This is a genomic window from Marinovum algicola, assembly GCF_900109145.1.
Taxonomy (GTDB): Bacteria; Pseudomonadota; Alphaproteobacteria; order Rhodobacterales; family Rhodobacteraceae; genus Marinovum; species Marinovum algicola.
Genome location: NZ_FNYY01000005.1, coordinates 1 through 52117 on the forward strand (window position 1 = coordinate 1; position 52117 = coordinate 52117).

The window sequence follows — 52117 nt, forward strand, 5'->3', positions numbered from 1 at the left end:
GGCACCGTGGAGCTGCCCTCGGGCACCGAGATGGTGATGCCGGGCGACAACCTGAAGTTCACCGTGGAGCTGATCGCCCCGATCGCGATGGAAGAAGGCCTGCGCTTCGCCATCCGTGAAGGCGGCCGCACCGTGGGCTCGGGCGTCGTCTCCAAGATCATCGAGTGATCGCGATCCCGTCCCGGGCCTGACCCGGGACAGCACTTCCAGCCTGGCGGCCCCTGCGGGTCGCCGGGCTTTTTTGTGCCCGATGCCAGGTGCGGCATCCCCACCACGAGGCCCCGGCGCGGGGCCGGGACGCGAGGCCACCCGCAGCCCCGTCCCGGACCTGATCCGGGACCTCTCGCCCGATCGCGCCAGACAGGCTCCAGGGCTCGCCCCGGAGTTTCGCGGCAAACGACAAGGCCGCGCGGCATCACCCGCGGGCGGCCGGGGCAGGGGACAAAACCGCCGCTTGCCCCCTTGCCACACTGCCGCGCCCCCTGTATAGCGCGCGGGTTCCCGATGGGAATGTGAGGGCGGGGTGATTCCCCGCCCTCAAGGTTCGACGAGGGTCGGCGGTGGTCGTCCATCCTCCTCTCAACCTCAACGCCAATGAAGGCTAAGACCAATGCAAAGCCAAAACATTCGCATTCGGCTCAAGGCGTTTGACTATCGTGTGCTCGATGCCAGCACGCAGGAGATCGTCAACACCGCCAAGCGGACCGGCGCCAATGTGCGCGGCCCGATCCCGCTGCCGAACAAGATCGAGAAATTCACCGTTCTGCGTGGCCCCCACGTGAACAAGAAATCGCGCGACCAGTTCGAGATCCGGACCCACAAGCGCCTGCTCGACATCGTCGATCCGACCCCCCAGACCGTGGACGCGCTGATGAAGCTCGACCTGGCCGCTGGTGTGGACGTCGAGATCAAGCTGCAAGCGTAAGGAGGGCACGACCATGATGCGCTCTGGTATCATTGCAAAGAAAGTCGGGATGACCCGCCTCTTCCAGGAAGACGGCAAGCAGATTCCCGTGACCGTGCTGCAACTCGATGGCCTTCAGGTTGTCGCGCAGCGCACCGCGGACGAGCACGGCTATTCCGCCGTTCAACTCGGCGCCGGTTCCGCCAAGACCAACCGGGTCTCCAAGGCGATGCGCGGCCACTTCTCGAAAGCCAACGTTGCGCCCAAGCGCAAGGTGGCGGAGTTCCGCGTGGCCCCCGAAGCCATGATCAACGTCGGTGAGGAAATCACCGCCGATCATTACTTCGAAGGCCAGTTCGTCGACGTCTCCGGCACCTCGATCGGTAAGGGTTTCGCCGGTTCGATGAAGCGCCACAACTTCGGCGGCCTCCGCGCCACGCACGGTGTCTCGATCTCGCACCGGTCGCATGGTTCGACCGGTCAGTGTCAGGACCCGGGCAAGGTGTTCAAGGGCAAGAAGATGGCCGGCCACATGGGTGCAGTGCGTGTGACCACGCAGAACCTGCAAGTGGTGAAAACCGATGCCGACCGTGGCCTGATCATGGTCAAGGGCGCGGTTCCGGGCTCCAAGGGTGGCTGGGTCACCGTGCGCGATGCCGTCAAGAAACCGTTCCCCGAGAACGCGATCCTGCCTGCCGCGTTGAAGTCTGCTGCCGACGAAGCCGCGAAAGCCGCTGAAGAAGCCGCTGCCGCAGCCGCCGCAGAAGCCGAAGCCGAGGCAGCCCGCCTGGCCGAGGAACAGGCCGCAGCCGAAGCCGAGGCTCTGAAATCCGCCGAAGCGGAAATCGAAGCCGAGAAGAAGGAAGGCGAGGAATGAAACTCGACGTGATCAAACTCGACGGCGGTTCCGCCGGTTCGGTCGAGCTGGACGACGCGCTCTTCGGCCTCGAGCCCCGCGCCGACATCCTGCACCGGGTGGTCCGCTGGCAGCGTAACAACGCACAGGCCGGCACTCACAAGGTCAAGACCCGCTCGGAAACCAGCTATTCGACCAAGAAGATCTATCGCCAGAAGGGCACCGGCGGCGCGCGCCACGGTGACCGCAATGCGCCGATCTTCCGCAAGGGTGGTATCTACAAGGGCCCGACCCCGCGGTCGCATGGCCACGATCTGCCCAAGAAGGTCCGCAAGCTGGGCCTGATGCACGCCCTGTCGGCCAAGGCGAAAGCCGGTCAGCTGGTCGTGATCGAAAACGCCGCGTCCGAAGGCAAGACCAGCGCGCTGGCCAAACAGGTCAAGGATCTGGGCTGGAAGCGGGCGCTGGTGATCGACGGTGCTGAGATCAACGAAGGTTTCGCGCAGGCCGCGCGCAACATCGACGGTCTCGACGTTCTGCCGTCGGTGGGCGCAAACGTTTATGACATCCTCAAGCGTGACACCCTGGTGCTCACCAAGGCGGCTGTCGAAGCACTGGAGGCTCGTCTGAAATGAGCGCGAAGGCAGAACATTACGATGTGATCCGCAAGCCGGTCATCACCGAGAAATCCACCATGGCGTCCGAACATGGCGCGGTGGTTTTCGAAGTGGCGATTGACGCCGCCAAGCCGCAAATCAAGGAGGCCGTCGAGGCGCTCTTTGGTGTGAAGGTCAAGGCGGTCAACACCACGATCACCAAAGGCAAGGTAAAGCGCTTCCGCGGCCAGATGGGCAAGCGGAAAGACGTCAAGAAGGCCTATGTGATGCTCGAAGAGGGCAACACCATCGACGTGACCACCGGTCTGTAAAGACAGGATCGAAGGTCAGGATCATGACCCCCGGCTGCGCGAGCGGCCGGGGGGTTTCTTTTGCAAGGCTCGGGGGCCGGGGGCGCCGCTGGATATGACCGAGGCTGCTGGGGCGGTGACGGGCTTGAGGGAAGCGAGGGGGCGCCATGGCGGGTTGTCACCCGTCCTGCGTCGTGTGCTTGGAACCCGTTGCGGCACGGCTCCGGGGCGCCCAGAGATGCCGCGTGCCGTCGCAAGGGTCCGGCGCCCCTGATGTGCCGCATGCGCTGGCGGGGCGGGCGCGGACGAAAAAAAGGGGCCCGAACCGGACCCCTTCACTGATTAACCTACCGAGAAAAACTCAGTCCCACCAGCCTTCGTCGACCGCTTCCATCTGCTCCAGCTCTTCCTCGGTCTTCCGGGTCACGAGCACATAGGTTTCGTCGTCGACGGCCGAGAGGCGCACGTCGTCCATGCGGATCAGCACGTGTTTGTCGCCGATGTCGAGAAAGCCGCCGACCTCGGCCACCACGCCGACCATCTGGCCGCTGCGGTCGAGCACGATGTCCTCAATCTCGCCGATGTCGTTCCAGTCAGGACCGACGCCCTCGTAATCCCAGTTGCCCCACGTGTCGTCGTCCATCGGGCCGTTGATGGTGTAGATCTCGCCGCCGGTAATGTCGCGCGAGCGGATCAGTTGGGCATAGTCCAGCGGTGCGTCGGCATCCATGGCAGGCTCGGCGTCACCCATGGTCGTCGCGCTCGATTCCATCGTGCTTGCGCTATCATCCATGGCGGCGTCATTGGCATCCACGTGGGACGCGGCAAACGCCGGTCCGGCAACCAGAGCGGTAGTGAGGGCGAGTGTGGTCAGACGTGTCATGTGATAGTCTCCTTCGTGTCTGTCTTCATCGACACTACGAATTCGGCGGCGGTTTGGTTCCGAGGCGATTTGGAAAAATTCCCAAAAACCGGTGCCGGAGCGGATGGAATGACGGAGCGTTCGGCATGTCGAAGGCCGCTTGTGTCGCGATGATGTGCCTGGCACCCCATGGCGCTTGACCCCAACGCCGCCTTCCCCTATCAGACCCCATCCGCACCGCCCCAGATTCGTCTGGGGCTGTGTGTTTTGTCGTCTTGGTGCATCGCGCGGGCCGGCAAAGCCAGATACCCCGTCCCGGGCTTGCCCCGGGACCTCATGGGCCAGGGGGCCCCGGGGCAAGCCTGGGGCGCGATGGGCGGGGCAGGTGGCGCACGAACCGGGGACCTTCGGGGCCCTATACTCTGGCTCGCAAGAGCCCAAACATAGCGGGGCGGAAAGCCTCGCATTGCTAAACGGAAGACAGAAAGCATGGCACTCAAGTCGTATAAGCCGACGACGCCGGGCCAGCGCGGGCTGGTGCTGATCGACCGTTCGGAGCTGTGGAAAGGACGCCCCGTCAAAGCCCTCACCGAGGGTCTGACGAAATCGGGCGGCCGGAACAACACCGGACGTATTACCTCGCGCCGCCGGGGTGGCGGGGCGAAACGCCTCTACCGGATCGTTGACTTCAAGCGCAGCAAACATGACGTCGAAGCCGTCGTGATGCGCATCGAATATGACCCCAACCGCACCGCCTTCATTGCCCTCGTGCAATATGTCGACGGCGACCAGGCCTATATCCTGGCTCCGCAGCGGATCGCGATCGGCGACAAGGTCGTCGCCGCGCAGAAAGCCGACATCAAGCCGGGCAACGCAATGCCGTTCTCGGGCATGCCGATCGGTACCATCGTGCACAACATTGAGCTGAAGCCCGGCAAGGGCGGCCAGATCGCGCGCGCCGCGGGCACCTATGCCCAGTTCGTCGGCCGTGACGGTGGCTACGCCCAGATCCGCCTGTCCTCGGGCGAGCTGCGCCTGGTGCGTCAGGAGTGCATGGCCACCGTTGGCGCCGTGTCGAACCCCGACAACTCGAACCAGAACTACGGTAAAGCCGGCCGCATGCGCCACAAGGGCATCCGCCCGTCGGTCCGTGGTGTCGTGATGAACCCGATCGACCACCCGCACGGCGGTGGTGAAGGTCGGACCTCGGGTGGCCGTCACCCGGTCACGCCCTGGGGCAAGCCGACCAAGGGTGCGCGCACCCGCAACAAGAACAAGGCGTCGCAGAAGCTCATCCTGCGCTCGCGTCACGCCAAGAAGAAGGGTCGCTAATTCATGTCGCGCTCTGTATGGAAAGGGCCTTTCGTCGATGCCTACGTGCTGAAAAAAGCCGAAGCGTCGCGCGAATCCGGTCGCAACGAAGTCATCAAGATCTGGTCGCGCCGCTCGACGATCCTGCCCCAGTTCGTGGGCCTGACGTTTGGCGTCTACAACGGTCAGAAACATATCCCTGTCAACGTCAGCGAAGACATGATCGGTCAGAAGTTCGGTGAATATTCGCCGACCCGGACCTATTACGGTCATGCCGCCGACAAAAAAGCGAAGCGGAAGTAAGTCATGGGCAAGGAAAAGAACCCCCGCCGCGTGGCCGACAACGAAGCAATGGCAAAACTGCGCATGCTTCGCACGTCCCCGCAAAAGCTCAACCTCGTCGCCGGTCTGATCCGCGGCAAGAAGGTGGAAAAGGCGCTGACCGATCTGGCCTTCTCGAAGAAGCGGATTGCCGTGGAGGTGCGCAAGTGCCTCCAGTCGGCCATCGCCAACGCCGAGAACAACCACGGTCTTGACGTCGACGAGCTGATCGTCGCCGAAGCCTATGTCGGCAAGAACCTGATCATGAAGCGCGGTCGCCCGCGGGCCCGTGGCCGGTTCGGCAAGATTCACAAGCCGTTCTCGGAAATCACCATCAAGGTGCGTCAGATCGAGGAGCAAGCCTAATGGGTAACAAGACCAATCCGATCGGCATGCGCCTCCAGGTCAACCGCACCTGGGACAGCCGCTGGTACGCCGATACCAAGGATTACGGGGATCTTCTGCTGGAAGACCTGAAAATCCGCGACTTCATTCACGAAGAATGCAAGCAGGCCGGTGTCGCCCGTGTGATCATCGAACGTCCGCACAAGAAGTGCCGCGTCACGATCCACACCGCGCGCCCCGGTGTCATCATCGGCAAGAAAGGCGCGGACATCGAGACGCTGCGCAAGAAGATTGCCGCGATGACCGACAGCGAGCTGCACCTCAACATCGTGGAAGTGCGCAAGCCCGAGCTGGATGCCCGCCTGGTCGGCGAAAGCATCGCTCAGCAGCTCGAGCGCCGGGTGTCCTTCCGTCGCGCCATGAAGCGCGCGGTGCAGAACGCCATGCGCATGGGTGCCCTGGGCATTCGGGTCAACGTCGCGGGCCGTCTTGGCGGCGCCGAGATCGCCCGGACCGAATGGTACCGCGAAGGCCGCGTGCCGCTTCACACCCTGCGGGCCGATATCGACCACGCACATGTCGAGGCGACCACGCCTTACGGCATCATCGGGATCAAGGTCTGGATCTTCAAAGGCGAGATCATGGAGCACGACCCGCAAGCGCGTGACCGCAAGGCCCAGGAAATCCAGGATGGCCCCGCCCCCCGCGGCGCCGGTGGCCGGAGGAACTAAGCCATGTTGCAACCCAAACGCACAAAATTCCGCAAGATGTTCAAGGGCCGCATTGCCGGTGAGGCAAAAGGCGGCAGCGATGTGAACTTCGGGACCTATGGCCTCAAGGCGCTTCAGCCCGAGCGTGTGACTGCGCGCCAGATCGAAGCGGCGCGTCGTGCCATGACCCGTCACATGAAACGTCAGGGCCACGTCTGGATCCGGATCTTCCCGGATACCCCCGTGACCTCCAAACCCACCGAAGTCCGGATGGGTAAGGGTAAAGGTTCGGTGGATTTCTGGGCCGCCAAGGTCAAGCCGGGCCGCGTGATGTTCGAGATCGACGGCGTGTCGGAAGATGTGGCGCGCGAAGCGCTGCGTCTGGCGGCGATGAAGCTGCCGATCAAGACCCGGGTCGTGGTTCGCGAGGACTGGTAAGTTCGGTGGGTTGAGAAACCCACCCTACGCAAAAAGACCCCCGCCGAGAGATCGGCGGGGGTCTTTCTTTTGCGGGAGGCTGGCTGGGTGCAGGGCCACAGGGCCGCGTCCGGGAACGGTGGTAAGGGGGGAGGTCCCGGATCAAGTCCAGGACGGCGGCAGGGTCAGCCGAGCCTGGGCGACACGGCCCCGCGGACGCCGGTCTGACCAAGGCCGTCCGCCGTAGGGTGGGGTTTTACCCCACCGCCCGGTCAGTCGAACTTGCGCGACGGCGCCAGAACCTTGGCTTCGCCGATCAGCACCTTCTTGCCATCGACCGCGCAATGGCACTCCAAGGTCACCCGGCGTTTGGCGTGATCGATGTCGACCACCTTGACTTCGGCATAGACCATGTCACCCGGCCGCACCGGGGCGAGAAACTTGAGCGTCTGGCCCATGTAGACGGTGCCATGGCCCGGAAGCTGCTCGCCGATCACCGCCGAGATCAGCCCCGCGGTCAGCATGCCATGGGCGATCCGGCCTTCAAAGATCGTGTCCTGGGCATAATCGTCATCGAGATGCACCGGATTGCGGTCGGTGGAGACCTGGGCAAAGAGCTCGATATCCAGATCCGTCACCTGTTTGCGCAGGTGACGGGTCATGCCCATTTCGATGTCTTCGATGCAGATCGTGCCGCGGGGCATATTGTCCAACATGAGGCTCCCTTTCGTGACCGTGAGCGTAATTATAGGGCGTCACCGGGGCGACATTCGCAATATAATTACTTCGCACGCGCAGAAAATCAAGCCTTATTAGGTCAGCGAAGGCGACCTATCGTATAAGTCGGGTTGATATTTTCCTTGGTGAGATAAGCATTTAGAGCGGATTCTTCGGGATCCTGCGACGTTTTGGTTTCCTGCGCGGCCAGGCCGCCAGAGATGAAGAGAGAATCGATATCCTCGCCCATCGCGCCGTCGATGTCGGTATGCGGGCCGTCACCGATGCAGAGGATCGCGGTATTGGCGACGCCGGGGCGCACCTCGGCCAGGCGGCGGCGGGCGAGGTCATAGACCGGCGGATGCGGCTTTCCGAAGTAGAGGCTGGTGCCGCCCATCTCGGTATATAGCGCGGCAATGGCCCCGGCGCAGTACTCCCGGGTCTCGCCGCGGTCGACCACGATGTCGGGATTGGCGCAGAGCAGCGGCAGGTCTTTCTGCTTGGCCCAGAGCAGATCGGGGCGCAGATCGGCCGGGTCGGCATGGGCGTCGAACGGACCGGTGCAGACGATGCCTTCTGCCTCTTTCAGCGGCACGCGGGTGATCTCGACCGGATCGTCGATCAAGTGCAACGGTCCGAAGAACCGTTCATCGCCGGGCGTGCCGATATGATAGACCTTGCTGCCCACCGCGCCGGTGAACATGGCGGCGCGGGCGCTGTCGCCGGACGTGGCTATGGTGTCCCAGGCGTCGTCGGGCACCTGCAACCTGCGCAGCTGGTCGGCAACCTCGTCGCGCGGCCGGGGGGCGTTGGTCAGCAGCACCACGGTGCCGCCGCCGGCGCGAAACGCCTGAAGCGCCGCGACGGCCTCGGGGAAGGCCGCGACGCCATTGTGCACGCAGCCCCAGAGATCGACAAAGGCGGCGTCGTAGCGGTCGGAAATGTCGGAGAGCGAATGGATGATCCGGGTCATGGGGGCCTCGTTTGCAAAGATGGCCAAGACTTAGGCCAGATCGCGGGGCCGGGCCAGCCCGGAGGCGCGCGCCCCGGCCCTGTGCCGGGCCGGGGCGCGCAATTGGTTGCTGGGGGTTCCGGCGCGGGGCTGCGCGCCGGGTGAGCGGGCGGCTCAGCGCGCGTAGGGGTCTTTCAAAGCCGGCAGAAGGCGGCCGGTGCATTCGCCGAAGCCCAGGGTGAAGCCGTCGCCCCTGGCGGTGCCGGTCAGGGTGAGCCGATCGCCGTCTTCGAGAAAGGTGCGGCTCTCGCCGGTGTCGAGCGTCACCGGCTCCTTGCCGCCCCAGCTCAGTTCGAGCAGTGAGCCGCGCTGGTGTTTTTCCGGCCCGGAGATGGTGCCCGAGCCGAGCAGGTCGCCGGGGTTCATCGGGCAGCCCGAGGTGGTGTGATGGGCCAGCTGCTGCGCCGCCGAATAATACATCACGTTGTAATTGGTCTCGGCAACGGTGCTCGCCGCCTTGCCTTCGGGCGCAAGGGTGACCGCCAGGTCGATGTCATAAAGCATCGGCCCGTTGTCGCGCAGATGCGGCAGCAGCTCCTTTTCGCGCGCCGGCGTGTTGCAGCGGAACGGCTCGAGCGCGGCGCGGGTGACGATCCAGGGGCTGACGGTGGTGGCGGTGGCCTTGGCCTGGAACGGCCCCAGCGGCTGATATTCCCAGGCCTGGATGTCGCGCGCCGACCAGTCGTTGAGCAGCACGTAGCCAAAGATCATGTCATCGGCTTCGTTGACCGTGACCGGCCCGTCGGATTCCTTGCCGACGATGGCGCCCATCTCCAGCTCGAGATCGAAGCGGGCGCAGGGGGCAAAGCGCGGGGCGTCGTCGTTCGGCCCCTTGAGCTGGCCCCAGGGGCGGCGCACATCGGTGCCCGAGACCACGACCGAGGAGGCCCGGCCGTTATAGCCGATCGGAATGTGCAGCCAGTTCGGTGGCAGGGCGTTCTCGGCGCCGCGGAACATGGTGCCGACATTGGTGGCGTGATGCTTGCCGGCATAGAAATCGGTGTATTCCGAGACCAGAAACGGCATGTGCATCGTGGCGGCCGCCTGCTCGACGAGGAAGGGCTCGACCGAGGGGCGCGATGAACTGCCTTCGGCCAGCAGGCCGGTGAGCCTGTTGCGCAGCCGCTCCCAGAGCTCCGGGCCCTGTTCCATCACCTCATTCCAGAACGGCACGTCAAACAGCGGCTCGTCGCCGAAATTCAGCAGGCCGACGGATTCGGCGGCGCCGCAATCGAGAATCTTGTCGCCGATGGCCACGCCGCAGCGCGGCTCTTCCTCGCCGGTGGAAAAGACGCCGTAGGGCAGGTTGTTGAGCGGAAAGGGGCAGTCGGGCGCATTGGCGCTGTCGACCCAGCTTCTCATCAGGGGCATATGTCTTCCTTTGTCAGTCTTGCTGCGCCATGCAGGCACAGCCTAGGGGGCGTCGGGTTGGGTGTCTGGCATGGCGCGGGCGATGGCCTCGATTTCCTGGCAGCGGGCGTCTATCTCCACCAGCCGCGCAAAGGGTGTGAGGTCGGTGTGCCAGCGACGGGCGTTGTAGATCTGCGCCACGAGGCAGAGATCGGCAAGCCCGGGGGCCTCGCCGAAGCAGAAGGGCGTGTCGGGGCGGATCAGGCCCTGGAAGGCGGTGAACCCTTCTCGCATCCAGTGCAGCATCCAGGCCACGGTGTCCGCCTGGCTGTGACCCAGCGCCTTGAGCTGGCCGATCACCTTGAGGTTGTTGACCGGATGGATGTCGAGCGCTATCTGATGTGCCGCGGCGCGGGCCTGCGCCCGGGCCACCGCGCCTTGGGGCAGCAGCGGCGGTTCGGGGTGCGCCTCGTCGAGATAGTCGAGAATGGCGAGGCTTTGGGTCAGGACCGTGCCGTCATCCAGCACCAGCGCCGGCACGCCGCGACCGGGGTTTACCGCAGTATAGTCGGCGCCGCGCTGGACGCCGGCGACAAGATCGACCGGCTGGATATCATAGTCCAGCCCCTTGAGGTTGAGCGCGGCGCGGACCCGGATCGAGGTGGTCGAGCGCCAGTAGGAATAAAGCTTCATGTGGTGTCGTCATCCTTGTCTTGCCTGCGCTCGGCGCGGTTGCGCCGGTGCAGGGCATAAAAGAACAGGCCGCCCCCCAGAAGGACCGGCAGGATCACCAGCAGTTTCAGGCCGACGCCGCTCATGCCGCGCGGCCTGTCCTGCCGGGGGCGGTCATTTGCGCCCCGGGGTGCCGTCGAACTTCTTCTCGAGCGAGGTCCAGCAATCGATGTAATCGTCCTGAAGCGGCGCCTCCTTGGCGGCGAATTCGGTCAGCTGCTGCGGAAACCGCGTCTCGAACATGAAGGACATGGTGTTTTCCAGCTTCTCGGCCTTGAGATCGGCATTCGAGGCGCCTTCAAAGGCGTTTCTGTCCGGCCCGTGCGGCAACATCATGTTGTGGAGGCTCATACCACCCGGCACGAACCCCTGTGGTTTGGCGTCATATTGGCCATAGATATTGCCCATCAGCTCAGACATGATGTTCTTGTGATACCACGGTGGGCGGAAGGTGTCTTCCGCCACCATCCAGCGTTCGCGGAACAGCACGAAATCGATATTGGCGGTGCCGGGTACGCCCGAGGGGGCGGTGAGCACGGTAAAGATCGAGGGGTCGGGGTGGTCAAAGAGGATCGCGCCGACCGGGCAATAGGTCCGCAGATCGTATTTGTAGGGCGCGTAGTTGCCGTGCCAGGCAACGACGTCGAGCGGGCTTTGCCCGATCTCGGTCCGGTGGAACTGGCCGCACCACTTGACGGTCACGCTCGAGGGCACTTCGCGGTCTTCGAAGGCCGCCACAGGGGCCTTGAAATCGCGCGGATTGGCGAGGCAGTTGGCGCCGATCGGGCCGCGGCCGGGAAGCTCGAACTTCTGGCCGTAGTTCTCGCAGACGAACCCGCGGCACGGGCCTTCCAGCACTTCGACGCGATAGACCAGGCCGCGCGGGAGGATGGCGATTTCCTTGGGTTCAAGGTCGATGATGCCAAGCTCGGTGGCAAAGCGCAGCTTGCCCTCCTGCGGCACCACCAGAAGCTCGCTGTCGGCGGAGTAGAAATATTCGTCGACCATCGACTCGGTGACAAGGTAGACATGGCTCGCCATGCCAAGCTGGCTGTTGACGTCGCCTGCCGTGGTCATCGTGTGCATGCCGGTCAACCAGGTGTGATCCTCGGTATGCGGCACCGGATCCCAGCGGTACTGGCCAAGCGAGACGACATCGGGGTTGACGTTGGGGGCGCTCTTCCACTGCGGCAGATCGATCTTGGTGTAACGGTGCGAATGTTTGACCGAGGGGCGGATCCGGTAGGTCCAGGTCCGCTCGGGCGGATCGGCGGTAAAGGCGGTGCCGGATAGCTGTTCGCCGTACAGCCCATAGTCGCATTTCTGCGGGCTGTTCATGCCTTGCGGCAGGGCTCCGGGCAGGGCCTCTGTTTCGAAATCATTGCCGAACCCGGGCATATAGCCCGGCGTAGTGCCGACCGGGGTCTTGGCCTGGGTCAGCGGGGCGGATTGCGGGGTGTCTTTCATGGCGCGTCCTCCTGTTGCGCTCTGAGGTAATAGTTGATTTTGTAACTAACAACGGGTAATCGCGGAAACATGGACGAAAAAGACGATTTCGATGTGCAGTTCTTCCTGCCTTATCTGCTCAATCAGGCCTCCGAGGTGGCGTCTGACGGGTTTCAGAAGATCTACAAGGACCGCTACGGCATGCTGCGCACCGATTGGCGGGTGCTGTTTCACCTCGGCATCTACGGGCGGATGACGGCGCGCGACATCGGCCGCATGGCGCAGGTGCACAAGACCAAGATCAGCCGGGCGGTGGCGCGGCTCGAGACGCGGCGGTTCCTGCTGCGCGAGGAGGATGCGGCCGACCGGCGGGTCGAGCATCTGACGCTGACCTCGGCGGGGCAGGCTGCCTATCGCGATCTGCGCGGGGTGGCCAGAAACTACGAGGCGCGGCTTGTCGCCGGTCTCGATCCGCAGGATGTCGTCGCGCTGCGCCGCGCCTTGCTGCATCTGTCGGGGCGCTGATCACGCCTTGGCCGTGAACCGCAACACGCCGGCCAGCCGTTCCACGCCGCCCCGATCCGAGGGATGCTCCTGCCCGTCGAACACCGGCACCTCGGCAAGGTCGAAGGGGCTGACGCCAGCGAGGCAAGCGGCGTTCACCGCCACCTGGCCTTGCGGAAAGCGGCGTTCGTGGTGGGTGTAGATGCCGCATTTGGCGCAGAAGAAGTGCCGGGCGGTGAAGCTGCCGAATTGATAGAGCGTCAGCGCTTCGCGGCCCCGATGGATGTCGATCGCCTCGGCCGTCACCGCCACCGCGCCACGCATCCGGCAAAAGCTGCAATCGCAGCGGCTGGCGGTGGCAAGGCCGCGCGCGAGGCGGGCGGTGAATTGCACCGTGCCGCAATGGCAGGCGCCGCTTTGGCTGGTCTCTGACATGGGCAGAGGCTAGCCTCGCGCCACCTGTCCCGGCAATCGGAAAAACGAGATGTTGCAAACCCCCGGATTCCTGCGCGCGATGAAACCCGGCGAAGAGCCTGCCGTCGACGGCCTGCTGCGCGCGGCCTTTGGCGGTGACGCGGAGGTGCGGCTGGTGGCCAGGTTGCGCAAGGCGGGCGCGATGGCCGGCGAAAGCGTGCTGCCGGGGCCAGAGGGGCAGGCGGAAGTGGTGGGATACTTCGCCCTGTCGCAGATGCGCCAGCCCCGGGGCTGGCTTTGTCTGGCGCCGGTGGCGATCCACCCGGAATGGCAGGGCAGGGGCCATGGCCGGCGCATGATCAAGATGCTGGCGGGCTGGGCCGGGGCCGCCGGGCAGACCGTGGTGGTGCTGGGCGAGCCGGGCTTTTACACGGGCCGTGGCTTTTCGCGCGACCGGGCGGCCGGGCTCGCCTCGCCGTATCCGGTCGACCACACGCTGATTCTCGCCCCGGGTGAGAATATCCCGGCCAAGACGCTGGTCTATCCCGCCGCCTTTGGCTGAACGGCACGTCGGGGCTTGCCAAATCAGGCGCGGCAAGCGCAACTGCGCAGCATGTTCAAAGCCAAGGCCGAAAATCCCCCCCTTGCCATCGCGCTGATGCTGCTGGCGACCGTTTTCATTGCCAGCTCGACAGCCTTTGCCAAGGCGCTGGGCTCCGGCACGCTGGGCGGCATTCTGCATCCGCTTCAGGTCACTTTCGGCCGGTTCCTCTTTGCCGGGCTGTTCTTTTCCGGCGTGGTTGCGGTGCTGCGGCCACGCTTTACCCGCGTGCATTGGGTGCTGCATGTGCAGCGGACCTCCTGCGGCTGGGCCGGGGTGACGTTGATGTTTGCCGCGGTGGCGGCGATCCCGCTGGCCGATGCCACGGCGATTTCCTTTCTCAACCCGGTCTTCGCGATGATCTTTGCCATCCCGCTTTTGGGCGAACGGGTGGGGCCGGTGCGTTGGGCCGCCGCCGGGCTGGCCTTTTGTGGCGCGATGATCCTGCTGCGGCCGGGCACCGGGGCGTTTCAGTCCGGCGCCCTGCTGGCACTGGGCGCGGCGCTGGCGCTGGGGCTCGAGGTGATCTTTATCAAGCGGCTGGCCGGGCGCGAGGCACCGGTGCAGGTGCTCCTGGTCAACAACCTGATCGGGCTCAGCATCGCCACCGCGGTGATGCTGCCGTTCTGGGTCTGGCCCTCGCCGGCGCAATGGGCCGGGATGGCGGGCGTCGGCCTGTCGATGGCGCTGGCGCAAAGCTGCTTTTTCAACGCCGTGGCCCGCGCCGAGGCAAGCCTCGTGGTGCCCTTCAGCTATGCCACGCTGCTCTCGGCGGCGGTGATCGATTTCACGGTCTTCGGCACGATGCCGGTGCCGGTTTCGATGCTGGGCGCGGCGGTGATCATTGCGGGCGGGGTGCTTCTGGCCTGGCGCGAGGGATTGGCAAAGAAACGCCCGACCGCGCCGCAGCCCAATGTGCAATAGCCCGGCCCGGGGCCGGTCAGTCCGGCACGTTGTCGATGCCGCCACGGCCCCAGGGATGGCAGCGCAACAGGCGGCGCAGGGTGAGCCAGCCGCCGCGCAGCGCGCCGTGTTTCTCCAGCGCTTCCATCGCATAGGCCGAGCAGGTCGGGTGATAGCGGCAATTGTGCCCGACCCAGGGCGAGAAGATCAGCCGATAGACGCGCACCGGCAGCGACACGACAAAGGCCAGCGGGCTCACCTGCCGCCCCCGTGCACCTTGCGCAGCGCATAGCGCAGGTCATTCTGTAGATCGGTGAAATCGCGGGCGGCGGTGGCCTCGGCCTTGCCGATCAGCACGTAATCCCAGCCGGGCTGGCCGAGCTCCGGCAGGATCAGCCGGGCAATCTCGCGCAGGCGGCGCTTGGCGCGGTTTCGGGCGACGGCATTGCCCACCTTCTTGGAGCAGGTAAAGCCCACCCCGATCGCCGCATCGTCATCGCCGCGCCGGCGGGCCTGCAACAGAAAGCCGCCGGTGCCCTGACGCCGCGCGCGGGCGGCGGCGAGAAAGGCGGCACGCTTTTTCAGAACCCGGATTTCCGGGCATGACAAAACCGCCGGGGCATGGGTTCCCCGGCTGGCATCGCTGCCAAGTTCGGGGGCCTCCGGCGGTGTCATCTGTCAGAACGCGACGAGCGCTTATGCGCTCAGCGACTTCCGGCCACGGGCGCGGCGGGCGTTCAGGATCTTGCGGCCGGCCTTGGTGGCCATGCGCGCGCGGAAGCCATGGCGCCGTTTGCGCACGAGGTTCGAGGGTTGATAGGTGCGTTTCATCGCTCCGTCTCCAATTACTGGGCCATCCCTGGCCATTCCGGGCCGCACACCATCACGGGCCACGCGGATTCGCGTGCGGCGGCAATCTGAAGCCCGTGCTATAGGGGCCATGCGCCGCCAAGTCAAACCCCGCATGAGCCCATTCGCCCGGCACTGCAACATTTTTTGTCGCAGGGGTCGTCAAATGTTTCAAAACCCGCTTTCGGCCTTTCAAAGGCCCTCGATCCCGTCACCTTGCATCAAGCGGGCGTGATTGTGCTATGCCCGCTCTGGCCGCGGCCTCATGTTTCAGGAGAGAAAAGACAGGCCAGACCTGAGAAAGTCGATAGAATGACCGATATGACATCCCCACAGCCGCCGACCAAGGTCCGCCCGGCGTTCGTGCGCAATCTGCCGCTGATCGCCATCCTGACGGTCGCAATCGTGGGGTTCTTTACCCTGCGCGATTATCTCACCTTCGAGACTCTGCGCGAGAATCGCGAGCTTCTGCTGGGTTGGCGCGACAGCAACTACCTGCTCGTGGCGCTGGGCTTTGTCGCGGTCTATGTCACCATCGTCGCCTTTTCGTTGCCCGGCGCGGCCGTGGCCTCGGTCACCGGCGGCTTTCTGTTCGGCCTTGCGGCCGGCACCGTGTTCAACGTCACCGCCGCCACCATCGGCGCCACGGCGATCTTTCTCGCCGCGCGCTGGGGCCTGGGCAAGACACTGACCGCCAAGCTCGAGGCCTCGGAGGGCACGCTGCGCCGGCTCAAGGAGGGGCTGCGGGAAAACGAGATCAGCGTGCTTCTGCTGCTGCGCCTGGTGCCGGCGGTGCCGTTCTTTGTGGCCAATCTGCTGCCGGCGCTGGTCGGCGTGAAATTCCGCAATTTCCTCTGGACCACCGCCCTGGGCATCGTGCCGGGCGCCATCGTCTTTACCTGGATCGGCGTCGGTCTCGGCGCGGTATTCGACCGTGGCGAAAGCCCCGATCTGAGTCTGCTCTGGGAGCCTCATATCCTCGGCCCGCTGCTCGGTCTTTCGGCGCTGGCAGCGCTGCCCATCGTGATCAAATCCGTTCGCGGCAAAAAAGAGATCTGAGCCATGAAGAAGATCAAGACCGATATCCTGGTGATCGGGGCGGGCTCTGGCGGGCTGTCGGTCGCTGCCGGCGCGGTACAGATGGGCGCCGATGTGGTGCTGCTCGAAGGTCACAAGATGGGCGGCGACTGCCTGAACTATGGCTGCGTGCCCTCCAAGGCGCTGATCGCCAGCAGCAAGGCGGCCTATGGTCAGGCGCATGCCCGCCGCTACGGCGTCGCCGATGTGACGCCGCAGGTGGATTACGCTGCCGCCAAGGATCACGTGAAAGGCGTGATCGCACAGATCGCCCCGGTCGATTCAGTGGAGCGGTTCGAAGGCCTGGGCGTGCGGGTGATCCGGGAATTCGGGCGGTTTGTCTCGGAGAGCGAGGTGCAGGCCGGCGAACATCTGATTTCGGCCCGGCGCATTGTCATCGCCACCGGGTCGTCGCCACTGGTGCCGCCGATCCCCGGGCTCGACGAGGTGCCGCATGAAACCAACGAGACGCTGTTTGACCTGCGCGAGCGGCCCGAGCACCTGCTGATCATCGGTGGCGGCCCGATCGGCATGGAAATGGCGCAGGCCCATCGGCGGCTTGGCTCGGCCGTGACGGTGATTGAAGGCGCCAAGGCGCTGGGCAAGGACGATCCCGAAACCGCGGCCATCGTGCTCGACCAGCTCCGCGCCGAAGGCATCGAGATCGTCGAAGAGGCCGCCGCGGCCGAGGTGCGCGGGCAGGCGGGTGCCATCGAGGTCGAGGTCGAGGACGGCCGCGTTTTCAAGGGGTCTCACCTGCTGATGGCGGTGGGGCGCAATCCGAACCTGGACAGCCTCGATCTGGACAAGGCCGGGGTGGAAACGACCAAGGCCGGCGTCAAGGTCGATGACAGCCTCAAATCGACCAACCGCCGGGTCTATGCCATCGGCGATGTGGCGGGCGGTCTGCAATTCACCCATGTGGCGGGCTATCACGCCGGCATCGTCATCCGCTCGGCGCTCTTCGGCCTGCCGGCCAAGACCTCGACGGCGCATATCCCCTGGGCCACCTATACCGCGCCCGAACTGGCGCAGGTCGGGCTGACCGAGGCGCAGGCGCGCGCGGCGCATGGCGACCGGCTGGAAGTCACCCGGTTCGAATTCGCGCACAGCGACCGTTTGATCACCGAGCGCGAGACTGCGGGGCTGATCAAGGTCATGGTGGTGAAAGGCCGCCCCGTGGGCGTCTCCATCGCCGGACACCAGGCCGGGGAACTGGCCAATCTCTGGTCGCTGGTGATCGCCAACAAGCTCAAGATGAAGCATGTGGCGGCCATGGTTTCGCCTTATCCGACGGTCGGAGAGATCAACAAACGCGCAGCGGGGGCCTATTTCTCGCCCCGATTGTTTGATAATCCAACGGTCAAACGCATCGTTGGGCTGATCCAGCGCTGGGTGCCGTAAGGGGTTGGCCGCAAATGCTCAATTCGCTGTCCGGGCGATTTCTGATCCTGACAACCGTCTTCGTGATGCTGGCGGAGGTCATGGTCTTTGTTCCCTCGGTGGCGCGCTTTCGGCAGGATTACCTGTTGGGCCATCTGGAGCGGGCGCAGATCGCCTCGCTCTCGCTGCTGGCCAACGACATGATCGACGCCGATCTCGAGGATGAGCTGCTGCGCAACGCCGGCGTCTACAACGTCGTGCTCCGGCGCGACGAGGCGCGGCAGTTGATTCTTTCGTCGCCGATGCCGCAGCCGGTCGACGTGACCTATGACCTGCGCGACGCCTCGCCGCTGACGCTGATCCTCGATGGGCTGCGCCGGCTGGTCGATCCCGAGCCGCGGATCATCCGGGTGATCGGCAATCCGCTGCGCGACGCCGGCCTGCTGATCGAGGTGTCGATGGACACCGCGCCGCTGCGCATGGCGATGATCGACTACGGGCTGCGCATCCTGTTCCTTTCGGCGGTGATCTCGATCGCCACCGCCTTTCTGCTGTTCCTCGCCGTGCGGGTGTTCCTCGTCAAACCGATCAAGCGCGTCGTCGGCCAGATGCAGGCCTATGCCGCCGCGCCCGAGGACGGCCGGCGCATCATAAAGCCCTCCGCCGGCGTGCGCGAGCTGCGCGAGGCCGAGGAGGCGCTCAAGATGCTCGAAACCGAGCTGACCCATGCGCTCAAGCAGAAGGAGCGACTGGCGCAGCTGGGCGGCGCGGTGGCGCGGGTCAGCCACGACCTGCGCAATATCCTGACCTCGGCCCAGCTCTTCACCGACCGGATCGAGATGTCCGAGGATCCCGGCGTCAAGCGGCTGGCGCCGAAGCTGGTGAATTCGATCACCCGTGCGGTCAATCTCTGCGAGGCCACCTTGGCCTTTGGTCGCGCCGAAGAGCCGACGCCGGTGCTGACCCGGGTGCCGCTGGCGGAACTGGTTTCCGACGTGATGGAGAGCGAGCGGCTGGCGACCGGCGAATACGACCTCAGCTATTCCGAAGATGTGCCCGCCACCCTGCACATCCGCGCCGACAGCGAACAGCTTTATCGCGTGCTGTCGAATCTGGTGCGCAACGCGCGGCAGGCGATCATGGCCACCGGCAAGCCCGGCGAAATCAACATCTGCGCCGAAGAGGCGGAGGAGCATTGGCTGATCCGGGTGACCGACACCGGGCCGGGCCTGCCGGCCAAGGCGCAGGAGCATCTGTTCAAGGCGTTTCAGGGCGGCGCGCGCAAGGGCGGCAGCGGTCTGGGGCTGGCAATTGCCGCCGAGTTGATCCGTGGGCACGGCGGCGCGTTGACGCTGGAACGTACCGGACCGGAGGGCTCGGTCTTTGAAATTCGCCTGCCGAGCGGAACTTTGTGAATTTCTTCGAATTCGCTCTTGCAGACCCTTTGGCCCTGACTTATACCCCGCCTCCACGGACCGATAGCTCAGCTGGATAGAGTACCTGACTACGAATCAGGGGGTCGGGGGTTCGAATCCTCCTCGGTCCGCCACTTCCCCCCGAAATGGGGTGACAGGCGGAAATTTCCCGGACAATTCGGAACTCATTCAAACGCTGGCGCGGCATTCAATTGCGCTTTGCCTGCTTTGCCACATTCTCGGCAATCAACGCCTTGTAGAGCGCCCGGATATGCTCCGTTACCGGGCCGGCGCCGGACCGTGTGCCGATTTTCTTGCCGTCCACCTCGGCCACGGGTGTCTGCGCGCCGAAAGTGCCGGTCAGAAAGGCCTCGTCGGCACCATAGACCTCGTATAGCGAAAAGTTCTTTTCGAACACGGGAATGCCATTGTCGCGGCAGAGGTCGATCACCTTTTACCGGGTCACCCCGTTCATGCAGTAATCGCCGGTCGAGGTCCAAACCTCGCCGCGCCGGACGATGAAGACGTTGGTGGTGTTCACGAAGCCATGCGGATCGAGCATCAGCCCCTCGTCGGCGCCGGCCTGTTCGGGGGCGCGGGGGGGGCGGTCTTGCTGGGTCATTCCGGGGCCTCTTGGGGGCAGGGGAGGGCGTGGGAGCGCAGGGCGCGGTAATGCGGCAGAGCGGCCTCCGAGACCGTCTGCAACTGGTCGGAGAGCGCCGGCAGGGGGCCCTCGGGGCCAGCAAAGCCGGTCGAGCGGTGCACCGCATCGTACCAATGGGGCGCCCAGACGCCATCGCGGGCATGGCCACCGGCGGGCCAGTGCAACATGGCCGGATCGTAGGCAATGCCCAGGGCGGCGCAAAGCCGGGTCAGCATCGTCCCGGGCGCACGGCGGATATCGGCGCTGTCGATCACGATGGCGGGGGCGCCCTCGGCGCAGACTTGGTCGAAGATCTCTTCCTGCTGCCGAAATCCGATGTCCTCGAGTCCGGGACGCTCCAGCTTGCGATCAAAGCTGGCGAGCACGCGGGCGGGGTGCCGGATCAGGAAGACATGCGCGACAGCGGCAAACCAGTCTCGGTCGATTCCCGGCAGCATGTGCTGGCTCATGTGTTTCTGGTAAAAATTTTTCTGACCGCCCTGAGCTGGCGCCATACAGCGTCGTGCAACCAATGCGGGATCGGCCTCGCCGGCGGCAAGGATTGCATCGCGCATTGGGTGGGCCCGTCCGCTCTGCGCGAGATAGGCCGCGTAAAACGGCTCGTCCCAGACGTCGAAGTCGTGGCGGGCGCCAAAGGAATACATCAGCGCAGTCGAGAGATTGCGCGGCCCCGACCACATCGCGATATTCATTCCCTCACCTCCCGTTCTGCCTTGTTTCTAAGGGCCTAGGCCTTGCATTGAGTGAGGGTGCGCCACAATCGTCCGATCTGCAATCGGTGATTTCAGCGGCTTTGCAAGCCACGCCAGAAATGGCAATTCCAGCCGATGCGCATCAGCGTCAATTGCGGAAATTGGCTGAATTTTGCCAACTGAAAATCCAAGGCTGACTTTCTGTCGAGTAGTCGCCTATATGTTGCATCAGAATGAGACCAACCGGATTGTTCCGATGGTCTTGGTGGTGGAATTGCCACTCTGGAGAGGCCGTTAACAATTTATTTGTTGACCTGATGTCACAAATATTGGAATTGACTGCCTAATCACGATGAATTAACGATCTAAATTGTCAAAACGACAGCTATCGGAGAGAACATGCCGGAAATCGATCTGGACGGATTGTCTCTGAAAGAACTGAAGCAGCTGCAAAAACAGGTGGCCAAGGCGATCAGTACTTTCGAGGACAGAAAGAAAAAAGAAGCACTGGCAGCCCTCGAGGCCAAGGCGGCGGAGATGGGGTTCTCCCTTTCCGACCTGACCACCGGCAAAGGCGGCAAGATTTCGGCGCCGAAGTATCAGAACCCCGATGATCCGACACAAACCTGGACAGGCCGTGGCCGCAAGCCCGGCTGGTTCGCCCAGGCATTGGAGCGCGGGACCTCGCCGGAAGAGATGCTTATTTCCTGAGACCTTCCGTCGAAAGACGAGGCCCGGGAGTGAGACACGGGCATTTAACAAAGCAAAAAAACCCCCGATGCCAGGCATCGGGGGTTTTATTGATAGGGCGTCAATAAAAGATCAGCCGATGGCGGCCGCCTTTACATCGTCATCGATGAAAGGCGTGTATTGCGCAAAGTTGTCGGCAAACATCTGCACCAGTTTCTCGGCCTGAGCGTCATAAGCCGTCGGATTGTCCCAGGTGCGTCGCGGATCCAGCAGCACCTCGGGCACGCCGGGCACGCCGGTGGGCACGTCAAAGCCGAAGTTCGGATCCTTGCGGAACTGTGCATCGGCCAACGATCCGTCCAGCGCGGCGGTCAGCAGCGCGCGGGTCGCCTTGATCGGCATGCGGCTTCCGGTGCCATAGGCGCCGCCGGTCCAGCCGGTGTTGACGAGCCAGCAGGTGGCACCGTGCTTGGCGATCTTTTCGCGCAGCAGGTTGCCATAGGCCTCGGGGCGGCGCGGCATGAAGGGCGCGCCGAAGCAGGTCGAGAAAGTGGGCTCGGGCTCGGTCACGCCGCGTTCGGTTCCGGCCACCTTGGAGGTGAAGCCCGACAGGAAGTGATACATCGCCTGCGCCGGGGTCAGCCGCGCGATCGGCGGCAGCACGCCAAAGGCGTCACAGGTCAGCATGATGATGTTCTTGGGGTGGCCCCCCAGCGCGCTGTGCGAGGCGTTGGAGATGTACTCCAGCGGGTAGGCGCAGCGCATGTTGGCGGTGAGGGAATCGTCCTCGAAGTCGAGCTCCTTGGTCTCTTCGTCATAGACCATGTTCTCGATCACGGTGCCGAATTTCGTCGTGGTGGCGAAAATCTCGGGCTCGGCCTCGGCGCTGAGGTTGATGGTCTTGGCATAGCAGCCGCCTTCGAAGTTGAAGGTGCCGCGATCCGACCAGCCATGTTCGTCATCGCCGATCAGCACCCGCGCCGGATCGGCCGAGAGGGTGGTCTTGCCGGTGCCCGACAGGCCAAAGAAGATCGCGGTATCGACAGGGTTGCCCACCGCATGGTTGGCCGAGCAGTGCATCGGCATGATGCCTTTTTCCGGCAGCAGGTAGTTCAGCAGCGTGAAGACAGATTTCTTGTTCTCGCCGGCGTATTCGGTGCCGCCGATCAGGATCAGCTTGCGGTCAAAGTTCATCGCGATCACCGTGCCCGACCGGCAGTCGTGGCGCGCCGGGTCGGCGGTGAAACTGGGGCAGTTGATGACGGTGAAATCGGCGGCGAATTCGTCCAGGTCCTCACGGTCGGGGCGGCGCAGCATGTGACGGATGAAAAGCCCGTGCCAGGCCAGCTCGGTCACCATGCGCACATCGATGCAATGTGCCGGGTCGGCGCCACCGACGAGATCCTGCACAAAGAAATCGCGGCCTTTCATATGGGCCAGCATGTCCTGGTAGAGCGCGTCAAAGCCTTCCGGCGACATCGCGGCATTGTTGTCCCACCAGATGCTGTCGGCGACGCTCTCGGTCTTGACGACATGTTTGTCCTTGGGCGAACGGCCGGTGAATTTGCCGGTGGAGACCAGAAACGCGCCACCCTGGCCCAATGTGCCTTCCTCGCGCCGCAGAGCCTCTTCGATCAGCGCCGGTTCCATGAGGTTGTAATAGACATTGCCCAGACCCTCGATCCCTTGATCTTCAAGCCGGAACTGCGGGTTCACCCGTCCAAATGCCATTTTCTTTCTCCATGTATCCGTGCGTCTCGCGCCGGAAAGTCTTGTTGCTGACGGCAGAACGCGCCGCCCCCGCGGCCCTGTCCCGGGCCTCGGTCCAACTGGTGTAACATGGGGTTTCTTAGGGTGAACAGGACGCAGGGACGCAGTTAGCGCCACCAAATCACGGTTTAGCGCAATCATATTTCGCGTCGGTGACGCGGGGTCCGAAAGGTGAGGCAATTTAGCCATTCCTTCGTACTTTTCGGGTCTGCTTCCGGGGGGCTGGCGACGTGATTCGCAGTTAACGATTGATTGCCCGCCGCATATCAAGGCATAATGGCGCAAAAAAATATGACAGTTGAGCAGCATAAGGACACACCCAATGTCTAAAATCGCCTTGGTGGACGATGACAGGAACATCCTGACGTCGGTCGCAATGACGCTTGAGGCCGAGGGCTTCGAAGTCGAAACCTACAACGACGGCCAGACGGCGCTTGAAGCCTTCAACAAGAAGATGCCCGACATGGCGGTGCTGGACATCAAGATGCCGCGGATGGACGGCATGGACCTGCTCCAGCGCCTGCGCCAGAAATCGACCATGCCGGTGATCTTCCTGACCTCCAAGGACGACGAGATCGATGAGGTTCTGGGCCTGCGCATGGGCGCCGACGACTACGTCAAGAAACCGTTTTCGCAGCGGCTTCTGGTCGAACGCATCCGCGCGCTGCTGCGCCGCCAGGACGCGGTCGAGACCGGCGCCGTCGGCGACACCGAGGAAACCAAGGTGATCGAACGCGGCGAACTGCGGATGGATCCGCTGCGCCATGCGGTGGCCTGGAAGGGCAAGGACGTGTCGCTCACCGTGACCGAATTCCTGCTGTTGCAGGCGCTGGCCCAGCGCCCCGGTTTCGTCAAGTCGCGCGATCAGCTGATGGACGTCGCCTATGACGATCAGGTCTATGTCGACGACCGCACCATCGACAGCCACATCAAGCGCCTGCGCAAGAAGATGCGCAGCGTCGACGATGATTTCTCTGCCATCGAGACGCTTTATGGTATCGGTTACCGGTACAACGAAGAATAATGGCTCTGGTCGAGGAAATGGGCGTGCCCGAGACAGGCTCCAAACGGCGGGGTGACGTTGTTCTGGGCGACGATTGGGTCGCGCCCGACGGCACCGTCGAGCAGGAGCTTCAGGACAGCCGCGCCCGACGCGGGCTGTTCTCGCTGCGCACGTCGCCGCTCACCCGCAAGATCATCATGTTCAATCTGATCGCGCTGAACGTGCTGGTCGGTGGCATTCTCTATCTCAACTCCTCGCGCGACGGTCTGGCGGCACAGCGCGCCTCGGGCCTCGTCAGCGAGGCCGAACTGATCGCCGATGTCTTCGAGGCGCAGCTGCCGGGCAGCGCGCCGGTCAGCCTCGTCACCGGCGATGGCGTCGATGTCGCCGCAACGCTCGAGGGGATCGAGCTGCGCCGCGGCGCCGAGGTCTTTGTCTTCGACCCGGCGCAGGCCATCGTCGGCCGTTCCGCCTCAGACAGCATCGATGCGCCCGAGGATGAGGGCAATACCGTCATCACCGATCTGCTCGGCTCGATCTGGGACGCGGTGGCGCGGCTGGTCACCGATTCCGAAGAAGAGCGCCTTGCCGCCTTCGAAGAACACCTGATCGATCTGGCTGGCCCGGCGCTGGCCGGCAACACCACCGTACGCACCACCGAATCCGCCGATGGCGGCACGGTCTTTACCGTCGGCACGCCGATCGAACAGGGCGGCGCGCCGATCGGCGCCATCGTCCTGGTCTCGGCCTCGGGCGAGATCGACAAGCTGGTGCGCACCGAGCGCGAGCGGGTCTTGCAGATGTTCCTCGTGGCGACGCTGGTCTCGATCGGCTTGTCGCTGGTACTGGCTTCGACCATTTCCAACCCGATTTCCGATCTCGCCGAAGCCGCCGAGCTGGGCCGCGACCGCGACCGCCGCAAGGACGCCAAAGGCCGCATCCGCATCCCCGACCTGACCGCACGCCCCGATGAAATCGGCCGGCTGTCGGGCGCGTTGCGCGGCATGGTCACGGCGCTTTATGACCGCATCGACGCCAACGAACAATTCGCCGCCGACGTCAGCCACGAGATCAAGAATCCGCTGGCCTCGCTGCGTTCCGCGGTGGGTTCGCTGCGCATGGTCAAGCGCGAGGATCACCGCGACAAGCTGCTCGACGTGATCGATCACGACGTGCGTCGGCTCGACCGGCTGGTCAGCGACATCTCCGATGCCTCGCGGCTCGACAGCGAATTGGTCAAGGAAGAACAGGCGCAGTTCAACCTGCTCGACCTCCTGGGCAACCTCGGCGACTTCCTCGGCAAGGAAGCGCAGACCAAGGAGATCGAATTCATCACCGATCTGCCCGAGGCGCCGATCATGGTGCATGGTCTCGAGGCGCGTCTGGCGCAGGTCTTCGTCAATCTGATCACCAATGCGATCAGCTTCTGCGAGGCCGGCGATGCGATCCGCGTCTGGGCCCGTCAGCGCGAGAACCGCGTGCTCATCGTGGTCGAAGACACCGGCCCCGGCATCCCGGAAGAAGCGCTGACCAAAATTTTTAAGCGCTTCTACTCGCACCGGCCCGAGCATGACTTCGGCAACAATTCCGGCCTTGGCCTAGCGATCTCGAAACAGATCGTCGAGGCGCATGACGGGGTGATCTGGGCCGAGAACATTCGCCCCACCGAGGCCGACATCACCTCCGAGCCGCTGGGCGCGCGTTTCGTCGTGGGGCTTCCGGTCTAGAAAATGGCGCAGCTTCTGCACGCAAGCACCGTAGCCTTCCGGGGCCGCGGTGTTGTCATTCTGGGCGCGTCCGGCAGCGGCAAATCGGCGCTGGCGCTCGAACTGATGGCGCTGGGGGCAGGCCTGGTGGCCGATGACCGCACCTTGGTCGAGGTGCAGGACGGCGCGTTGGTCGCCTCCTGCCCGCCGGCGATCTCGGGGCGGATCGAGGCCAGGTTCCTGGGCCTTCTTGGGGCCGACCCGCATCCGCCGGTGACCCTGGCCCTCGCCGTCGATCTCGACCGGATGGAGCAGCAGCGGCTGCCGCCGCTGCGGCAGACCGAAATCGCCGGCGTTTCGCTCGCTTTGGTTCACAATCGCGACGAAAGGTATTTCCCTGCTGCAATCAGGCAGTATCTTGTGCATGGTCGCCGCGACTGACCCCCGGCGCCCCAGGAGACGAAGACCCCATGCATCCCGATGCACCCAACCGCCTTGTTCTGCTCACCGGCCCCTCCGGGGCGGGGCGGTCTACGGCTCTGAACGCGCTCGAAGATATGGGGTTCGAGACCATCGACAACCTGCCGCTGGCGCTGGCGCCGACGCTGCTCGACGGCGGGCTGAGCCGCGACATGGCGCTGGGAATCGATGTCCGCACCCGAGATTTCTCGCCGGCGGCCCTGACGACGCTGCTGGCCAATATCGCCCAGCTCACCGGGCAGAACGCCGAGCTTGTGGTGCTCGAGGCCGAGGCCGGCGTGCTGGCCAACCGCTACAACGAGACCCGCCGTCGCCATCCGATGGCGCCCGACGGCACGCCCGAGGCCGGCATCGCGATCGAGCTCGAGATGCTGGGCGCGCTGCGCGATCAGGCCACCGTGCTGATCGACACCTCGGCGCTGTCGCCGCATGATCTGCGCGCCGAGATCCAGCGGATCTTTGCCCGCAGCGGCGGACATGATCTCGCGGTTTCGGTGCAGTCCTTTTCCTACAAGCGCGGCCTGCCGCTGGCGGCGGATGTGGTGTTCGACTGCCGCTTCCTGAAAAACCCCCATTGGCAGCCCGACCTGCGCCCGCTGACCGGGCAGGACAGCCGGGTCGCCGATCACATTGCCACCGATCCGCGCTTTGCCGTTTTCCGCGACAAGGTCTTTGATCTGCTGACCTTCCAGCTGCCCGCTGCACGTGATGAGGGCAAGGCGCATTTCTCGGTCGCCTTCGGGTGCAGCGGTGGCAAACACCGCTCCGTTGCCCTCGCGGAAAGCATTGCCCGAGGGCTTGCAACGGCGGGCTGGGGGGTGTCAATTAGGCACCGAGAGCTTGAGCGGCGCGCGCTGGCGCCGCTGGACCCTGTCCAACGGTGACCGGGAAATGAACGGGAGACCGGCGACCTTGATCGGCATCGTGATTGTGGCGCATGGCGGACTGGCCAGGGAGTACCTGGCCGCGATCGAACATGTGGTCGGGGCACAGCCGGGCATCCGCGCGATCTCGATCGAGCCCGACCATGTGCGCGACGACAAGCAGATCGAGATCTGCCGCGCTGCCGATTCCGTCGACCAGGGCGGCGGCGTGGTCATCGTGACCGACATGTTCGGCGGATCGCCCTCCAACCTTTCTCTCATGGCCTGTGCGCCCGAGAACCGGCGCATTCTTTATGGCGCCAATCTGCCGATGCTGATCAAACTGGCGAAAAGCCGCGATTTGGGTGTTGCCGACGCCGTCAGGCGTGCGACAGAGGCGGGACGCAAGTATATCGACAGCCAGAATATCTCATCGGATCAGACTACATGACAGACACCGTGACCCGCACTCTGAAGATCGTGAACGAGAAGGGGTTGCACGCCCGCGCCTCGGCCAAGCTGGTCGAGGTGGTCGAGGGATTCGATGCCCGGGCCGAAGTCTCGCGCGACGGCCTCGACGCCTCGGGGGATTCGATCATGGGGCTTTTGATGTTGGCAGCTTCGAAAGGAAGCACTATTGAGGTTCAGACTTCGGGCCCGGACGCCGAGGCGCTGGCTGATGCCGTCGAAGCCCTGGTGGCGGATCGGTTCGGAGAAGACTGCTAGGCCGGCTCACGGCCTGCCGGGGAAGGATGCTGAACGCAACCATGGTGGAAACCGCGCAATCCTCAGCCGGGCGCAAGGCGTCAACGGCGGGCCAGCAGGTACCCTATGACAAGCGCAAGCTGTCTTATGCCAATACCTTCACCAATCCGTGGAAGGCCAATACCATCCGGGCGATGGAATGGTTGACCGGCAAGCTGCCGCTGTTGCGCCTGGTGCGCCGGTTCGAGCGCCAGGGGCCGAAAGAGGGGCCGGCCTTCTTCAGCCAGGCGCTCGAGCTGATGGGGATCGAGCTGCGCACCCCGGCCGAGCAGATCGCCCGCATCCCGGCCACCGGCCCGGTGATCGTGGTGGCCAACCATCCGCACGGGCTGGTGGACGGCATGGTCCTGGCGGAACTGGTGGGCCGGGTGCGCACCGACTACAAAATCCTGACGCGCAACCTGCTTTCCGGGGTGAGCGAAATCGAGGACCTGATGATCCCGGTGCCGTTCCCGCATGAGGAAAACGCCCGTGTCGAGAGCCTGGAGATGCGCAAGGCGGCGATGGATCACCTGCGCCAGGGCGGGGTGATCGTGCTGTTCCCCTCGGGGGTCGTCGCCGCCAGCGACACCTTCTTCGGCAAGGCGGTCGAGGCGGTCTGGAATCCCTTTACCGCCAAGATGATCACCCGCTCCGGCGCCACGGTGGTGCCGATCCATTTCCCCGGCCAGAACTCGCGCCTTTACCAGATCGCCAACAAGGTGTCGGCCACCCTGCGGCAGGGGCTGCTGATCCACGAGGTCATGCATGCCTGCAACCGGCCGCAGGCGCCGATCATCGGCGCTCCGATCACGCCCGAGGAAATCCGCAGCTGGGACAGCAAGCCGCGCCGCATGATGGCCTGGCTGCGCGCCCATACGCTCGGGCTGGGAGGCTAGACAGCAGCCGCGCCGGGGCGGTGGCGGCAGGAGGGGGCCAGCCCCCTCGGCCTGCGGCCTCACCCCCGCGGTATTTTCGGCAAGAGGAAGCAGCCGGGGCGTGGTCCCCGGGGTCAGCGGGTCGGCACGGGGGTCTCGCCGCGGTAGTCGTAGAAGCCGCGTTTGGTCTTGCGGCCGAGCCAGCCGGCCTCGACATATTTCGTCAGCAGTGGGCAGGGGCGGTATTTGGTGTCGGCCAGACCGTCGTGCAGGACGTTCATGATGGCCAGGCAGGTGTCGAGGCCGATGAAATCGGCCAGCTCGAGCGGCCCCATCGGGTGATTGGTGCCGAGCTTCATCGCCTTGTCGATCGAGGTGACATTGCCGACGCCTTCGTACAGCGTATAGACCGCCTCGTTGATCATCGGCATCAGGATGCGGTTGACGATGAAGGCGGGGAAATCCTCGGCCGAGGCGGCGGTCTTGCCCAGCCGCTCGACCACGCCGAGGCAGGCGTCATAGGTGTCCTTGTCGGTGGCAATGCCGCGGATCAGCTCGACCAGCTGCATCACCGGCACCGGGTTCATGAAGTGGAAGCCCATGAATTTCTCGGGCCGGTCGGTCCGACTGGCCAGCCGGGTGATCGAGATCGACGAGGTGTTCGAGGTCAGGATGGTGTTCGGCTTGAGATGCGGCAGCAGCCCGTCGAAAATCTTCTGCTTGATCTCCTCGCGTTCGGTCGCGGCCTCGATCACCAGATCGGTCTGCGCCACCTCCGCGGTTTCGAGCGTGGTGCGGATCCGCGCCAGGGCCGCGGCCTGGTCTGCGGCGCTCAGCGTGCCCTTGGAGACCTGTCGGCCGAGGTTCTTGCCGATCCGCGCCACCGCCGCGTCAAGCGCCTCCTGGGAGATATCGGTCATCACCACGTCATAGCCGGCCACCGCCATCACATGGGCGATGCCGTTGCCCATCTGGCCCGCGCCGATCACACCGATCGATTGAATTTCCATGACCTGCCCTCGTTCTGCTCGCCAGACAATAGGCAGCAACGCGGGCCGAGGGCAAGGGCGGGCGGGCGCGGAGTTTCCGTTAAACATCGCCATAAATCCATCGTTTAGGCATTTCGAAATCGAATCGGGTGAGGCTCGTCCCGGGTGAGAAAAATCAGGTGGGTGAGATGACCTATGACATGACCGGGGGCGCGGCCCCCGACTATCTTCCTTGTCGCTACGGGGCGTCGCGGCTGGTGTTCCGAGGGCCCCGGCGCCGGCTCGAGGGCGAATATGTCGCCTTTTTCGGCGGCACCGAGACTTTTGGAAAATTCATTGAAACGCCGTTTCCGGCGCTGACCGAAGAGGCGCTTGGCCTGGCCTGCGTGAATTTCGGCTGTGTCAATGCCGGGGTGGATGCCTTTGTCAACGACAGTGCCCTGCTCGAGGCGGCGGGCCGGGCGCGGGCCACGGTGGTGCAGATCATGGGGGCGCAGAACATGTCGAACCGGCTGTACAGTGTGCACCCGCGCCGCAACGACCGCTTCATCAACGCCTCGGCGATGCTCAAGGCGGTGTTTCGCGAGGTGGATTTCACCGAGTTCCACTTTACCCGGCACCTGCTGGGCGAGCTGGCGGCGATCAGCCCCGATCGGTTCCGCATGGTGCGCGAGGAGCTTCAGGCGGCCTGGCTGGCGCGGATGACCTTGCTGATCAGCCGGATCAAGGGGCCGGTGGTGTTGCTCTGGCTGGCCGACCGGGCGCCGTCGAACGAGCCCGACGCGGAAGCCGATCCGTTATTTGTGACCGCCGACATGCTGGAGGCGCTGCGGCCCAAGGTGGCGGCGATCGTCGAGCTGCGCGCCTCGGCCGCGGCCCGCACACAGGGCACCGCCGGCATGCGTTTCGACCCGATGGAAGAGGCCGCCGCGCGCGAGCTTCCGGGGCCGGCGGTGCATGACGAGGCCGCCTTGGCGATCGCCTGCGAGCTGTCGGGGCTGCTGAACCGCCGGCATTGAGCCGGGAGGCGCGGCACGCGGCCGGCCCGGGCCATCTGCCGGCTGCGCCGCGCCGGAAAACCCCGATGCGGTCATTGCCGGGCGAGAGGGTTTGTGGCAAGACGGAGCTGACGTTCCTGAACCGACGAGTTTAGACATGACCGACTATGCCCAGCGCCGGACCTTCATGGTCGATACCCAGATCCGCCCGTCCGACGTGACCAAGTTTCCCATCATCGATGCCATGCTCAGCGTCCCGCGTGAGGTCTATACCCCGCGTGACAAGCGCGAGGCCGCCTATGTCGGCGAGAATATCGAATTCGCGCCGGGCCGGGTGATGCTCGAACCCAGGACGCTGGCCAAGATGCTGGATGGCCTGGCGATCTCGGGGGGAGAGCTGGTGCTCGATATCGGCGCGGGCTACGGCTATGCGGCAGCGGTGATGGCGCGGATGGCCGAGGCGGTTGTTGCCGTCGAGGACGACGCCGACCGGGTGTCCGAGGCGCAGGGCGCGCTGTCGGATCACGGCGCCGACGGGGTGATCATGCATGAGGCAGCGCTGGACGCCGGCGCGCCGGAACACGGGCCCTACGATGTCATCGTGATCGAGGGCGGCATCGAGCATCTGCCCGAGGCCATTGCCGATCAGCTCAAGGACGGCGGCCGCATTGCCGCGCTCTTCATGGAGGGCGCGCTTGGCACGGTGCGGCTGGGGTACAAGCAGAACGGTGCGATCTCGTGGCGGTTTGCCTTCAACGCGGCGGCGCCGGTGTTGCCCGGATACCAGAGTTCCAGGGAATTTGCGCTGTAGCGGCACCGCGTGGCTTTTGCAGCGACGGAGGCAGGCCCAGATGGCGTATCAACGAGTGGCAAGTTCAGGAGACAGGCAATGATCCGCAATGCAATGAGGCGGGGCGCCTTGACTATCGCACTGGCGCTGGCGCCGGTGGCGACCAAGGCCGAGACGCTGGCCGATGCGCTGGCCAGCGCCTATACGCATTCCGGCCTGTTGCAGCAGAACCGCGCCTTGCTGCGCGCCGCCGACGAGGATGTCGCGGTGGCGGTTGCCGCGCTGCGCCCGATCGTGAGCTGGAGCTCGTCGTTCAGCCGCGATTTCGGTTACAGCTATTCCGCCACGACCGGCGCCGGCACCGGTTTTCAGGATGACAGCGCCAGCTTTTCCATCGTGGCCGAACTGCTGCTTTATGATTTCGGCGCCTCGCGGCTTCAGGTCGACGCCGCCAAGGAGGCGGTGCTGGCCACGCGCGAAGGGCTTGTGGTGATCGAGCAGCAGGTGCTGTTGCGCGCCGTCGTGGCCTATGTGGGCGTGCGCAGCGCCTCGGAAACCGTGTCCCTGCGGCAGAACAACCTGCGGCTGGTGCAGCAGGAGCTGCGGGCCGCACGCGACCGGTTCGAGGTGGGCGAGGTGACGCGCACCGACGTGTCGCTGGCCGAGGCGCGGCTGGCGGCCAGCCGGGCCAATCTTGCTGCGGCCGAAGGCGATCTGCTGCGCGCGATCGAGGAATATCGTGCCACTGTGGGTTCGGGGCCCGACAATCTCGTTGCGGTGACGCGGCTGCCCGATGTCGAGCGCAACGAAGACGCGGCCAAGGCGATCGCCGTGCGTACGCATCCGTCGATGCGCCAGGCGCAATACCAGGTCTCTACTGCCGATATCAACCTGCGCCGGGCCGAAGCGGCGGTCAAGCCGCAGGTCTCGCTCTCGGGACGGGTCACCAAATCCGGCGATTTCAACAGCGGCGATTATTCCAACACCGGGTCGGTCTCGGTCGATTTTGGCGGCCCGATCTATCGGGGGGGCCAGCTGTCGGCACTGGAGCGTCAGGCCAAGGCGCGCGCCGATGCCGCGCGGAGCAACCTGCATGTGGTGCAGCTTGGGGTGGCGCAGGACGTGGGCACCGCGCTGGCCACGCTGCGCGTGGCGAATGCCTCGATCGAGGCGACCGAGCGGCAGATCCGCGCTGCCCGTGTCGCCTTTCAGGGGGTGCGCGAAGAGGCGACCCTGGGCCAGCGTACCACGCTAGACGTTCTGACCGCCGAGCAGGATCTGCTTGACGCCGAGGTGGCCTATACCGCCGCCGTGGCCGACCGCACGATTGCCGCCTATCAGGTCCTGTCGGCCATGGGGTTGATGACCGCCAAGCATCTCGGTCTGAACGTGCAGCTTTACGACCCCGCGGAATACTATCGGCTGATCAGGAACGCGCCGGTCAAGAGCCTTCAGGGCGACAAGCTCGACCGGGTGCTGCGCCGCATCGGCGACTGAGGTCCACCCGCCACAAACCCCGCGCAATTTTCGCTATCGGTTGTGCGGTGCGCCCCGCCGGGGTATCCTCCCGGCGAGGCAAAGTGGTGAAAATAATGTCAGATCCTGTCAAATCCTCGGAGATCGAGGATGTCCTGTCATCTATTCGCAGGCTGGTGTCCGAAGAGGCACGTCAAGAAATGCAGGCACGGCGGGCGGAGGCCGAGAAGGCCGTGCCGCCAGAGGCCAGGGCCCCCCAGGAACCGGAAGCCCTGGTGCTGACCCCGGCGCTGCGCGTGCACGACGGCGGCCGGGCAGAGCCCGACTCGCCGGCCCCGGAAGCGATCGAGGAAGCGCCCTTCGAAGAGGCTGTCGACGAGGGCGCCGAAGCCGCGCCCGAGGTCTTCGCCGATCATGTCGCGGAGCCGGCCGCGGAGGCGGTGCAGGAGGCCGTGGCCGAGAGTGTATCTGCGGATGATCTGCCCGAGGCGCCGGCCGAGCCCGAGACGCTCGAGGCCAAGATCGCGGCGCTCGAAGCGCTGATTGCCGGCAGCAACGAAGGCGCGGCGGCGCAGTCGGAGGTACCTGCCGCCGAAGCGGACGCCCCGGAGGCGGAGACCACCGATACCACGGATATGGCGCCCGATTTGGCACCGGAGGCGGCGGCGGAGGAGGCGCTGGATTGGGAAGATCACGACCCCGATGTGCCCGAGGCCGAAGCCGCGCCGAATGCCGCCGAGGAGGCCCCCCAGGACACCCCGGCCGAGCAGCAGGACACCCTGGCAGCGCAGGAAGAGGCGCAGCAGGACGACACATCCGAGGCTCTGGATCAGGACGACGATCAGCCGCCGGCCAAGCCGTTTGTCTTTGTCTCGCGCAACAGCGTGCCGGGCCCCGAAGCGGCGCCCGAGGCGGAGGCCGGCGACGATGGCGACACCGATGCCTCCGAGGAACTGGTGTCGGCCGCGGCCGATCTTGGCGCAATCGACGAGGAGGCCCTGCGTGACATGGTGGTCGAGATCGTCCGCGAGGAGCTTCAGGGCGCCCTGGGCGAGCGGATCACCCGCAATGTTCGCCGCCTTGTCCGGCGCGAAATTCACCGCGCCCTGGCCAGCCAGGAACTCGACTGACCCTGCAAACGCAAACGCGCCCCGATCACGGGGCGCGTTTGCAAGTCTTGGAAAAGATGGAAGATCAGGCGGCTTCGCGTTCCGCCGCTGCGGCCGCATTGCGCCGTTCGCTTTCTTCGCGCGACAGGGCGACCGAAGTCCGCACACCCTTGCCCACGAATTCCATCAGACCCTGAACGACACGTTCGTTCGGGTCGATCCCGGCACAGGACAGCACCTCGCGTCCATCACGCGAGCGCGCCCAGCGGGCAATCTGTTCGGGGCCGTTGCCGTATTTCTTGTCATCGGCAATGGCGTCGTCGAGTGCAGCCAAGACCACGGCGGCAAACAGCTTGCGGGCACGGCTGCCCTGTTCGCTGTTAAAGGCTGTACCATCAACGAAATCAGTCATGTATCGTCCTTTATTCTTGCTCTTGTGTTTCTGGCGTGAAGGCCCTTATGGCCGCTTTTTATTGATTCGGATACCCCGCAAACGCATACCACTTATGTGATACTTGCATAGCTTTCTGCGCATGCAGCACAGGATATGGTAAGCTTGCTCTGGGCATGAACGCGATATATAGGTCCCGTCAAATCGTCTTCAACCTCTCGACAAGGTCCTGCCACAATGCCCAAGATCAACGGTAACGAAATCCGCCCCGGCAATGTCCTCGAGCACGACGGCCATCTCTGGGCCGCCGTCAAGGTCGATCATGTCAAACCCGGCAAAGGTGGTGCATTTGCGCAGGTCGAAATGAAGAACCTGCGCAACGGTTCCAAGCTGAACGAACGCTTCCGTTCCGCCGACAAGGTCGAGCGCGTGCGGCTGGAACAGAAGGACATGCAGTTCCTCTACGAAGACGGCGGCCAGCTGATCTTCATGGACACCGAGACCTACGACCAGGTGCAGCTCGACGCCGAGATCCTCGGCGAGCGCCGCCCCTTCCTGCAAGACGGCATGACCATCGTGGTGGAATTCCACGAAGAGGAGGCGCTGAACGCCTCGCTGCCGCAGAAGGTCACCTGCAAGGTGGTCGAGACCGAGCCGGTGGTCAAAGGCCAGACCGCCGCCAACAGCTTCAAGCCCGCCGTGCTCGACAATGGCGTCAAGGTCATGGTGCCGCCCTTCGTGGGCCAGGACGAGGATATCGTCGTCAACACCGAAACCATGGAGTATTCCGAGCGCGCCTGACCTCGGGGCCCGCGCGCATATCCCCCGGACAGCCGGGGGCGCGCATTTCATGATCAAAGGCCTCCGGCACAACGCCAAGGAGGCCTTTTTCATGTCCACAGACCATCCCGACCTCGCGGCCATCGCCGCCCTGCATCGCGGCGACACCGCCCGCATCGATGCCATCGCCCGCCGGCTGGCCCGGGGCGCCGGGCTGCTCGGCTATCGCACCGAAGGCGTGTTGCGCGGCTACCTGCTCTGGAGCCGCGGGGCCGGGGGCGCGCCGGAGATCGAGCGCCTCTACGTCGCCCCGGGCTGGCGCCGCCGCGGCATCGAAGAACGGCTGCGCCGCCGTCTGCCGCAGCCCTCGTAACCGCCCCGCGACACGCCCAGGTGGTCGGGCTTCAACCCGGCCCGCGTGCCACCAGCGAAACCTGCGCCGCCCCCGCCTGCATCTCGCCCCTGGCCCGGTCAAACCGCAGATAGGCCAGCGCCCGGTCGCCGGCGCGGGTGCCCAGCACGCCCACCGGCTTGCCGTTGGCGGTGATCTCGCTGCCCGGATCGGCGGCGCCGTCCACCGCCACCTGGGCCAGCCCCTTGCGCAGTTCGGTCTTGTGCTTCATCCGCGCCGTCACCTCCTGGCCGACGTAACATCCCTTGCGGAAATCCACCCCCGCCAGCCGCTCGAATCCCATCTCGAGCAGATAGCTGTCCGGCCCCAGTTCGCGGCCCCAGCGCGGCACCATCGCCGCCACATGCAGCGCATCCCAGTCGGTGTCGTCCGCCTCCACCGCCTCCGGCGCGATCAGCCGCCAGCCCAGCCGGTCGTCGCGCGGATCGGGCAGGGCGCCCGCCGGCGCCGCACCGGTGCCACGCGACACCGCCAGATCGGTCGGCCCAATCGTCACATCGGCGCGCAGCTTGTACATCGTCAGCCGCTTGGCCAGCCCCTCGGCCAACTCGGCCGGCAGATCCATCAGCACATCCGCACCGTCCGCCTGCAAGAAGAAGTCGGCGATCAGCTTGCCCTGCGGCGTCAGCATGGCGGCATAGACCAGCCCGCGATCCAGCCGCGCCACGTCATTGCTGACCAGCCCTTGCAGAAAGTCCCTGACATCGCCGCCTGCAAGGCGCAGCACGCGGCGTTTCCCGGCATAAGTGTTCATTTGACAATTCCTTCCGGCCCTGACGTCCCATATAGACATCCCGTGAGCAAGCAGAAGAGGCAAGATGCGCGCCCCGATCTCGGTCATCATCCCGACGCTGAACGCCGCCACGGCGCTGCCCGCCTGCCTGATGGCGCTGGGCGAAGGGCTGCAAGAGGGGCTGATCCGCGAGCTGATCGTCAGCGATGGCGGTTCCACCGATACCACCCTCGCGACCGCAGAGGCCGCCGGCGCCCGGATCGTCACCGGCCCGGCCTCGCGCGGCGGCCAGCTCCGGCGCGGCGCCGCCCGGGCGCAGGGCGACTGGTTGCTGGTGCTGCATGCCGACACCAGGCTCGCCCCGGGCTGGACCGCGCCGGTGCTGGCGCATCTTTCCGGCGGTTCCGCCGCCGCCTTCCGCCTCCGCTTCGACAGCCGCCACCCGATGGCGCGGCTGACCGAAGGCTGGGCCAACCTGCGCAGCCGGCTGTTCCAGCTGCCCTACGGCGATCAGGCGCTGCTGCTGCCGCGCGCGCTCTATGACGCCGCCGGCGGCTATCCCGACCAGCCGCTGATGGAGGATGTGGCCCTGGCCCGCGCCCTCAAGGGCAAGATCACACTGTTGCCCGCCAAGGCGCTCACCTCCGCCGACCGCTACCGCCGCGACGGCTGGCTGCGCCGCGGCGCGCGCAATCTCGTCACCCTGGTCCGCTACGCCACCGGCACCCCGCCCGAGACCCTGGCGAAAGGCTATCACCGACGCTCCTGATCTTCCTCTTTCCGAAAATACCGCGGGGGAGGCCGCAGGCCGGGGGCAGCGCCCCCAGTCCCGGCCGGTCCTAGGCGCCGTCCTGCATCCGGTACAACCCGGCATAGACACCGTTCCGCGCCAGAAGCGTCTCATGTGTGCCTTCCTCGACCACCCGCCCCTGATCCATGACGACGATCTTGTCGGCATGGCGCACGGTCGACAGCCTATGCGCGATCACCAGCGTGGTGCGGCCCCGCGCCAGTCGGTCCAGCGCCTCCTGCACCAGCGCCTCGGAGGCGGTGTCGAGCGCCGAGGTCGCCTCGTCGAGCAGCAGGATCGGTCGATCGCGCAGCACTGCGCGGGCAATTGCCACCCGCTGCCGCTGACCACCCGAGAGGTTCGAGCCGCGCGGCCCGGCCGGGCTGTCGAGCCCTTCCGCCAGCCGCGGCAGGAAATCCGCCACATGCGCCGCCTCGAGCGCCGCGTTCAGCCGGTCTTCGCTGACCTCGCGACCATCGAGCACGATATTGTCGCGCAGGCTCTCGTCGAACAGCAGCGCCTCCTGGCTGACCACGGAAAACAGCCCGCGCACCTCGGGCACCGCCATGTCGCGCACGTCGGTGCCGCCGATGGTGACCTGGCCGCGCTGCACGTCGACCAGCCGCGTGATCAGGTTGAAGACGGTGGATTTCCCCGCCCCCGAAGCGCCGACCAGCGCCGTGGTCTTGCCGGCCTCGGCCACCAGCGAGGCGCCACGCAGCACCGGCGCGTCGCCAAAGGCCAGGTGCACGTCATCCAGTACGATTTCCGGCGCGCCCTGCGGCGCGGGCCGCGGGGTTGCCGGCGAGGCCAGCCCCGGCCGGGTCTCGAGCAGCTCGCGCAGCCGCTCGATCGCCGCCGCTGCCACCTGCCAGACACCCGAGACCGCGCCCAGCCGGCGCAGCGGCTCGAAGGCCAGGCCGAGAGCGGTGAAAAAGGCCATGAAATCGCCCACCGTCTTGGTGCCGTCGATGATCTCTCGCCCGCCATAGAGCAGCACGCCAAAGAACCCGACACCGGCCATCAGGTCGACCATGCCGGGGATCAGCGCCTGGCCGAGCGAGGATTTGACCTCGACCCTGATCCGCTTGTCGGTCAGCTTGGAATAGCGCCGCGACTGGTAGCGTTCGAGCCGGTTCAGCTTGATCGGGACGATGCCGTGAAAGATCTCGTTGAGCCGCACCGACAGCCCGGCTGCCACGTCGCGCGCCACCCGTGCATGGCGGCGGACATAGCGTTGCAGCACCACCACCGGCACCACCATCACCGGCACGCCGATCAGCGCCACCAGCGTCCAGCGCCAGTCGATCGACAGCGCCACCCCGAACAGCGACACCAACGCCACCACGTCGCGGCCGGCGCCGGTGACCAGGGTCTTCCAGACCTTGTTGATCGAGCCGACATCGCCCTCGATCCGCTGCATCAGGTAGCCTGGGCTGTGGGTCTGGTGGAACTGGCCCTCCAGGGTCATCAGGTGATCCACCAGGTCGGTGCGAATCTCGCCCGAGGTGACCTGGGCCAGTCGTGTCAGCACCACCTTCTGCACCACCGAGGCCGCCGCGCGCAGGGCAAAGATGCCCAGAATGGCAAGCCCCACAAGCACCAGCTTGTTCCCTTGTCCGCCGATGAAGATCTGGTCGAACATCGGTTTCATCATGTAACTGATGGCGCCGTACATCGCGCCTTCGAGCGACATGAAGACCAGCGCCACCGCCAGCAGCCAGATGTGCCGCCGCAGGTACTTGCGCCAGAGCCAGCGTGCCAGCCCGCGCGAATTGGGCGGGGTCTCGCTCACGCCTCGTCCTTTCGCTCGCGCAGCATCTGCGCGGTCTCGGCCGGGGTCTTCCGGGCATCCCAGGCGTCGTTCAGCCGGGCGGCGCGGTATTCGCTGCGCAGCCAGTCCTCGAAGCCGATCGGCTCGGCGTTCTTGCGTGCCTCGTAGACCGAGAGGATGTAATCCTGCACCCCGGTCTTGGTCCATTTCATGTGCAGGTATTTCATCGATAGCTGCTTGCGCGCCTCTTCCACCGGCAGGCCTTCGAACACCATCAGATACATCGCGGCAACGATCCCGGCGCGGTCGGCGCCGGACTTGCAATGAAAGACAAACGGCTTCTCGATATCGCGGAAGGTGTCCAGAACCGCCAGAAGCCGATCCCGTTTGGTGGCATTGCGCGCCCAGAGCTTGGTGACGCGGAACTCCATGCCAAGCGCTTCGCAGGCTTCCTTTTCAAACAGGTAATGGGCGAATTTCTCTTCGCCGCGCAGGGTCACCACGGTCTTGATGCCGAGCTCCCGATAGCGTTTGAGCCGGCGCGGGCCGGGATGGTTCGAACGATAGACGCCCGGCGCGATTTCGAAGAAATTGGTCCAGAGCACGCGCAGGAAGGCATGGTCGACGACGTTGTAATGCACATTGCCCCAGAACCGACCTTTCGGCGTGGAGATATCCTTGCCGAAGGACCGGCTGAACCGCCGGTTGCGGTCCTCCAACCAGGTCATCATCTTCTTGATCATCGACACTGCGGCCGGTGGCCGCCTCCCGGGGTTTCGCTGGCGCGGGTTTAGGCGCTCGGGACCCGGCTGGCAAGCCGGGCGGTGGCGATTGACGAAGGCGCCGCGCCGGGGTTAGCTGCGCGTCGATCCACGGAGAACGCAACATGCCCCTCGCCAATGGCCGCACCTACCGGGCAATCCCCGGTCCCTCGGAAACGCCCGACGCCGTGCAACGCGCGATGCACCGCAGCTCGGTCAATATCTACGAAGGCGAGGTCGTCGAACTGACCGAGAGCCTGCTGCCGGATCTGCGCGGGGTGGCGCGGACCGAACATGACGTTGCGATGTATATCTGCAACGGTCACGGCGCCTGGGAGGCCGCGCTGGCCAATGTGCTGAACCCCGGCGATCTGGTGCTGGTGCCGGCAACGGGGCGGTTTTCGCACGGCTGGGTGGAAATGGCGCAGGGCCTGGGCATCGAGGCCGAGATCCTGGAATTCGGCTTGCAGAGCCCGTTCGACCCGGACCGCGTCGAGGCGCGGCTGCGCGCCGACACGGCGCGGCGCATCAAGGCGGTTCTGGCGGTGCATGTGGATACCGCCACCTCGGTGCGCAACGACATTCCCGCGCTGCGGGCGGCGATGGATGCGGCAGGGCACCCGGCGCTCCTGATGGCCGATTGCGTCGCCTCGCTGGGCTGCGACCGCTTCGAGATGGATGCCTGGGGTGTCGACGTGCTGGTCGCCGGCTCGCAAAAGGGGCTGATGGTGCCGCCGGGCATGGGCTTTGTGTTCTTTTCGCCCAAGGCCGCCGCGCATCGCCCCGACCGTGTGTCGCGCTATTGGGACTGGACGCCGCGCGCCCGGCCCGAGATGTATTACCAGTATTTCGGCGGCACCGCGCCGACCCATCACCTCTATGGCCTGCGCGTCGCGCTCGACATGATGAAGGACGAGGGGATGGAGGCGATCTGGCAGCGGCATGCCACGCTGGCCCGGGCGATCTGGGCGGCGGTGGAGCATTGGGGGCAGGCCGGGCCGCTCCGGCTCAACATCGCCGATCCGGCGCATCGCAGCCATGCGGTCACCACCCTGGGTATCGGAACGCCCCAGGGCCAGCGGCTGCGCGACTGGTGCGAACGCAACGCCGGCGTGACGCTGGGCATTGGCCTGGGCATGGCGCCGCCCGACAGCCAGGAGCGGCACGGTTTCTTTCGCATCGGCCACATGGGGCATGTGAACAGCCACATGATCCTGGGCGTGCTGGGGGCGATCGAGGCGGGGCTTGCCGCGCTCGACATTCCGCACCACGCCGGCGGCATCCAGGCCGCCACACGGGCGATCAGCGCCGCCGCGCCGCCAGCCAGCTGATCCAGGTGTTGAGCGTCAGCCCGGCGAGCACGACCGCCGCCAGCCCGAAGGCCGCCAGCAGGGCAAACAGCATCCAGATCAGATTCACGCCGAACATCACCAGGCACGCGGCGGTGTAATCGGGCGCGCGCCCGACGGGGCGGTCGTGGGATCGATGGTACATGCGGCACCTCGCGCAAACTGCGACGCCGTCAAGAATAGACCGCCCGGCGCGCCTGTCATCTAAAGTTTTCGCCAATCGCCTGCGGTGTTCGCGCCCCGGGCCCGACCCGGGGCCGCACGCGCCGGATGTGACCGGTCCGGGGGCCCCGGCGCGGTGGCCGGGGCGGGGTCACGCGCCGGCGGTCATGCCGGGTCGAGGTGGCCGTCGGTCATCCGCAGCTGCCGGTCCATCCGCGCCGCCAGCTCGAGGTTGTGGGTGGCGATCAATGCCGAAAGTCCGGTTTCGCGCACCAGATGCATCAGAGCCTCGAACACCGTGTCCGAGGTCGCGGGGTCGAGGTTGCCGGTGGGCTCGTCGGCAAGCAGCAGGCGCGGCGCATTGGCCAGCGCGCGACAGAAGGCCACCCGCTGCTGTTCGCCGCCCGAGAGCGCGCCGGGGCGATGACCGGCGCGGCCCTGCAAGCCGACGGTTGCCAGCAGGGTCTCGGCCCGGGCCTCCGCCGCGCCGCGGGCCACACCATTGGCGAGCTGCGGCAGCACGACGTTTTCCAGCGCGGTGAATTCCGGCAGCAGGTGGTGGAACTGATAAACGAATCCCACGTCGCGCCGCCGCGCGGCAGTGCGCTTGCGGTCGCTCAGCCGGGTCATCTCCTGGCCGCCGATCCGGACCGAGCCGGCATCGGCGGTGTCGAGCAGCCCGGCGATATGCAGCAGCGTCGACTTGCCCGCCCCCGAGGGCGCCACCAGCGCCACCACCTCGCCGGGGGCGAGGCTCAGGTCGACGCCCTTGAGCACCGCCACCTCGTTTTCGCGACCCTGGTTGTAGGTCTTTTGCACGCCGTCCAGCGCCAGCACCGGATCACTCATACCGCAGCGCCTCCACAGGGTTGAGCCGCGCCGCGCGGCGGGCGGGAAAGATGGTGACGATGAAGGACAGCCCCAGCGACAGCGTCACCGCCGAGAGCACATCGCCCAGCTCGAGCTTGGCCGGCACCGCGTAAAGCCCGCGGATCGACGGATCCCAGACGCCGCCGCCGGACAGGTAGTTCACCACCGCAAAGATCGGGTCGATGTAGATCGCGAAGAGACTGCCGAGGATCACGCCAAGGAACGTGCCGATCAGCCCGGTGAAGGCGCCGCAGATGAAGAATATCCGCAACACCGAGCCTTCCGAAAGGCCCATGGTGCGCAGGATGCCGATGTCGCGGCCCTTGTTCTTGACCAGCATGATCAGCCCCGAGACGATGTTCATCGCCGCGATCAGCACCAGGATGGCGAGGATCACGAACATCACGTTGTCCTCGATCTCCAGCGCCCGGAGGAAGGCGCCGCTGGCGTCGCGCCAGGTCCAGACCAGCGCCCGCTCGCCCGCCACCTCGAGCAGCGGCAGCGCATAGCTGTCGACGGTGTCGGGGTCCGCGACCATGACCTCGATCTCGTCTGCCACGCCTTCGCGGTTGAAATAGCTCTGCGCCTCGGCAAAGGGCATGTAGACGCGGGTGCGGTCGATGTCGTGGCGGCCGGCGGTGAAGACATAGCCCACCTCATAGGCCTGCACCCGCGGCGAGGTGCCGAAGGGCGTCTTGACCCCGTCGGGCGAGATCAGCTTGATCCGGTCACCGATCGTCACCCCAAGCTCGCGCGCCACGCCCGAGCCGATGGCCAGGCCCGGGCCAAAACCGGAGAGATCGCCCTGGCTGTCGATCGGGTTGGCGACGCGCGGAATGGTCGAGAGATCGGCGGCAGAAATGCCGAAGACCTCGACACCGGAGTTTCGGCCATTGGCGGTGGCCATGACCTGGCCCTTGACCAGCGGCGCGGCGCGGGTGACGAAATCGAGCGCGGAGATCCGCGCCCGCAAGGCATCGAAATCCTCGATGCTGCGTTCGATCTGGCCGAATTCGTTGATCTGCTGCTGATAGTAGACGGTGACATGGGCGTTGGTGCCGACGATGGTATCGACGAATTCCTCGCGAAACCCCGAGCGCACCGCCAGCGTGGCAATCAGCGCAAAGACCGCCAGCGTGATGCCGATCAGGCTGATCCAGGTCATGGTGCTGACGCCGCCTTCGGCGCGTTTGGCGCGCAGGTAGCGCCAGGCGATCATCCATTCGAAGGCGGCGAAGGGCGCGGGGCTGCGCGGAGTGGCTCTGCTCATGGGCTTTCCTTGTTTCGCGCGGAAATTGGTCAAAGGGGCCGCAAGGGTCAAGCGGCGAATGCCGCGGCGCCGCGCGGGCTGTCGCGATTGTGTTGTTCGGGCGCGATGGCGGAGCGCTTGCATCCTTCGGCCGGCTCGGGATAGTGCAGGGGGATGAGAGGACCGCGTTTCACCGATATCGTCGCCGCCCTGCCGCCCACCGTGCCCTTCGTCGGCCCGGAACAGATGGAGCGTGACCGGGGCGCGCCTTTCGTGGCCCGTCTTGGCGCCAACGAAAGCGTCTTCGGCCCGTCGCCGCTGGCCAGCCGGGCGATGCAGGCAGCAGATGCCGAGATCTGGAAATACGGCGACAGCACCAGCTTTGATCTGCGGCATGCGCTGGCCGAGGATTTGGGCATCGGTGCCGACAATATCGTCCTCGGTGCCGGGATCGACGGGCTGCTGGAATCCACCGTGCGGCTGATGGTCGGCCCCGGAGATCAGGTGGTGACCTCGGATGGCGCCTATCCGACGTTCAACTTTCACGTGGCGGGCCATGGCGGCACGCTGCACCGGGTGCCCTATCGCGACGATCACGAGGATACCGAGGCACTGCTCGCCAAGGCGCGCGCGGTCGGGGCAAAGCTGATCTATCTGGCCAACCCCGACAATCCGATGGGCAGTTGGCTCTCGGCGGCGCAGGTCGAGGCGATGATCGCGGCGCTGCCGGCGGGATGTGTGCTGGTGCTCGACGAGGCCTATGTCGAATTCGCGCCTGAGGATTCGGTGCCGGCGTTTGACGTCACGGACCCGGCGGTTCTGCGCTTCCGGACTTTTTCCAAGGCGCATGGCATGGCCGGCGCGCGGGTGGGGTATGCCATCGGCCAGGCGGATGTGATCGCCGCCTATGAAAAGGTGCGCAACCATTTCGGGATGAACCGCTCGGCCCAGGCGGGCGCGCTGGCGGCCTTGCAGGATCGCGCGTGGCTGGCCCGGGTGCAGCGCGACGTGGCCACGGCGCGCGACAGAATCGCGGCGATCGCGCGGGACAACGGGCTTCGGCCGCTGGCCTCGGCCACCAATTTCGTGGCGGTGGATTGCGGCGCCGACGGCGGTTTCGCCCGCCGGGTTCTGACCGGCCTGCTGGCACAGGGGGTCTTTGTGCGAATGCCCTTTGTTGCGCCGGAAGACCGCTGCATCAGGATCAGCGCCGGCACGCCGGAGATGCTCGACGCTTTTGCCGCCGCACTGCCCGAGGCGCTCGCCGTCGCGCGACGGGGCTGAGCCACTGGTCTTTGCCGGCCTGCGGCCTATCTTCGCTGCATGCAGATTCTCATCTTGTATTTCGCCACCGCGCTGGTCTTTCTCGGCCTCGATGTCATCGGGTTGCGGCTCCTGATCCGCCCGGTGTTCGAACGCCATGTCGGCGACCTTCTGGTCGACGGGTTCCGCCTTGTTCCGGCGCTGGTCTTCTACCTGTTCTACGTCGCAGGGCTGATCTGGTTCGTCAGCCTGCCGGCCCTGCGGGCCGAAGCGCCGGCGCAGGCGGCGCTGGGCGGGGCCTTTCTGGGGGCGCTGGCCTATGGCACCTACGAGTTCACCAATCTGGCGACCTTGAAAGGCTGGTCCTGGTCGATGCTGCTGACCGATCTGAGCTGGGGCATTTTCCTCACCGGCTTTGCCGCCTGGGCGGGGCTGATGATCACCCGCGCGCTGAGCTGATCAGCGCCGCCGCCGCCGCCCGGCGCGCGGGATCGAACTGCGTGACAGCGGATACGTGGCATCGGGATGCGGCGGGTGGCCTTGGGTTTTCGCCCAGAAGCGCGGCCCGCCAAGCCGCATCCACAGCGGAAGGCAGAGCACGATCCCGGCGACGAAGCCGCCGGCATGGGCCCAATAGGCGACGCCGCCGCCATCGCCCGGCGTGCTGAAGCCGCCAAAGAGCTGCATGCCGAACCACAGCCCCAGCATGATCCAGGCCGGCAGCGGCAGAACCTTGAAAAAGACGATGAAGATCAGCAGGATATCCACCTTGGCCCGAGGGTAGAGCAACAGGTAGCCGCCCATCACCCCGGCAATCGCCCCCGAGGCGCCGACCACCGGCACCATCGATTGCGGCGCACTGGCCCATTGCAGCACCGCGGCGGCCAGCCCGCAGGCGAGGTAAAAGCCCAAATAGGGCAGGTGCCCCATCTCATCCTCGATATTGTCGCCGAAGATGAAGAGAAACAGCATGTTGCCCGCAAGGTGCAGAAAACCGCCATGCAGGAACATCGAGGTGAAAACCCCGGTGATCCCCTCGCCGGCGCTGACCTTGGCCGGGATCAGCGCGTAATCCCAGTAGAAATAGGACAGCGCCCGGTCGCCCATGTCCACATATGACAGGAACACGACGATATTGATCGCCATGAGCGCATAGGTGACAAAGGGCGTCCGGCCGGAGGGGTTGTGATCGCGGATCGGGAACATGGGGGAAAGCTTGTGGCTTTCCCCCCGAAGGTCAAGAGATCACACGCCGGTCATGACATTCCCGAGAGCAGCGCGGCATTGCCGCCCGAGGCGGTGGTGTCGACGCAGACATGGCGTTCATGCGCCACGTGCCCCTTGTCGGGCAGGCCGGTGATCAGCGGCAGGATCGGCCCGTCACGTCCGGCCAGCGCCTGCGCATAGGCCCGTCCGGTGGATGCGTCGCCCCACCAGAGCGCACCCGAGATGGCCTCCAGCGCGCCCAAGGCCGCCGGTTCCAGCGCGCCGGCGACGCGGACGCCGCTGCCGCCAAGCGCCTCGACGGCCGCTTTCTGCGCCTGCGCTGCGGCATCCCCCGGCCCGAGGCAGAGCAGCGGCGGGCGCGGCAGGGCGGTGAGCCGGTTGGATTCGCCGGTCGGTCCCGGCAGCGAGAGCGGCTGATCGGCCTCGGGCAGTTCGCGGGCCTTCAGCGCCTCTTGGAGGGCCAGGCTGTCGACCTGCGCGCCGGGGCTCTCGCTTGCGAGGGGGGCGGGATGGCTGGAATAGCGCGCCAGATAGTTCGGCCCGCCCGCCTTGGGCCCGGTGCCCGAAAGCCCCTCGCCGCCAAAGGGCTGGCTGCCGACGATGGCACCGATCTGGTTGCGGTTGACGTAGATATTGCCGGCATGGATGCGCTCGGACACATGTTGCACCCGGTCGTCGATGCGGGTGTGCAGCCCGAAGGTGAGGCCGTAGCCGGTGGCATTGATCGTGTCGATCACCTGATCGAGTTGATCGGCCTCGAAGGTGGCGAAATGCAGCACCGGGCCAAAGATCTCGCGGTCCATCTCTTCGATGCCGCTGACGCGCAGCAGGGTGGGGGGGATGAAATGGCCGGTTTTCGGCACCGAGATCTGCTTGATGACGCGACCTTCGGATTTGGCCTTGGCGACATAGGTGGCGATGCCCTCATGCGCCTCGGCGTCGATCACCGGGCCGAGATCGGTGGAGAGCTGCCAGGGCAGCCCGGGTTGCAACGCCTCCATCGCGCCGGTCAGCATCTCGATGAACGGCCCGGCAATGTCGCGCTGCACGTAGAGACAGCGCAGGGCGGAACAGCGCTGGCCGGCGGACTGAAAGGCGCTTTCGACAATGGCCTGAACCGCCTGTTCGGGCAGGGCGGTGCTGTCGACGATCATCGCGTTCAGCCCGCCGGTTTCGGCGATCAGCGGCGCGCCGGGGGCGAGGGTGTCGGCCATGCTGCGGCGGATTTTCAGGGCCGTCTCGGTCGAGCCGGTAAAGGCCACGCCGCCGACGCGCGGATCGGAGGTGAGCGCCGCACCGACGTCACCTGCACCGGGCAGACATTGCAGCACGTCGCGCGGCACACCGGCCTCGTGCAACAGCTCGACCGCGCGGCAGGCGATCAGCCCGGTCTGTTCCGCAGGTTTGGCCAGCACCGCATTGCCCGCCGCCAGCGCCGCCGAGACCTGACCGGTGAAGATCGCCAGCGGAAAGTTCCAGGGGCTGATGCAGGTAAAGGTGCCGACCGGCGCGTCCTCGGGCGCATTGGCGGCGTAGTAGCGCAGGAAATCGACCGCCTCGCGCAGCTCGGCCACCGCATCCGGCAGGCTTTTGCCCGCCTCGCGGGCGACCAGGGCGAAGATCTCGCCGTAATTGGCCTCGTAGAGATCGGCGGCCTTGTTGAGGATGGCGCCACGTTCAGCCGCAGAGGCCTGCCATGGGCGGGCCGTGTCCAGGGCGGTTTCGCAGTCGGCGGGGCTGGCAAAGGCGACCGCGCCGACGGTTTCGGAGGGCAGCGCCGGGTTGGTGACGGGCACGGCCTCGCGCGGTGCGGCCTTGCCGGCCAGCAGCGGTGCGGCCTGCCACTGGTGCGTCGCGAAGGGCGCGCGGGCGGCATCGATTTCCGCCAGCGTCGGGCGGTGCGCCAGATCCCAGCCGCGCGAATTCACCCGCTCGGGCTGAAACAGCTCCGGTCCCTTCGGCAGATGGGGCTGCGGATCGCCCACCGCCTCAAAAGGATCGCGCGCCACCACCTCTGGCGGCACATCTTCGTCGACAATCTGATTGACGAAAGACGAATTTGCGCCGTTTTCCAGCAGCCGCCGCACCAGATAGGCCAGCAGGTCCTTGTGCGCGCCGACCGGGGCGTAGATCCGGCAGCGGGAGCCTTCGGATTTCAGAACGATGTCATGCAGCGCCTCGCCCATGCCGTGCAGACGCTGGAATTCAAAGCTGTCCTTGTCCTCGGCCATGTCGAGAATCGCGGCCACGGTATGGGCGTTGTGGGTGGCGAACTGCGGATAGATCCGGTCGGTCATGTTCAGCAGACGGCGGGCATTGGCGATATAGCTCACGTCGGTCGCCGGTTTCGAGGTGAACACCGGGAACCCCGCCAGCCCCTCGACCTGCGCCAGCTTGATCTCGGTGTCCCAATAGGCGCCCTTGACCAGCCGCACCATGATCCGGCGGTCGGTCTCTTCGGCCAGCGCGTGAAGATATTCGAGCACCGCGCCGCAGCGCTGACCAAAGGCCTGCACCACCACGCCCAGGCCATCCCAGCCGGCAAGACCCGGATCGCGCATCAGCCGCTCGATCAGATCCATCGAGATCGACAGCCGGTCGGCCTCTTCGGCGTCGATGTTGAGCCCCATCCGGCGGCCGCGCGCCATCAGCGCCAGGTCGCGCAGGCGGGGATAGAGCTCGGCCATCACCCGGTCTTTCTGCGCCTCTTCGTAACGCGGATGCAGCGCCGAGAGCTTGACCGAAATGCCGGGGTTCCTGCGCACGTCGTCCGAGCCGCAGCCCTTGGCAATGGCCTCGATGGCGCGGCCATAAGCGGCGTGATAGCGCATCGCGTCGGCATCGGTGCGCGCGGCCTCGCCCAGCATGTCGTAGCTGTAGGTATAGCCCTTCTGCTCCATGCCGCTGGCGCGTTTCATCGCGGCGCGGATGTCCTCGCCCAGCACGAACTGGCGGCCCATCTCCTTCATCGCGCGGCCGACGGCGGTGCGGATCACCGGCTCGCCCAGCCGCTTGACGGCGGCGCGCAGGTGGCCGACCGGGCCGGGCTCGGCATCCTCGCGCAGCACCTTGCCGGTGAGCATCAGCGCCCAGGTCGAGGCATTGACGAGCGGCGAGGTGGAATGGCCCATGTGGCGGCCCCAGTCCGACGGCGCGATCTTGTCCTCGATCAGCGCATCGATGGTTTCCGGGTCGGGCACCCGCAGCAGCGCCTCGGCCAGGCACATCAGCGCCACACCCTCGTCGGTCGAGAGACCGTATTCCGCCAGAAAGACCTCCATCATTCCGGGGTCGGAATTGTCGCGGATGCGGCGGACCAGTCCGGCGCCGGCGGCCGAGATGCGCGCCCGGTCCTCGGGCGAGAGCGCCGCGGTCTCGATCAGCCGCGCGACGGTGTCGGCCTCGTCCGCATAGGTGAGCACGTCGATGCGGTCGCGCAGCGCCGCCAAGTCATTCTGTGTCATTCGAATCCCCGAGGGTTGTCTTTGCGCCCAGGATATCGCGATTCCACTGGCCATTTCTCCCGGAGTTTGCTTTATTGGAAGCCATATTCATCGAATTTTCGGGTATTCGCAGTGCATCTTGACCAAATAGAGCTCGACCGTTTCGATCGGTCCATCGTCACCGTTCTGGCCGAGGACGGCCGCATCTCGATCACCGATCTGGCCAAGCGCATCGGCCTGTCGAAATCACCCACCCAGGCACGGCTGCGGCGGCTGGAAGAGGCCGGGGTGATCCGCGGCTACCGGGCGCTGCTCGATCCGATCCGCCTGGGGCTGGATCACGTGGCCTTTGTCGAGGTGCGGCTCGAGGATACGCGCGAGGCGGCGCTGGCGGCCTTTGCCGCGGCGGTGGCGAAAATTCCCGAGATCGAGCAATGCCATCTGATTGCGGGAAATTTCGACTATCTGATGAAGGTGCGCACCTCGGACATGCGGGCCTATCGCAAGGTGCTGGCCGAGAAGATCTCGACCCTGCCGCACGTCTCGAACACCTCGACCTATGTGGCGATGCAGGCGATCAAGGAAAGCGGTCTCGGCGATGTGACTTGATCGCTGGCGTCCGCGTGGCACCATGGGGCATGTCGCGCCTTGCCCTGATCGTTCTTGCCTTGCTGTTGCCACTCACGGCCCGGGCCGAGACCTGCCCCCCGCCGCCGGATCATACCGAGACTTTTGATGGGCTGTTCGAAGAGGTGCAGGCTGCGCCCGACGCGGGTGCCGCGCAGCAGGTGGTGAACCGGATGTGGGCGCTTTGGGCGGACGCGCCCGATGCGCGCGCGCAGGAGATCCTCGATCGCGGGATGCGGCGGCGGTCGGCTTACGATTTTCTCGGGGCCATGCAGGATTTCGACCGGTTGATCGCCTATTGCCCGGATTACGCCGAAGGCTACAACCAGCGCGGCTTCGTCAGCTTCATCCGGCAGGATTATCCCGCCGCGTTGATCGACCTCGACCGGGTGATCGCGCTCAGCCCGCGTCACACCGGGGCGCTGACCGGGCGGGCGCTGACCTTGATGGCGCTGGGCCGGACGGCCGAGGCGCGGGCGGATCTGCTGGTTGCGCTGGCGCTCAATCCCTGGCTGCCGGAACGGCGCTTTCTCGATCAGCTGACGCCGGGGCCCGAGGAAACCGATCTTTAGCGTGATTTTGCGGTTTTCCACCGCGTCAGAGGGGCTTATGGTCGGCCCCGCTGGCCCGCGTGGTGGAATGGTAGACACAGGAGACTTAAAATCTCCAGGCCCCTGGGCCGTGCCGGTTCGAGTCCGGCCGCGGGTACCAGCGAAGATCGGGATATCCCGGCGGTCAGACCGCCTCGGGGTCCATCACGCTGGCCCAGCGCAGGCGCGTCGCGGCGACCTCTCTGGTCAACGCATTGGCCAGCCAGAGCCGCAGCCAGGCCAGGGTGACCGCGCCGAACATCATCGAACCGCCGGCCATCACGCTTTCGATCCGGGTTGTCATCACACCCGTTGCCAGGTGCCAGGTTGCGGCGAGAAAGAGCGCCAGCATGGCGGTCATGAGCAGCCATGATCCGATGGATCTGAGAGTGAGTTTCGGCATGATGTCCTCCGGCATTTCGCGTCCCCGATCCCGAGCTTTGACGCGAAATGCGGCGGAACTGCGGCCGAGATGGGGAATTGCCGGCGGCGGGGCGCTCAGCCCTCTCTGCGCCGCAGGCGGATCACCACGTCGACGCTGGCGATTTCGGCGCCCTCGGGCGCGTCGGGCAGGGCCACGATCTTGAGCTGGTCGGCCGGGGCATCGGTCAGATAGCCGTCGTCTTCCCAGTAGAAATGCGGGTGGTCGTGGGTGTTGGTGTCGAAATAGCTTTTCTGGCCATCCACCGTCACCTCCTGCATCAGCCCGGCGTCGCAAAAGGCGCGCAGGGTGTTGTAGACGGTGGCCAGCGACACGCTTTCGCCGGCTTCCTGAACCTTGGAAAACAGGCTCTCGGCGGTGACATGGCGGTTCTTGCCGTCGCCCACCAGCAGCTGCGCCAATGTCAACCGCTGCCGCGTCGGGCGCAAGCCCGCGCCAGAGAGCCAGGTGGCACCGCGGTCCAAAGCTGGGGACGTCATTCTCATGCCTCGCTTGTCATGCACGGTTTCAATATAGGGGCCTTCGCGAATGGTTTTCAATGTCCAGCTGACCTCGGGGACGGTTGATTTGCGGCCAATGGGCTGAAAAAGCGGTGGCCTTGCATGGGTCGCGGGCGGAATGCTAGACCGGTTCAAACTTGTGATGACCCTTCCAGAAAGGCGCCTGAATGGCCGATTTTCCCACCAGCTTCGACAAAGACGACCTCCTGAAATGCGCGCGGGGCGAGCTCTTTGGACCCGGCAATGCGCAGCTGCCGGAACCGCCGATGCTGATGATGGACCGGATCACCGAGGTTTCGGCGGATGGCGGCGAACACGGCAAGGGCCATGTGCGCGCCGAATTCGACATCACCCCGGACCTGTGGTTCTTTGACTGCCACTTTCCCGGCAATCCGATCATGCCTGGCTGTCTCGGCCTTGACGGTCTGTGGCAGCTTACCGGCTTCAACCTCGGATGGCGCGGCTGGCAGGGGCGCGGCTATGCGCTGGGCGTGGGCGAGGTCAAGCTGACCGGCATGGTGCGGCCCGACCGCAAGATGCTGACCTACAAGGTGGATTTCACCAAGGCGGTACAGACCCGCCGGCTGACCATGGGCGTGGCCGATGGCATCGTCGAGGCCGACGGCGAGGTGATCTATCAGGTCAAGGACATGAAGGTGGCGCTCAGCGAGAGCTGATTGGCGCCCGCCAGCGAGATGTGTCGGACGCCGGCTGCGCAGCATCGCAGCCGGCGTTTTTGTGCGCGAGGAGGGCAAGGCAGGGCCATGGCGGGTGCCTTAACCGCAATGTCATGGCGCGGTCGCAAAAGCGTTACGATCCGGGCTTAGGCGCAGAGCGAACCGGCGCGGCCCCGAAAGGCGGCGCCT

At 65.6% G+C, this 52117-nt stretch carries 62 protein-coding genes, 2 tRNA genes and 1 pseudogene; 39 read left to right on the forward strand and 26 right to left on the reverse strand.

Annotated elements, in window-relative coordinates; all coding sequences use genetic code 11:
• The 5 genes from BMW90_RS08565 to BMW90_RS08585 all read left to right on the forward strand — a co-directional run.
• Positions 1-168 (forward strand): EF-Tu C-terminal domain-related protein (locus BMW90_RS08565; RefSeq protein ID WP_456152285.1); only part of this gene is annotated, 168 nt, incomplete at its 5' end.
• A 442-nt stretch (positions 169-610) separates the two neighbouring features.
• Complete coding sequence (gene rpsJ, locus BMW90_RS08570) at positions 611-925, forward strand: 30S ribosomal protein S10 (protein WP_048532940.1); 315 nt, start codon at positions 611-613, stop codon at positions 923-925.
• Between the two features lie 13 nt (positions 926-938).
• Positions 939-1781 carry a 50S ribosomal protein L3 gene (rplC, locus tag BMW90_RS08575; protein ID WP_074836123.1) on the forward strand — a complete coding sequence of 281 codons (843 nt, stop codon included), beginning with the start codon at positions 939-941 and terminating at the stop codon, positions 1779-1781.
• Positions 1778-2395, forward strand: coding sequence for a 50S ribosomal protein L4 (rplD, locus tag BMW90_RS08580; RefSeq protein ID WP_048532939.1), 618 nt, complete (start codon positions 1778-1780; stop codon positions 2393-2395). Before rplC ends, rplD begins: the two co-directional genes overlap by 4 nt.
• On the forward strand, positions 2392-2688 hold the full coding sequence (locus BMW90_RS08585; protein WP_048532938.1) for a 50S ribosomal protein L23: 297 nt from the start codon (positions 2392-2394) through the stop codon (positions 2686-2688). Before rplD ends, BMW90_RS08585 begins: the two co-directional genes overlap by 4 nt.
• 340 nt (positions 2689-3028) lie before the next feature.
• On the opposite strand, the gene BMW90_RS08590 is transcribed toward BMW90_RS08585, so the two are convergent.
• Complete coding sequence (locus tag BMW90_RS08590; RefSeq protein ID WP_244526465.1) at positions 3029-3460, reverse strand: PRC-barrel domain-containing protein; 432 nt, start codon at positions 3458-3460, stop codon at positions 3029-3031.
• Positions 3461-4018: 558 nt separating this feature from the next.
• On the opposite strand from BMW90_RS08590, the gene rplB reads away from it, so the two are divergent.
• Genes rplB through rplP form a run of 5 tightly spaced genes read left to right on the forward strand, consistent with a single transcriptional unit; the run spans position 4019 to position 6654 of the window.
• Complete coding sequence (rplB, locus tag BMW90_RS08595; RefSeq protein ID WP_048532937.1) at positions 4019-4861, forward strand: 50S ribosomal protein L2; 843 nt, start codon at positions 4019-4021, stop codon at positions 4859-4861.
• Positions 4862-4864: 3 nt separating this feature from the next.
• Positions 4865-5143 carry a 30S ribosomal protein S19 gene (gene rpsS, locus BMW90_RS08600; protein WP_048532936.1) on the forward strand — a complete coding sequence of 93 codons (279 nt, stop codon included), beginning with the start codon at positions 4865-4867 and terminating at the stop codon, positions 5141-5143.
• 3 nt (positions 5144-5146) lie between these two features.
• Entirely contained in the window at positions 5147-5527 is a 381-nt protein-coding gene (rplV, locus tag BMW90_RS08605) for a 50S ribosomal protein L22 (protein WP_074836124.1), read from the forward strand.
• Positions 5527-6237, forward strand: coding sequence for a 30S ribosomal protein S3 (gene rpsC / locus BMW90_RS08610; RefSeq protein ID WP_048532934.1), 711 nt, complete (start codon positions 5527-5529; stop codon positions 6235-6237). Before rplV ends, rpsC begins: the two co-directional genes overlap by 1 nt.
• 3 nt (positions 6238-6240) lie before the next feature.
• Entirely contained in the window at positions 6241-6654 is a 414-nt protein-coding gene (gene rplP / locus BMW90_RS08615) for a 50S ribosomal protein L16 (RefSeq protein WP_048532933.1), read from the forward strand.
• Between the two features lie 251 nt (positions 6655-6905).
• On the opposite strand, the gene BMW90_RS08620 is transcribed toward rplP, so the two are convergent.
• The 6 genes from BMW90_RS08620 to hmgA all read right to left on the reverse strand — a co-directional run bounded on the left by BMW90_RS08620 (position 6906) and on the right by hmgA (position 11911).
• Positions 6906-7349: a MaoC family dehydratase gene (locus tag BMW90_RS08620; RefSeq protein ID WP_048532932.1), complete on the reverse strand. Its 444-nt coding sequence runs from the start codon at positions 7347-7349 to the stop codon at positions 6906-6908.
• Between the two features lie 101 nt (positions 7350-7450).
• Entirely contained in the window at positions 7451-8323 is an 873-nt protein-coding gene (locus BMW90_RS08625; protein ID WP_074836126.1) for a TIGR01459 family HAD-type hydrolase, read from the reverse strand.
• Between the two features lie 153 nt (positions 8324-8476).
• A complete protein-coding gene (gene fahA, locus BMW90_RS08630) occupies positions 8477-9733 on the reverse strand; it encodes a fumarylacetoacetase (RefSeq protein ID WP_074836128.1) in 1257 nt (418 codons plus the stop codon).
• 42 nt (positions 9734-9775) lie between these two features.
• Positions 9776-10405: a maleylacetoacetate isomerase gene (maiA, locus tag BMW90_RS08635; RefSeq protein ID WP_074836129.1), complete on the reverse strand. Its 630-nt coding sequence runs from the start codon at positions 10403-10405 to the stop codon at positions 9776-9778.
• Positions 10402-10530: a hypothetical protein gene (locus BMW90_RS27190; RefSeq protein ID WP_274566076.1), complete on the reverse strand. Its 129-nt coding sequence runs from the start codon at positions 10528-10530 to the stop codon at positions 10402-10404. The genes maiA and BMW90_RS27190 overlap by 4 nt, the downstream gene beginning before the upstream one ends.
• Before the next feature lie 28 nt (positions 10531-10558).
• Positions 10559-11911, reverse strand: coding sequence for a homogentisate 1,2-dioxygenase (hmgA, locus tag BMW90_RS08640; RefSeq protein ID WP_074836131.1), 1353 nt, complete (start codon positions 11909-11911; stop codon positions 10559-10561).
• Between the two features lie 69 nt (positions 11912-11980).
• On the opposite strand from hmgA, the gene BMW90_RS08645 reads away from it, so the two are divergent.
• Positions 11981-12415 carry a MarR family winged helix-turn-helix transcriptional regulator gene (locus BMW90_RS08645; RefSeq protein ID WP_074836132.1) on the forward strand — a complete coding sequence of 145 codons (435 nt, stop codon included), beginning with the start codon at positions 11981-11983 and terminating at the stop codon, positions 12413-12415.
• Here BMW90_RS08645 and BMW90_RS08650 read toward each other — a convergent pair whose 3' ends face one another.
• Positions 12416-12829 carry a GFA family protein gene (locus tag BMW90_RS08650; RefSeq protein ID WP_074836134.1) on the reverse strand — a complete coding sequence of 138 codons (414 nt, stop codon included), beginning with the start codon at positions 12827-12829 and terminating at the stop codon, positions 12416-12418.
• Positions 12830-12878: 49 nt separating this feature from the next.
• Between BMW90_RS08650 and BMW90_RS08655 the strand changes: the two genes are divergently transcribed.
• Positions 12879-13370 (forward strand): GNAT family N-acetyltransferase, encoded by a 492-nt coding sequence (locus tag BMW90_RS08655; protein WP_074836135.1) that lies wholly within the window; start codon positions 12879-12881, stop codon positions 13368-13370.
• Positions 13371-13421: 51 nt separating this feature from the next.
• A complete protein-coding gene (locus tag BMW90_RS08660; RefSeq protein ID WP_074836137.1) occupies positions 13422-14333 on the forward strand; it encodes a DMT family transporter in 912 nt (303 codons plus the stop codon).
• Positions 14334-14349: 16 nt separating this feature from the next.
• Here BMW90_RS08660 and yidD read toward each other — a convergent pair whose 3' ends face one another.
• The 3 genes from yidD to rpmH are packed head-to-tail and all read right to left on the reverse strand — an operon-like array spanning position 14350 to position 15143.
• Positions 14350-14571, reverse strand: a complete 222-nt coding sequence (yidD, locus tag BMW90_RS08665) for a membrane protein insertion efficiency factor YidD (protein WP_074836138.1) — start codon at positions 14569-14571, stop codon at positions 14350-14352.
• Positions 14568-14987: a ribonuclease P protein component gene (gene rnpA / locus BMW90_RS08670; protein ID WP_074836140.1), complete on the reverse strand. Its 420-nt coding sequence runs from the start codon at positions 14985-14987 to the stop codon at positions 14568-14570. The genes yidD and rnpA overlap by 4 nt, the downstream gene beginning before the upstream one ends.
• A gap of 21 nt (positions 14988-15008) precedes the next feature.
• Positions 15009-15143, reverse strand: a complete 135-nt coding sequence (gene rpmH, locus BMW90_RS08675) for a 50S ribosomal protein L34 (protein WP_005980833.1) — start codon at positions 15141-15143, stop codon at positions 15009-15011.
• Positions 15144-15473: 330 nt separating this feature from the next.
• On the opposite strand from rpmH, the gene BMW90_RS08680 reads away from it, so the two are divergent.
• The 4 genes from BMW90_RS08680 (at position 15474) to BMW90_RS08695 (ending at position 19170) form a co-directional block, all read left to right on the forward strand.
• Positions 15474-16220, forward strand: coding sequence for a TVP38/TMEM64 family protein (locus BMW90_RS08680; protein ID WP_139211283.1), 747 nt, complete (start codon positions 15474-15476; stop codon positions 16218-16220).
• 3 nt (positions 16221-16223) lie between these two features.
• On the forward strand, positions 16224-17642 hold the full coding sequence (locus BMW90_RS08685) for a dihydrolipoyl dehydrogenase family protein (RefSeq protein WP_074836142.1): 1419 nt from the start codon (positions 16224-16226) through the stop codon (positions 17640-17642).
• A gap of 14 nt (positions 17643-17656) precedes the next feature.
• On the forward strand, positions 17657-19036 hold the full coding sequence (locus tag BMW90_RS08690) for a sensor histidine kinase (RefSeq protein WP_048532917.1): 1380 nt from the start codon (positions 17657-17659) through the stop codon (positions 19034-19036).
• 57 nt (positions 19037-19093) lie between these two features.
• Positions 19094-19170, forward strand: a tRNA-Arg gene (locus BMW90_RS08695).
• A gap of 74 nt (positions 19171-19244) precedes the next feature.
• Here BMW90_RS08695 and BMW90_RS08700 read toward each other — a convergent pair.
• Together BMW90_RS08700 and BMW90_RS08705 are read right to left on the reverse strand one after the other, a co-directional pair.
• Positions 19245-19625: pseudogene (locus BMW90_RS08700) on the reverse strand (aminotransferase class IV); the annotation flags it as partial.
• Between the two features lie 29 nt (positions 19626-19654).
• Positions 19655-20392 (reverse strand): sulfotransferase-like domain-containing protein, encoded by a 738-nt coding sequence (locus BMW90_RS08705; protein ID WP_074836143.1) that lies wholly within the window; start codon positions 20390-20392, stop codon positions 19655-19657.
• Positions 20393-20791: 399 nt separating this feature from the next.
• Between BMW90_RS08705 and BMW90_RS08710 the strand changes: the two genes are divergently transcribed.
• Positions 20792-21103 carry an H-NS histone family protein gene (locus BMW90_RS08710; RefSeq protein WP_048532915.1) on the forward strand — a complete coding sequence of 104 codons (312 nt, stop codon included), beginning with the start codon at positions 20792-20794 and terminating at the stop codon, positions 21101-21103.
• A gap of 111 nt (positions 21104-21214) precedes the next feature.
• Here BMW90_RS08710 and BMW90_RS08715 read toward each other — a convergent pair whose 3' ends face one another.
• Positions 21215-22813, reverse strand: coding sequence for a phosphoenolpyruvate carboxykinase (locus BMW90_RS08715; RefSeq protein ID WP_048532913.1), 1599 nt, complete (start codon positions 22811-22813; stop codon positions 21215-21217).
• Positions 22814-23174: 361 nt separating this feature from the next.
• On the opposite strand from BMW90_RS08715, the gene BMW90_RS08720 reads away from it, so the two are divergent.
• Genes BMW90_RS08720 through BMW90_RS08750 form a run of 7 tightly spaced genes read left to right on the forward strand, consistent with a single transcriptional unit; the run spans position 23175 to position 28547 of the window.
• Complete coding sequence (locus BMW90_RS08720) at positions 23175-23876, forward strand: response regulator transcription factor (protein WP_048532912.1); 702 nt, start codon at positions 23175-23177, stop codon at positions 23874-23876.
• The gene (locus tag BMW90_RS08725; RefSeq protein ID WP_048532910.1) at positions 23876-25582 is read left to right on the forward strand and encodes a sensor histidine kinase; all 1707 of its coding nucleotides are present in this window, start codon (positions 23876-23878) and stop codon (positions 25580-25582) included. The genes BMW90_RS08720 and BMW90_RS08725 overlap by 1 nt, the downstream gene beginning before the upstream one ends.
• 3 nt (positions 25583-25585) lie before the next feature.
• Positions 25586-26002: an HPr kinase/phosphorylase gene (locus tag BMW90_RS08730; protein ID WP_074836145.1), complete on the forward strand. Its 417-nt coding sequence runs from the start codon at positions 25586-25588 to the stop codon at positions 26000-26002.
• A gap of 29 nt (positions 26003-26031) precedes the next feature.
• Positions 26032-26925 carry an RNase adapter RapZ gene (rapZ, locus tag BMW90_RS08735; protein ID WP_074836146.1) on the forward strand — a complete coding sequence of 298 codons (894 nt, stop codon included), beginning with the start codon at positions 26032-26034 and terminating at the stop codon, positions 26923-26925.
• Between the two features lie 28 nt (positions 26926-26953).
• Positions 26954-27355, forward strand: coding sequence for a PTS sugar transporter subunit IIA (locus tag BMW90_RS08740; protein ID WP_048532907.1), 402 nt, complete (start codon positions 26954-26956; stop codon positions 27353-27355).
• On the forward strand, positions 27352-27630 hold the full coding sequence (locus BMW90_RS08745; protein ID WP_048532906.1) for an HPr family phosphocarrier protein: 279 nt from the start codon (positions 27352-27354) through the stop codon (positions 27628-27630). The genes BMW90_RS08740 and BMW90_RS08745 overlap by 4 nt, the downstream gene beginning before the upstream one ends.
• A 41-nt stretch (positions 27631-27671) precedes the next feature.
• A complete protein-coding gene (locus BMW90_RS08750; RefSeq protein WP_048533956.1) occupies positions 27672-28547 on the forward strand; it encodes a lysophospholipid acyltransferase family protein in 876 nt (291 codons plus the stop codon).
• 113 nt (positions 28548-28660) lie between these two features.
• On the opposite strand, the gene BMW90_RS08755 is transcribed toward BMW90_RS08750, so the two are convergent.
• On the reverse strand, positions 28661-29536 hold the full coding sequence (locus tag BMW90_RS08755) for a 3-hydroxybutyryl-CoA dehydrogenase (RefSeq protein ID WP_048532905.1): 876 nt from the start codon (positions 29534-29536) through the stop codon (positions 28661-28663).
• A gap of 167 nt (positions 29537-29703) precedes the next feature.
• On the opposite strand from BMW90_RS08755, the gene BMW90_RS08760 reads away from it, so the two are divergent.
• The 4 genes from BMW90_RS08760 to BMW90_RS08775 all read left to right on the forward strand — a co-directional run bounded on the left by BMW90_RS08760 (position 29704) and on the right by BMW90_RS08775 (position 33909).
• Positions 29704-30534: a DUF6473 family protein gene (locus tag BMW90_RS08760; protein ID WP_074836148.1), complete on the forward strand. Its 831-nt coding sequence runs from the start codon at positions 29704-29706 to the stop codon at positions 30532-30534.
• A gap of 136 nt (positions 30535-30670) precedes the next feature.
• Positions 30671-31324: a protein-L-isoaspartate O-methyltransferase family protein gene (locus tag BMW90_RS08765; protein WP_048532903.1), complete on the forward strand. Its 654-nt coding sequence runs from the start codon at positions 30671-30673 to the stop codon at positions 31322-31324.
• A gap of 108 nt (positions 31325-31432) precedes the next feature.
• Positions 31433-32800, forward strand: a complete 1368-nt coding sequence (locus tag BMW90_RS08770) for a TolC family outer membrane protein (RefSeq protein ID WP_244526466.1) — start codon at positions 31433-31435, stop codon at positions 32798-32800.
• Between the two features lie 95 nt (positions 32801-32895).
• Positions 32896-33909, forward strand: coding sequence for a hypothetical protein (locus tag BMW90_RS08775; protein ID WP_139211285.1), 1014 nt, complete (start codon positions 32896-32898; stop codon positions 33907-33909).
• Positions 33910-33973: 64 nt separating this feature from the next.
• On the opposite strand, the gene BMW90_RS08780 is transcribed toward BMW90_RS08775, so the two are convergent.
• Entirely contained in the window at positions 33974-34300 is a 327-nt protein-coding gene (locus BMW90_RS08780) for a DUF6280 family protein (protein WP_048532900.1), read from the reverse strand.
• Between the two features lie 216 nt (positions 34301-34516).
• Here BMW90_RS08780 and efp point away from each other — a divergent pair, with 216 nt between their 5' ends.
• Together efp and BMW90_RS08790 are read left to right on the forward strand one after the other, a co-directional pair.
• On the forward strand, positions 34517-35080 hold the full coding sequence (efp, locus tag BMW90_RS08785; protein ID WP_048532899.1) for an elongation factor P: 564 nt from the start codon (positions 34517-34519) through the stop codon (positions 35078-35080).
• 91 nt (positions 35081-35171) lie between these two features.
• Positions 35172-35432: a hypothetical protein gene (locus tag BMW90_RS08790; RefSeq protein ID WP_139211287.1), complete on the forward strand. Its 261-nt coding sequence runs from the start codon at positions 35172-35174 to the stop codon at positions 35430-35432.
• Between the two features lie 31 nt (positions 35433-35463).
• On the opposite strand, the gene ygfZ is transcribed toward BMW90_RS08790, so the two are convergent.
• The gene (gene ygfZ / locus BMW90_RS08795; protein ID WP_074836154.1) at positions 35464-36225 is read right to left on the reverse strand and encodes a CAF17-like 4Fe-4S cluster assembly/insertion protein YgfZ; all 762 of its coding nucleotides are present in this window, start codon (positions 36223-36225) and stop codon (positions 35464-35466) included.
• Positions 36226-36289: 64 nt separating this feature from the next.
• Here ygfZ and BMW90_RS08800 point away from each other — a divergent pair, with 64 nt between their 5' ends.
• Positions 36290-36973 (forward strand): TIGR04283 family arsenosugar biosynthesis glycosyltransferase, encoded by a 684-nt coding sequence (locus BMW90_RS08800; protein WP_074836156.1) that lies wholly within the window; start codon positions 36290-36292, stop codon positions 36971-36973.
• A 70-nt stretch (positions 36974-37043) separates the two neighbouring features.
• Here BMW90_RS08800 and BMW90_RS08805 read toward each other — a convergent pair whose 3' ends face one another.
• Both BMW90_RS08805 and BMW90_RS08810 read right to left on the reverse strand, forming a co-directional pair.
• On the reverse strand, positions 37044-38789 hold the full coding sequence (locus BMW90_RS08805) for an ABC transporter ATP-binding protein (protein ID WP_074836157.1): 1746 nt from the start codon (positions 38787-38789) through the stop codon (positions 37044-37046).
• On the reverse strand, positions 38786-39499 hold the full coding sequence (locus tag BMW90_RS08810; RefSeq protein ID WP_306456251.1) for a phosphatase domain-containing protein: 714 nt from the start codon (positions 39497-39499) through the stop codon (positions 38786-38788). Before BMW90_RS08810 ends, BMW90_RS08805 begins: the two co-directional genes overlap by 4 nt.
• A 155-nt stretch (positions 39500-39654) precedes the next feature.
• Here BMW90_RS08810 and BMW90_RS08815 point away from each other — a divergent pair, with 155 nt between their 5' ends.
• Complete coding sequence (locus BMW90_RS08815) at positions 39655-40860, forward strand: pyridoxal-phosphate-dependent aminotransferase family protein (protein ID WP_074836161.1); 1206 nt, start codon at positions 39655-39657, stop codon at positions 40858-40860.
• Here the strand turns inward: BMW90_RS08815 and BMW90_RS08820 are convergent.
• From BMW90_RS08820 to BMW90_RS08830, 3 genes are all read right to left on the reverse strand, one after another.
• Positions 40832-41023 (reverse strand): hypothetical protein, encoded by a 192-nt coding sequence (locus tag BMW90_RS08820; RefSeq protein WP_048532891.1) that lies wholly within the window; start codon positions 41021-41023, stop codon positions 40832-40834. The genes BMW90_RS08815 and BMW90_RS08820 overlap by 29 nt on opposite strands.
• 182 nt (positions 41024-41205) lie before the next feature.
• Positions 41206-41889 carry an ABC transporter ATP-binding protein gene (locus tag BMW90_RS08825; protein ID WP_048532890.1) on the reverse strand — a complete coding sequence of 228 codons (684 nt, stop codon included), beginning with the start codon at positions 41887-41889 and terminating at the stop codon, positions 41206-41208.
• On the reverse strand, positions 41882-43180 hold the full coding sequence (locus BMW90_RS08830; protein WP_048532888.1) for a lipoprotein-releasing ABC transporter permease subunit: 1299 nt from the start codon (positions 43178-43180) through the stop codon (positions 41882-41884). The genes BMW90_RS08825 and BMW90_RS08830 overlap by 8 nt, the downstream gene beginning before the upstream one ends.
• Before the next feature lie 153 nt (positions 43181-43333).
• Between BMW90_RS08830 and BMW90_RS08835 the strand changes: the two genes are divergently transcribed.
• Together BMW90_RS08835 and BMW90_RS08840 are read left to right on the forward strand one after the other, a co-directional pair.
• Positions 43334-44443: a pyridoxal phosphate-dependent aminotransferase gene (locus tag BMW90_RS08835; RefSeq protein ID WP_074836163.1), complete on the forward strand. Its 1110-nt coding sequence runs from the start codon at positions 43334-43336 to the stop codon at positions 44441-44443.
• A 39-nt stretch (positions 44444-44482) separates the two neighbouring features.
• A complete protein-coding gene (locus BMW90_RS08840) occupies positions 44483-44881 on the forward strand; it encodes a DUF2177 family protein (RefSeq protein ID WP_074836165.1) in 399 nt (132 codons plus the stop codon).
• On the opposite strand, the gene BMW90_RS08845 is transcribed toward BMW90_RS08840, so the two are convergent.
• Together BMW90_RS08845 and putA are read right to left on the reverse strand one after the other, a co-directional pair.
• Positions 44882-45628 carry a rhomboid family intramembrane serine protease gene (locus tag BMW90_RS08845; RefSeq protein WP_048532884.1) on the reverse strand — a complete coding sequence of 249 codons (747 nt, stop codon included), beginning with the start codon at positions 45626-45628 and terminating at the stop codon, positions 44882-44884. It abuts the gene before it with no gap.
• Positions 45629-45678: 50 nt separating this feature from the next.
• On the reverse strand, positions 45679-49113 hold the full coding sequence (putA, locus tag BMW90_RS08850; protein WP_074836166.1) for a bifunctional proline dehydrogenase/L-glutamate gamma-semialdehyde dehydrogenase PutA: 3435 nt from the start codon (positions 49111-49113) through the stop codon (positions 45679-45681).
• Between the two features lie 111 nt (positions 49114-49224).
• Between putA and BMW90_RS08855 the strand changes: the two genes are divergently transcribed.
• The 3 genes from BMW90_RS08855 to BMW90_RS08865 all read left to right on the forward strand — a co-directional run bounded on the left by BMW90_RS08855 (position 49225) and on the right by BMW90_RS08865 (position 50430).
• Positions 49225-49701: an Lrp/AsnC family transcriptional regulator gene (locus BMW90_RS08855; protein ID WP_048532880.1), complete on the forward strand. Its 477-nt coding sequence runs from the start codon at positions 49225-49227 to the stop codon at positions 49699-49701.
• Between the two features lie 29 nt (positions 49702-49730).
• On the forward strand, positions 49731-50291 hold the full coding sequence (locus BMW90_RS08860; protein ID WP_074836168.1) for a tetratricopeptide repeat protein: 561 nt from the start codon (positions 49731-49733) through the stop codon (positions 50289-50291).
• Between the two features lie 53 nt (positions 50292-50344).
• Positions 50345-50430, forward strand: a tRNA-Leu gene (locus BMW90_RS08865).
• Positions 50431-50454: 24 nt separating this feature from the next.
• Here BMW90_RS08865 and BMW90_RS08870 read toward each other — a convergent pair.
• Complete coding sequence (locus tag BMW90_RS08870; RefSeq protein ID WP_139211289.1) at positions 50455-50712, reverse strand: hypothetical protein; 258 nt, start codon at positions 50710-50712, stop codon at positions 50455-50457.
• A gap of 95 nt (positions 50713-50807) precedes the next feature.
• A complete protein-coding gene (irr, locus tag BMW90_RS08875; protein WP_048532876.1) occupies positions 50808-51230 on the reverse strand; it encodes a Fur family transcriptional regulator Irr in 423 nt (140 codons plus the stop codon).
• A 188-nt stretch (positions 51231-51418) separates the two neighbouring features.
• Here irr and fabA point away from each other — a divergent pair, with 188 nt between their 5' ends.
• Entirely contained in the window at positions 51419-51928 is a 510-nt protein-coding gene (gene fabA / locus BMW90_RS08880) for a bifunctional 3-hydroxydecanoyl-ACP dehydratase/trans-2-decenoyl-ACP isomerase (RefSeq protein ID WP_048532875.1), read from the forward strand.
• Positions 51929-52117: the final 189 nt, after the last annotated feature.

What these genes read in the sequence shown, in the direction of transcription:
- BMW90_RS08845 (WP_048532884.1), bottom strand. Translation starts at nt 45,628, where the DNA reads ATGTTCCCGATCCGCGATCACAACCCCTCCGGCCGGACGCCCTTTGTC.
- rpmH (WP_005980833.1), bottom strand. Translation starts at nt 15,143, where the DNA reads ATGAAACGCACCTATCAACCCTCGAACCTCGTGCGCAAACGGCGCCAT.
- BMW90_RS08650 (WP_074836134.1), bottom strand. Translation starts at nt 12,829, where the DNA reads ATGTCAGAGACCAGCCAAAGCGGCGCCTGCCATTGCGGCACGGTGCAA.
- rplP (WP_048532933.1), top strand. Translation starts at nt 6,241, where the DNA reads ATGTTGCAACCCAAACGCACAAAATTCCGCAAGATGTTCAAGGGCCGC.
- BMW90_RS08645 (WP_074836132.1), top strand. Translation starts at nt 11,981, where the DNA reads ATGGACGAAAAAGACGATTTCGATGTGCAGTTCTTCCTGCCTTATCTG.
- BMW90_RS08800 (WP_074836156.1), top strand. Translation starts at nt 36,290, where the DNA reads ATGCGCGCCCCGATCTCGGTCATCATCCCGACGCTGAACGCCGCCACG.
- BMW90_RS08790 (WP_139211287.1), top strand. Translation starts at nt 35,172, where the DNA reads ATGTCCACAGACCATCCCGACCTCGCGGCCATCGCCGCCCTGCATCGC.
- rplB (WP_048532937.1), top strand. Translation starts at nt 4,019, where the DNA reads ATGGCACTCAAGTCGTATAAGCCGACGACGCCGGGCCAGCGCGGGCTG.
- BMW90_RS08620 (WP_048532932.1), bottom strand. Translation starts at nt 7,349, where the DNA reads ATGTTGGACAATATGCCCCGCGGCACGATCTGCATCGAAGACATCGAA.
- BMW90_RS08720 (WP_048532912.1), top strand. Translation starts at nt 23,175, where the DNA reads ATGTCTAAAATCGCCTTGGTGGACGATGACAGGAACATCCTGACGTCG.
- BMW90_RS08820 (WP_048532891.1), bottom strand. Translation starts at nt 41,023, where the DNA reads ATGTACCATCGATCCCACGACCGCCCCGTCGGGCGCGCGCCCGATTAC.
- BMW90_RS08590 (WP_244526465.1), bottom strand. Translation starts at nt 3,460, where the DNA reads ATGGATGATAGCGCAAGCACGATGGAATCGAGCGCGACGACCATGGGT.
- BMW90_RS08755 (WP_048532905.1), bottom strand. Translation starts at nt 29,536, where the DNA reads ATGGAAATTCAATCGATCGGTGTGATCGGCGCGGGCCAGATGGGCAAC.
- BMW90_RS08745 (WP_048532906.1), top strand. Translation starts at nt 27,352, where the DNA reads ATGACAGACACCGTGACCCGCACTCTGAAGATCGTGAACGAGAAGGGG.
- BMW90_RS08760 (WP_074836148.1), top strand. Translation starts at nt 29,704, where the DNA reads ATGACCTATGACATGACCGGGGGCGCGGCCCCCGACTATCTTCCTTGT.
- hmgA (WP_074836131.1), bottom strand. Translation starts at nt 11,911, where the DNA reads ATGAAAGACACCCCGCAATCCGCCCCGCTGACCCAGGCCAAGACCCCG.
- rplD (WP_048532939.1), top strand. Translation starts at nt 1,778, where the DNA reads ATGAAACTCGACGTGATCAAACTCGACGGCGGTTCCGCCGGTTCGGTC.
- BMW90_RS08765 (WP_048532903.1), top strand. Translation starts at nt 30,671, where the DNA reads ATGACCGACTATGCCCAGCGCCGGACCTTCATGGTCGATACCCAGATC.
- BMW90_RS08775 (WP_139211285.1), top strand. Translation starts at nt 32,896, where the DNA reads ATGTCAGATCCTGTCAAATCCTCGGAGATCGAGGATGTCCTGTCATCT.
- BMW90_RS08680 (WP_139211283.1), top strand. Translation starts at nt 15,474, where the DNA reads ATGACCGATATGACATCCCCACAGCCGCCGACCAAGGTCCGCCCGGCG.
- BMW90_RS08825 (WP_048532890.1), bottom strand. Translation starts at nt 41,889, where the DNA reads ATGAGTGATCCGGTGCTGGCGCTGGACGGCGTGCAAAAGACCTACAAC.
- BMW90_RS08725 (WP_048532910.1), top strand. Translation starts at nt 23,876, where the DNA reads ATGGCTCTGGTCGAGGAAATGGGCGTGCCCGAGACAGGCTCCAAACGG.
- maiA (WP_074836129.1), bottom strand. Translation starts at nt 10,405, where the DNA reads ATGAAGCTTTATTCCTACTGGCGCTCGACCACCTCGATCCGGGTCCGC.
- rpsS (WP_048532936.1), top strand. Translation starts at nt 4,865, where the DNA reads ATGTCGCGCTCTGTATGGAAAGGGCCTTTCGTCGATGCCTACGTGCTG.
- rapZ (WP_074836146.1), top strand. Translation starts at nt 26,032, where the DNA reads ATGCATCCCGATGCACCCAACCGCCTTGTTCTGCTCACCGGCCCCTCC.
- BMW90_RS08585 (WP_048532938.1), top strand. Translation starts at nt 2,392, where the DNA reads ATGAGCGCGAAGGCAGAACATTACGATGTGATCCGCAAGCCGGTCATC.
- BMW90_RS08685 (WP_074836142.1), top strand. Translation starts at nt 16,224, where the DNA reads ATGAAGAAGATCAAGACCGATATCCTGGTGATCGGGGCGGGCTCTGGC.
- BMW90_RS08705 (WP_074836143.1), bottom strand. Translation starts at nt 20,392, where the DNA reads ATGAATATCGCGATGTGGTCGGGGCCGCGCAATCTCTCGACTGCGCTG.
- BMW90_RS08625 (WP_074836126.1), bottom strand. Translation starts at nt 8,323, where the DNA reads ATGACCCGGATCATCCATTCGCTCTCCGACATTTCCGACCGCTACGAC.
- BMW90_RS08870 (WP_139211289.1), bottom strand. Translation starts at nt 50,712, where the DNA reads ATGCCGAAACTCACTCTCAGATCCATCGGATCATGGCTGCTCATGACC.
- BMW90_RS08750 (WP_048533956.1), top strand. Translation starts at nt 27,672, where the DNA reads ATGGTGGAAACCGCGCAATCCTCAGCCGGGCGCAAGGCGTCAACGGCG.
- BMW90_RS08780 (WP_048532900.1), bottom strand. Translation starts at nt 34,300, where the DNA reads ATGACTGATTTCGTTGATGGTACAGCCTTTAACAGCGAACAGGGCAGC.
- BMW90_RS08840 (WP_074836165.1), top strand. Translation starts at nt 44,483, where the DNA reads ATGCAGATTCTCATCTTGTATTTCGCCACCGCGCTGGTCTTTCTCGGC.
- BMW90_RS08860 (WP_074836168.1), top strand. Translation starts at nt 49,731, where the DNA reads ATGTCGCGCCTTGCCCTGATCGTTCTTGCCTTGCTGTTGCCACTCACG.
- efp (WP_048532899.1), top strand. Translation starts at nt 34,517, where the DNA reads ATGCCCAAGATCAACGGTAACGAAATCCGCCCCGGCAATGTCCTCGAG.
- irr (WP_048532876.1), bottom strand. Translation starts at nt 51,230, where the DNA reads ATGACGTCCCCAGCTTTGGACCGCGGTGCCACCTGGCTCTCTGGCGCG.
- rplC (WP_074836123.1), top strand. Translation starts at nt 939, where the DNA reads ATGATGCGCTCTGGTATCATTGCAAAGAAAGTCGGGATGACCCGCCTC.
- BMW90_RS08830 (WP_048532888.1), bottom strand. Translation starts at nt 43,180, where the DNA reads ATGAGCAGAGCCACTCCGCGCAGCCCCGCGCCCTTCGCCGCCTTCGAA.
- fabA (WP_048532875.1), top strand. Translation starts at nt 51,419, where the DNA reads ATGGCCGATTTTCCCACCAGCTTCGACAAAGACGACCTCCTGAAATGC.
- BMW90_RS08730 (WP_074836145.1), top strand. Translation starts at nt 25,586, where the DNA reads ATGGCGCAGCTTCTGCACGCAAGCACCGTAGCCTTCCGGGGCCGCGGT.
- ygfZ (WP_074836154.1), bottom strand. Translation starts at nt 36,225, where the DNA reads ATGAACACTTATGCCGGGAAACGCCGCGTGCTGCGCCTTGCAGGCGGC.
- rnpA (WP_074836140.1), bottom strand. Translation starts at nt 14,987, where the DNA reads ATGACACCGCCGGAGGCCCCCGAACTTGGCAGCGATGCCAGCCGGGGA.
- BMW90_RS08715 (WP_048532913.1), bottom strand. Translation starts at nt 22,813, where the DNA reads ATGGCATTTGGACGGGTGAACCCGCAGTTCCGGCTTGAAGATCAAGGG.
- BMW90_RS08835 (WP_074836163.1), top strand. Translation starts at nt 43,334, where the DNA reads ATGAGAGGACCGCGTTTCACCGATATCGTCGCCGCCCTGCCGCCCACC.
- BMW90_RS08655 (WP_074836135.1), top strand. Translation starts at nt 12,879, where the DNA reads ATGTTGCAAACCCCCGGATTCCTGCGCGCGATGAAACCCGGCGAAGAG.
- rpsC (WP_048532934.1), top strand. Translation starts at nt 5,527, where the DNA reads ATGGGTAACAAGACCAATCCGATCGGCATGCGCCTCCAGGTCAACCGC.
- BMW90_RS08815 (WP_074836161.1), top strand. Translation starts at nt 39,655, where the DNA reads ATGCCCCTCGCCAATGGCCGCACCTACCGGGCAATCCCCGGTCCCTCG.
- BMW90_RS27190 (WP_274566076.1), bottom strand. Translation starts at nt 10,530, where the DNA reads ATGAGCGGCGTCGGCCTGAAACTGCTGGTGATCCTGCCGGTCCTTCTG.
- BMW90_RS08660 (WP_074836137.1), top strand. Translation starts at nt 13,422, where the DNA reads ATGTTCAAAGCCAAGGCCGAAAATCCCCCCCTTGCCATCGCGCTGATG.
- BMW90_RS08810 (WP_306456251.1), bottom strand. Translation starts at nt 39,499, where the DNA reads ATGATGACCTGGTTGGAGGACCGCAACCGGCGGTTCAGCCGGTCCTTC.
- BMW90_RS08690 (WP_048532917.1), top strand. Translation starts at nt 17,657, where the DNA reads ATGCTCAATTCGCTGTCCGGGCGATTTCTGATCCTGACAACCGTCTTC.
- BMW90_RS08710 (WP_048532915.1), top strand. Translation starts at nt 20,792, where the DNA reads ATGCCGGAAATCGATCTGGACGGATTGTCTCTGAAAGAACTGAAGCAG.
- putA (WP_074836166.1), bottom strand. Translation starts at nt 49,113, where the DNA reads ATGACACAGAATGACTTGGCGGCGCTGCGCGACCGCATCGACGTGCTC.
- fahA (WP_074836128.1), bottom strand. Translation starts at nt 9,733, where the DNA reads ATGCCCCTGATGAGAAGCTGGGTCGACAGCGCCAATGCGCCCGACTGC.
- rpsJ (WP_048532940.1), top strand. Translation starts at nt 611, where the DNA reads ATGCAAAGCCAAAACATTCGCATTCGGCTCAAGGCGTTTGACTATCGT.
- rplV (WP_074836124.1), top strand. Translation starts at nt 5,147, where the DNA reads ATGGGCAAGGAAAAGAACCCCCGCCGCGTGGCCGACAACGAAGCAATG.